This is a genomic window from uncultured Mucilaginibacter sp., from assembly GCF_903893715.1.
In the GTDB taxonomy this organism is placed as follows: domain Bacteria; phylum Bacteroidota; class Bacteroidia; order Sphingobacteriales; family Sphingobacteriaceae; genus Mucilaginibacter.
This window is the reverse complement of record NZ_CAITNG010000141.1, coordinates 1-53,308: the sequence shown is the minus strand read 5'-3', so window position 1 is coordinate 53,308 and position 53,308 is coordinate 1. Positions and strand designations below refer to the sequence as shown.

Annotated in this window: 54 protein-coding genes; 21 read left to right on the top strand and 33 right to left on the bottom strand. The window is 46.6% G+C overall.

Annotated features, from left to right (window positions below; genetic code table 11):
- The 7 genes from QZX97_RS16970 to QZX97_RS16940 form a co-directional block, all read right to left on the bottom strand.
- Nucleotides 1-854, bottom strand: an 854-nt coding sequence (locus QZX97_RS16970; protein ID WP_295652432.1) for a biotin carboxylase N-terminal domain-containing protein, incomplete at its 3' end; no start/stop codon positions are given.
- Nucleotides 855-1,028: 174 nt separating this feature from the next.
- On the bottom strand, nucleotides 1,029-1,499 hold the full coding sequence (gene accB / locus QZX97_RS16965; RefSeq protein WP_295652431.1) for an acetyl-CoA carboxylase biotin carboxyl carrier protein: 471 nt from the start codon (nucleotides 1,497-1,499) through the stop codon (nucleotides 1,029-1,031).
- A gap of 145 nt (nucleotides 1,500-1,644) precedes the next feature.
- The gene (locus QZX97_RS16960; RefSeq protein ID WP_295652429.1) at nucleotides 1,645-2,634 is read right to left on the bottom strand and encodes a beta-ketoacyl-ACP synthase III; all 990 of its coding nucleotides are present in this window, start codon (nucleotides 2,632-2,634) and stop codon (nucleotides 1,645-1,647) included.
- An 11-nt stretch (nucleotides 2,635-2,645) separates the two neighbouring features.
- On the bottom strand, nucleotides 2,646-3,584 hold the full coding sequence (gene plsX / locus QZX97_RS16955) for a phosphate acyltransferase PlsX (RefSeq protein ID WP_295652427.1): 939 nt from the start codon (nucleotides 3,582-3,584) through the stop codon (nucleotides 2,646-2,648).
- A 15-nt stretch (nucleotides 3,585-3,599) separates the two neighbouring features.
- Nucleotides 3,600-3,791, bottom strand: a complete 192-nt coding sequence (gene rpmF / locus QZX97_RS16950; RefSeq protein WP_219486623.1) for a 50S ribosomal protein L32 — start codon at nucleotides 3,789-3,791, stop codon at nucleotides 3,600-3,602.
- 17 nt (nucleotides 3,792-3,808) lie between these two features.
- A complete protein-coding gene (locus QZX97_RS16945) occupies nucleotides 3,809-4,333 on the bottom strand; it encodes a DUF177 domain-containing protein (RefSeq protein WP_295652425.1) in 525 nt (174 codons plus the stop codon).
- Between the two features lie 203 nt (nucleotides 4,334-4,536).
- Nucleotides 4,537-4,851 carry a hypothetical protein gene (locus tag QZX97_RS16940; RefSeq protein WP_295652423.1) on the bottom strand — a complete coding sequence of 105 codons (315 nt, stop codon included), beginning with the start codon at nucleotides 4,849-4,851 and terminating at the stop codon, nucleotides 4,537-4,539.
- Between the two features lie 921 nt (nucleotides 4,852-5,772).
- Between QZX97_RS16940 and QZX97_RS16935 the strand changes: the two genes are divergently transcribed.
- The 3 genes from QZX97_RS16935 to QZX97_RS16925 all read left to right on the top strand — a co-directional run bounded on the left by QZX97_RS16935 (nucleotide 5,773) and on the right by QZX97_RS16925 (nucleotide 7,197).
- Nucleotides 5,773-6,003: a hypothetical protein gene (locus QZX97_RS16935; protein WP_295652422.1), complete on the top strand. Its 231-nt coding sequence runs from the start codon at nucleotides 5,773-5,775 to the stop codon at nucleotides 6,001-6,003.
- A gap of 9 nt (nucleotides 6,004-6,012) precedes the next feature.
- Nucleotides 6,013-6,423: a putative toxin-antitoxin system toxin component, PIN family gene (locus tag QZX97_RS16930; RefSeq protein WP_295652420.1), complete on the top strand. Its 411-nt coding sequence runs from the start codon at nucleotides 6,013-6,015 to the stop codon at nucleotides 6,421-6,423.
- Between the two features lie 108 nt (nucleotides 6,424-6,531).
- Nucleotides 6,532-7,197, top strand: a complete 666-nt coding sequence (locus QZX97_RS16925; protein WP_295652418.1) for a GDSL-type esterase/lipase family protein — start codon at nucleotides 6,532-6,534, stop codon at nucleotides 7,195-7,197.
- A 171-nt stretch (nucleotides 7,198-7,368) separates the two neighbouring features.
- Here the strand turns inward: QZX97_RS16925 and pdxA are convergent, their stop codons facing one another.
- Nucleotides 7,369-8,424, bottom strand: a complete 1,056-nt coding sequence (gene pdxA, locus QZX97_RS16920) for a 4-hydroxythreonine-4-phosphate dehydrogenase PdxA (protein ID WP_295652435.1) — start codon at nucleotides 8,422-8,424, stop codon at nucleotides 7,369-7,371.
- A 150-nt stretch (nucleotides 8,425-8,574) separates the two neighbouring features.
- On the opposite strand from pdxA, the gene rsmA reads away from it, so the two are divergent.
- Complete coding sequence (gene rsmA / locus QZX97_RS16915) at nucleotides 8,575-9,354, top strand: 16S rRNA (adenine(1518)-N(6)/adenine(1519)-N(6))-dimethyltransferase RsmA (protein ID WP_295652416.1); 780 nt, start codon at nucleotides 8,575-8,577, stop codon at nucleotides 9,352-9,354.
- Here the strand turns inward: rsmA and QZX97_RS16910 are convergent.
- Nucleotides 9,351-9,806 carry a hypothetical protein gene (locus tag QZX97_RS16910; RefSeq protein ID WP_295652414.1) on the bottom strand — a complete coding sequence of 152 codons (456 nt, stop codon included), beginning with the start codon at nucleotides 9,804-9,806 and terminating at the stop codon, nucleotides 9,351-9,353. The genes rsmA and QZX97_RS16910 overlap by 4 nt on opposite strands.
- A gap of 22 nt (nucleotides 9,807-9,828) precedes the next feature.
- Between QZX97_RS16910 and QZX97_RS16905 the strand changes: the two genes are divergently transcribed.
- Nucleotides 9,829-10,176: a phage holin family protein gene (locus QZX97_RS16905; RefSeq protein WP_295652412.1), complete on the top strand. Its 348-nt coding sequence runs from the start codon at nucleotides 9,829-9,831 to the stop codon at nucleotides 10,174-10,176.
- Nucleotide 10,177: 1 nt separating this feature from the next.
- Here the strand turns inward: QZX97_RS16905 and QZX97_RS16900 are convergent, their stop codons facing one another.
- Nucleotides 10,178-11,398: a TlpA disulfide reductase family protein gene (locus QZX97_RS16900; RefSeq protein ID WP_295652410.1), complete on the bottom strand. Its 1,221-nt coding sequence runs from the start codon at nucleotides 11,396-11,398 to the stop codon at nucleotides 10,178-10,180.
- A gap of 75 nt (nucleotides 11,399-11,473) precedes the next feature.
- Nucleotides 11,474-12,613 (bottom strand): acyl-CoA dehydrogenase, encoded by a 1,140-nt coding sequence (locus QZX97_RS16895; protein WP_295652408.1) that lies wholly within the window; start codon nucleotides 12,611-12,613, stop codon nucleotides 11,474-11,476.
- Nucleotides 12,614-13,073: 460 nt separating this feature from the next.
- On the opposite strand from QZX97_RS16895, the gene QZX97_RS16890 reads away from it, so the two are divergent.
- The 7 genes from QZX97_RS16890 (at nucleotide 13,074) to QZX97_RS16860 (ending at nucleotide 18,600) form a co-directional block, all read left to right on the top strand.
- Nucleotides 13,074-13,316: a helix-turn-helix transcriptional regulator gene (locus QZX97_RS16890; protein ID WP_219486609.1), complete on the top strand. Its 243-nt coding sequence runs from the start codon at nucleotides 13,074-13,076 to the stop codon at nucleotides 13,314-13,316.
- 9 nt (nucleotides 13,317-13,325) lie between these two features.
- On the top strand, nucleotides 13,326-13,955 hold the full coding sequence (gene pnuC / locus QZX97_RS16885) for a nicotinamide riboside transporter PnuC (RefSeq protein WP_295652405.1): 630 nt from the start codon (nucleotides 13,326-13,328) through the stop codon (nucleotides 13,953-13,955).
- Nucleotides 13,952-14,485 carry an ATP-binding protein gene (locus QZX97_RS16880; RefSeq protein ID WP_295652404.1) on the top strand — a complete coding sequence of 178 codons (534 nt, stop codon included), beginning with the start codon at nucleotides 13,952-13,954 and terminating at the stop codon, nucleotides 14,483-14,485. Before pnuC ends, QZX97_RS16880 begins: the two co-directional genes overlap by 4 nt.
- A 64-nt stretch (nucleotides 14,486-14,549) precedes the next feature.
- Nucleotides 14,550-15,107 carry an RNA polymerase sigma factor gene (locus QZX97_RS16875; protein ID WP_295652402.1) on the top strand — a complete coding sequence of 186 codons (558 nt, stop codon included), beginning with the start codon at nucleotides 14,550-14,552 and terminating at the stop codon, nucleotides 15,105-15,107.
- Nucleotides 15,104-15,664: a hypothetical protein gene (locus QZX97_RS16870; RefSeq protein ID WP_295652400.1), complete on the top strand. Its 561-nt coding sequence runs from the start codon at nucleotides 15,104-15,106 to the stop codon at nucleotides 15,662-15,664. The genes QZX97_RS16875 and QZX97_RS16870 overlap by 4 nt, the downstream gene beginning before the upstream one ends.
- Nucleotides 15,645-17,156: a hypothetical protein gene (locus tag QZX97_RS16865; protein ID WP_295652398.1), complete on the top strand. Its 1,512-nt coding sequence runs from the start codon at nucleotides 15,645-15,647 to the stop codon at nucleotides 17,154-17,156. The genes QZX97_RS16870 and QZX97_RS16865 overlap by 20 nt, the downstream gene beginning before the upstream one ends.
- A gap of 136 nt (nucleotides 17,157-17,292) precedes the next feature.
- A complete protein-coding gene (locus QZX97_RS16860; RefSeq protein ID WP_295652396.1) occupies nucleotides 17,293-18,600 on the top strand; it encodes a deoxyribodipyrimidine photo-lyase in 1,308 nt (435 codons plus the stop codon).
- A 3-nt stretch (nucleotides 18,601-18,603) separates the two neighbouring features.
- On the opposite strand, the gene QZX97_RS16855 is transcribed toward QZX97_RS16860, so the two are convergent.
- The 10 genes from QZX97_RS16855 to QZX97_RS16810 all read right to left on the bottom strand — a co-directional run bounded on the left by QZX97_RS16855 (nucleotide 18,604) and on the right by QZX97_RS16810 (nucleotide 30,494).
- Nucleotides 18,604-19,554 carry an FKBP-type peptidyl-prolyl cis-trans isomerase gene (locus tag QZX97_RS16855; protein ID WP_295652394.1) on the bottom strand — a complete coding sequence of 317 codons (951 nt, stop codon included), beginning with the start codon at nucleotides 19,552-19,554 and terminating at the stop codon, nucleotides 18,604-18,606.
- Nucleotides 19,555-19,564: 10 nt separating this feature from the next.
- Nucleotides 19,565-20,074 carry an FKBP-type peptidyl-prolyl cis-trans isomerase gene (locus QZX97_RS16850; RefSeq protein WP_295652393.1) on the bottom strand — a complete coding sequence of 170 codons (510 nt, stop codon included), beginning with the start codon at nucleotides 20,072-20,074 and terminating at the stop codon, nucleotides 19,565-19,567.
- A gap of 206 nt (nucleotides 20,075-20,280) precedes the next feature.
- Nucleotides 20,281-22,071: an acyl-CoA dehydrogenase family protein gene (locus tag QZX97_RS16845; RefSeq protein ID WP_295652392.1), complete on the bottom strand. Its 1,791-nt coding sequence runs from the start codon at nucleotides 22,069-22,071 to the stop codon at nucleotides 20,281-20,283.
- A gap of 95 nt (nucleotides 22,072-22,166) precedes the next feature.
- A complete protein-coding gene (locus QZX97_RS16840) occupies nucleotides 22,167-22,517 on the bottom strand; it encodes a four helix bundle protein (protein WP_295652391.1) in 351 nt (116 codons plus the stop codon).
- A 199-nt stretch (nucleotides 22,518-22,716) separates the two neighbouring features.
- Complete coding sequence (locus QZX97_RS16835) at nucleotides 22,717-23,895, bottom strand: acetyl-CoA C-acyltransferase (RefSeq protein ID WP_295652389.1); 1,179 nt, start codon at nucleotides 23,893-23,895, stop codon at nucleotides 22,717-22,719.
- Nucleotides 23,896-24,037: 142 nt separating this feature from the next.
- Nucleotides 24,038-26,443 (bottom strand): 3-hydroxyacyl-CoA dehydrogenase/enoyl-CoA hydratase family protein, encoded by a 2,406-nt coding sequence (locus QZX97_RS16830; protein ID WP_295652387.1) that lies wholly within the window; start codon nucleotides 26,441-26,443, stop codon nucleotides 24,038-24,040.
- A gap of 54 nt (nucleotides 26,444-26,497) precedes the next feature.
- Complete coding sequence (locus QZX97_RS16825) at nucleotides 26,498-26,932, bottom strand: MarR family transcriptional regulator (protein WP_295652386.1); 435 nt, start codon at nucleotides 26,930-26,932, stop codon at nucleotides 26,498-26,500.
- 95 nt (nucleotides 26,933-27,027) lie between these two features.
- Entirely contained in the window at nucleotides 27,028-27,708 is a 681-nt protein-coding gene (locus tag QZX97_RS16820; protein WP_295652384.1) for a DUF2306 domain-containing protein, read from the bottom strand.
- Nucleotides 27,709-27,713: 5 nt separating this feature from the next.
- Nucleotides 27,714-28,667: a YARHG domain-containing protein gene (locus QZX97_RS16815; RefSeq protein ID WP_295664828.1), complete on the bottom strand. Its 954-nt coding sequence runs from the start codon at nucleotides 28,665-28,667 to the stop codon at nucleotides 27,714-27,716.
- Nucleotides 28,668-28,727: 60 nt separating this feature from the next.
- Complete coding sequence (locus tag QZX97_RS16810; protein ID WP_295652381.1) at nucleotides 28,728-30,494, bottom strand: long-chain fatty acid--CoA ligase; 1,767 nt, start codon at nucleotides 30,492-30,494, stop codon at nucleotides 28,728-28,730.
- Nucleotides 30,495-30,724: 230 nt separating this feature from the next.
- On the opposite strand from QZX97_RS16810, the gene QZX97_RS16805 reads away from it, so the two are divergent.
- A complete protein-coding gene (locus tag QZX97_RS16805) occupies nucleotides 30,725-31,216 on the top strand; it encodes a hypothetical protein (RefSeq protein ID WP_295652380.1) in 492 nt (163 codons plus the stop codon).
- 73 nt (nucleotides 31,217-31,289) lie between these two features.
- Here QZX97_RS16805 and QZX97_RS16800 read toward each other — a convergent pair whose 3' ends face one another.
- Nucleotides 31,290-35,039, bottom strand: a complete 3,750-nt coding sequence (locus tag QZX97_RS16800; protein WP_295652378.1) for a S8 family serine peptidase — start codon at nucleotides 35,037-35,039, stop codon at nucleotides 31,290-31,292.
- Between the two features lie 65 nt (nucleotides 35,040-35,104).
- Between QZX97_RS16800 and QZX97_RS16795 the strand changes: the two genes are divergently transcribed.
- Complete coding sequence (locus tag QZX97_RS16795; RefSeq protein WP_295652377.1) at nucleotides 35,105-35,545, top strand: hypothetical protein; 441 nt, start codon at nucleotides 35,105-35,107, stop codon at nucleotides 35,543-35,545.
- 77 nt (nucleotides 35,546-35,622) lie between these two features.
- Here the strand turns inward: QZX97_RS16795 and QZX97_RS16790 are convergent, their stop codons facing one another.
- Nucleotides 35,623-36,270 (bottom strand): BPL-N domain-containing protein, encoded by a 648-nt coding sequence (locus QZX97_RS16790; RefSeq protein WP_295652375.1) that lies wholly within the window; start codon nucleotides 36,268-36,270, stop codon nucleotides 35,623-35,625.
- A 42-nt stretch (nucleotides 36,271-36,312) separates the two neighbouring features.
- Here QZX97_RS16790 and QZX97_RS16785 point away from each other — a divergent pair, with 42 nt between their 5' ends.
- Nucleotides 36,313-36,453, top strand: coding sequence for a hypothetical protein (locus QZX97_RS16785; protein WP_295652373.1), 141 nt, complete (start codon nucleotides 36,313-36,315; stop codon nucleotides 36,451-36,453).
- A gap of 84 nt (nucleotides 36,454-36,537) precedes the next feature.
- Here the strand turns inward: QZX97_RS16785 and QZX97_RS16780 are convergent, their stop codons facing one another.
- Both QZX97_RS16780 and QZX97_RS16775 read right to left on the bottom strand, forming a co-directional pair.
- Nucleotides 36,538-37,233, bottom strand: a complete 696-nt coding sequence (locus QZX97_RS16780) for a hypothetical protein (RefSeq protein ID WP_295652371.1) — start codon at nucleotides 37,231-37,233, stop codon at nucleotides 36,538-36,540.
- 143 nt (nucleotides 37,234-37,376) lie between these two features.
- Complete coding sequence (locus QZX97_RS16775) at nucleotides 37,377-38,720, bottom strand: NHL repeat-containing protein (protein WP_295652370.1); 1,344 nt, start codon at nucleotides 38,718-38,720, stop codon at nucleotides 37,377-37,379.
- Between the two features lie 530 nt (nucleotides 38,721-39,250).
- Between QZX97_RS16775 and QZX97_RS16770 the strand changes: the two genes are divergently transcribed.
- Nucleotides 39,251-39,772 (top strand): transposase, encoded by a 522-nt coding sequence (locus tag QZX97_RS16770; RefSeq protein ID WP_295652368.1) that lies wholly within the window; start codon nucleotides 39,251-39,253, stop codon nucleotides 39,770-39,772.
- A gap of 155 nt (nucleotides 39,773-39,927) precedes the next feature.
- Here the strand turns inward: QZX97_RS16770 and QZX97_RS16765 are convergent, their stop codons facing one another.
- Nucleotides 39,928-41,586, bottom strand: coding sequence for an NAD+ synthase (locus tag QZX97_RS16765; protein WP_295652434.1), 1,659 nt, complete (start codon nucleotides 41,584-41,586; stop codon nucleotides 39,928-39,930).
- 64 nt (nucleotides 41,587-41,650) lie between these two features.
- Between QZX97_RS16765 and gldB the strand changes: the two genes are divergently transcribed.
- Both gldB and QZX97_RS16755 read left to right on the top strand, forming a co-directional pair.
- The gene (gldB, locus tag QZX97_RS16760) at nucleotides 41,651-42,700 is read left to right on the top strand and encodes a gliding motility lipoprotein GldB (protein WP_295652366.1); all 1,050 of its coding nucleotides are present in this window, start codon (nucleotides 41,651-41,653) and stop codon (nucleotides 42,698-42,700) included.
- Nucleotides 42,675-43,484 (top strand): patatin-like phospholipase family protein, encoded by an 810-nt coding sequence (locus QZX97_RS16755; protein ID WP_295652365.1) that lies wholly within the window; start codon nucleotides 42,675-42,677, stop codon nucleotides 43,482-43,484. The genes gldB and QZX97_RS16755 overlap by 26 nt, the downstream gene beginning before the upstream one ends.
- 68 nt (nucleotides 43,485-43,552) lie before the next feature.
- On the opposite strand, the gene QZX97_RS16750 is transcribed toward QZX97_RS16755, so the two are convergent.
- Complete coding sequence (locus QZX97_RS16750; RefSeq protein WP_295652363.1) at nucleotides 43,553-43,744, bottom strand: hypothetical protein; 192 nt, start codon at nucleotides 43,742-43,744, stop codon at nucleotides 43,553-43,555.
- 175 nt (nucleotides 43,745-43,919) lie between these two features.
- Between QZX97_RS16750 and QZX97_RS16745 the strand changes: the two genes are divergently transcribed.
- Complete coding sequence (locus QZX97_RS16745) at nucleotides 43,920-44,093, top strand: hypothetical protein (RefSeq protein ID WP_295652361.1); 174 nt, start codon at nucleotides 43,920-43,922, stop codon at nucleotides 44,091-44,093.
- A 37-nt stretch (nucleotides 44,094-44,130) separates the two neighbouring features.
- On the opposite strand, the gene QZX97_RS16740 is transcribed toward QZX97_RS16745, so the two are convergent.
- Nucleotides 44,131-44,817 (bottom strand): GNAT family N-acetyltransferase, encoded by a 687-nt coding sequence (locus QZX97_RS16740; RefSeq protein ID WP_295652360.1) that lies wholly within the window; start codon nucleotides 44,815-44,817, stop codon nucleotides 44,131-44,133.
- A 182-nt stretch (nucleotides 44,818-44,999) separates the two neighbouring features.
- Here QZX97_RS16740 and QZX97_RS16735 point away from each other — a divergent pair, with 182 nt between their 5' ends.
- Both QZX97_RS16735 and QZX97_RS16730 read left to right on the top strand, forming a co-directional pair.
- A complete protein-coding gene (locus tag QZX97_RS16735) occupies nucleotides 45,000-45,233 on the top strand; it encodes a UPF0175 family protein (RefSeq protein ID WP_295652358.1) in 234 nt (77 codons plus the stop codon).
- Nucleotides 45,211-45,684, top strand: a complete 474-nt coding sequence (locus QZX97_RS16730; protein WP_295652357.1) for a DUF3368 domain-containing protein — start codon at nucleotides 45,211-45,213, stop codon at nucleotides 45,682-45,684. The genes QZX97_RS16735 and QZX97_RS16730 overlap by 23 nt, the downstream gene beginning before the upstream one ends.
- 29 nt (nucleotides 45,685-45,713) lie before the next feature.
- Here the strand turns inward: QZX97_RS16730 and QZX97_RS16725 are convergent, their stop codons facing one another.
- The 5 genes from QZX97_RS16725 to QZX97_RS16705 all read right to left on the bottom strand — a co-directional run bounded on the left by QZX97_RS16725 (nucleotide 45,714) and on the right by QZX97_RS16705 (nucleotide 53,208).
- Entirely contained in the window at nucleotides 45,714-46,292 is a 579-nt protein-coding gene (locus QZX97_RS16725; protein WP_295652356.1) for a DJ-1/PfpI family protein, read from the bottom strand.
- 330 nt (nucleotides 46,293-46,622) lie between these two features.
- Nucleotides 46,623-47,852, bottom strand: a complete 1,230-nt coding sequence (locus tag QZX97_RS16720) for a tail fiber domain-containing protein (protein WP_295652433.1) — start codon at nucleotides 47,850-47,852, stop codon at nucleotides 46,623-46,625.
- A gap of 4,067 nt (nucleotides 47,853-51,919) precedes the next feature.
- A complete protein-coding gene (locus QZX97_RS16715) occupies nucleotides 51,920-52,522 on the bottom strand; it encodes a hypothetical protein (RefSeq protein ID WP_295664825.1) in 603 nt (200 codons plus the stop codon).
- The gene (locus QZX97_RS16710; RefSeq protein WP_295652354.1) at nucleotides 52,519-52,653 is read right to left on the bottom strand and encodes a hypothetical protein; all 135 of its coding nucleotides are present in this window, start codon (nucleotides 52,651-52,653) and stop codon (nucleotides 52,519-52,521) included. The genes QZX97_RS16715 and QZX97_RS16710 overlap by 4 nt, the downstream gene beginning before the upstream one ends.
- Nucleotides 52,654-52,677: 24 nt before the next feature.
- A complete protein-coding gene (locus tag QZX97_RS16705; protein ID WP_295652353.1) occupies nucleotides 52,678-53,208 on the bottom strand; it encodes a T9SS type A sorting domain-containing protein in 531 nt (176 codons plus the stop codon).
- Nucleotides 53,209-53,308: the final 100 nt, after the last annotated feature.

The window sequence follows — 53,308 nt, the reverse complement described above, 5'->3', positions numbered from 1 at the left end:
TAAAAGTTGCGGTGTTTGTCCACCAAAAACTCTACTGTACCGGCACCTTCGTATTTTACGGCTTTGGCACCTTTTATGGCGGCTTCGCCCATTTTTTTGCGCAGTTTTTCCGTCATGAACGGCGATGGAGACTCTTCCACCAGTTTTTGGTGGCGGCGTTGTATAGAGCAATCACGTTCGGACAAATGGCAAACTTTGCCGTATTGGTCGCCCACTACCTGTATTTCGATGTGGCGCGGGTCTTCCACATATTTTTCGAGGTACATGCCATCGTTACCAAAAGCAGCACCCGATTCGGCACGGGCAGAATCCCAGGCGGCTTCAAACTCGCTATCTTTCCAAACCACGCGCATGCCGCGGCCACCACCACCGGCGGTAGCTTTTAATATCACGGGGTAGCCCACTTTATTGGCAATGCTGATACCTTCTTTTACATCGTTCAATAAACCTTCGGAACCCGGTATGGTGGGTACGCCGGCCTTTTTCATGGTAGCTTTGGCCGAAGCCTTATCGCCCATGGCGTTTATCTGATCGGCAGTGGCACCAATAAATTTGATGTTGTATTCGGCGCAAATGGCCGAGAACTTGGCATTCTCCGAAAGGAAACCATACCCGGGGTGTATAGCGCCGGCATTCGTCAGTTCGGCAGCCGAAATAATGTTGGGTATGCTGAGGTATGAGTCGCGGCTTGGCGGCGGGCCAATGCAAACGGCCTCGTCGGCAAAGCGTACGTGCAGGCTATCGCGGTCGGCAGTGGAGTAAACGGCCACTGTTTTAATGCCCATCTCTTTGCAGGTACGGATGATCCGCAAGGCAATTTCACCACGATTAGCTATCAATATTTTTTTGAACATCTCTTTAATGTGCAGATGTGCGGATGTGTAAATGTGCAAATGATTTATATCGGTTGTTCAATATTGTTGTTTGCAGTTTAAACATGGCACATGGTTAGCAATTATATTAATTAATGTTTGATGTGGAAATGTACCGGGTCATTTGCATATCGGCACATTTACTCATTCGCACATTTACGAAGGGTCAACCAAAAACAGCGGCTGATCATATTCAACAGGTGAAGCATTGTCGACCAATACTTTCACGATCTTGCCCGATACTTCGGCTTCAATCTCGTTGAATAGCTTCATGGCTTCGATGATGCAAAGCACATCGCCGGTCGATATTTCGTCGCCAACATTAACAAACAGCGGCTTATCGGGGCTTGATGAGCGGTAGAATGTGCCGATCATAGGTGATTTTATAGTGATGTAATGCGAGGTATCCGGACCGGCGGCAACGGCAGGCTCGGCGGCAGCAGCGGGGGCGGCAGCCGGAGCAGCGGTATGTGCAACAGGCGCAACTGCCGGCACGGTAGCATGTACTACCGTGGGTGCCTGGTTTGTTTTTATCGTGATCTTAAAATCCTGCTGCTCAATGGCAACTTCGTTTACGCCCGATTTGGCTACGAAGCGGATCAGTTCCTGAATTTGTTTGATATCCATTTTAGGTGTTGTGGTGGTTTATTGGATAAAATTATACTTTAATGTGCAGATGTGCAAATGTGCGAATTTGCAAATGTTTTTAATTTCCTAAATGTTTATTGCATCATATGCACATTTGCACATCAATACATTTGCACATTTATTATCAATAAGCCCATTTTAAATAAATGGAGCCCCAGGTAAACCCGCCGCCAAAGGCAGCCAAAATGAGGTTGTCCCCTTTTTTCAATTTACTTTCCCATTCCCATAAGCAAAGCGGGATGGTGCCGTTGGTGGTATTGCCGTAACGGTCGATATTGATCATGATGCGCTCGTCGGTAACGCCGGTGCGGTTGGCCGTGGCATCAATAATGCGTTTGTTTGCCTGGTGCGGTACCAGCCAGGTAATATCTTCGGATGTTAGGTTATTGCGTTCCATTACCTCGAGGGCCACGTCGGCCATATTGGTAACCGCGAATTTGAACACCGTTTTCCCTTCCTGAAAAGCGAAATGCTGCTTGGCATCAACCGTGGCGTGCGAAGCCGGTAATAAGGAACCGCCTGCCGCCTGGTTTAAAAACGCGCGGCCCGAGCCATCTGTTTTGCAAATGGTATCGATAACGCCATAGCCATCGCTATTGGGTTCCAACAAAGCGCAGCCACAACCATCACCAAAAATGATGCAAGTGGCACGGTCTTCGTAGTTGATGATAGACGACATCTTATCGCCACCCACCACCAAAACTTTGGTATGTTTTCCACTTTCGATGAATTGGGAACCGGTGGTGAGTCCGAATATGAAGCCTGAACATGCGGCCTGCAAATCGTAACCCCAGGCGTTAACGGCGCCAATTTTATCGGCCAATATGTTTGCAGTTGCCGGGAAAGGCATATCGGGCGTGGTGGTACAAAATATGATGAGTTCTATTTCTTCGGCAGAGATACCGCGTTTTTTGAGCAGGTCGTTAACGGCGTAGACTGCCATATCCGAAGTGGCCAGGCCTTCGCCTTTGAGTATCCTGCGTTCTTTTATTCCTGTTCGGCTGGTTATCCATTCGTCATTGGTATCTACCATGGTTTCCAGTTCATGGTTATCTAACACATAATCGGGAACGTAACCACCAACTGCCGTTATAGCGGCATGAATTTTCCTCATTTAAATAGGGTTTATTGAAAAGCCTGTTTTATTTTATCGACAAGGCCGCTCTCGACCATGTTTTTGGATAGCAGCACCATGTTTTTTATCGCCTCGGGGCTTGATATGCCGTGCCCTACCACAACCGGCGCGTTAACGCCCAATATGGGGCTGCCGCCGTATTGCTCGTAATTAAAGCGGTCGAAAAAGTCGTCCTTAAAGCCTTTTTTGAGTGTTACCACGTAAAAAGATTCGGCCATTTTTAATATCACGTTACCGGTAAAGCCATCGCAAACGATGACGTCGCTATGGTCGCTAAACACATCGCGGCCTTCTACGTTACCCACAAAATTAAATAGTTTGCTTTCCTTCATTAAAGGATAAGTGGCCTGGCACAGGATATTGCCTTTTTCTTCTTCTTCGCCGATGTTCATCAGCGCTACGCGCGGGTTTTCGATACCGTAAACCGACGAGGCGAATAAACTTCCCAGCACGCCGAACTGCACCAATACTTCGGGTTTGCAATCGGCATTGGCGCCAACATCCAGCAGCATATTAAAGCCGCCTTTTAGTTTGGGGGCCATGGCCGTCATGGCGGGGCGCTGTACGCCCGGAATAGCTTTTACGCTGAACAGGGAACCTACCAACATAGCGCCGGTGTTACCTGCCGAAGAAAAAGCCTGTATTTTACTTTCTTTGAGCAATTGAAAGCCTACGCTGATGCTCGAATTTGGTTTTTGGACGATGGCCTTTGTGGGGTGCTCGCCCATGCCGATCACTTCGGTAGTATGTACGTACTCGAAATGGTCGGGATTAAAGTTGTTTTCCTGAAGCATGGCAGTAGCCACGTCCTTATCGCCAATCAAAACCAAAGTTTCGGATGGCGACAAAGCCGAATAGGCCGAAATGGCACCTAAAATAGTTGCTTTCGGCGCGTAATCGCCGCCCATAATGTCTAAGCCAATCTTCATTACAGAAAATTATACTTAGGCTACTGCAGCTTTTTCGATCAGAATTTTACCGTTGAAATATACGTTGCCATCAACAGTATAAGCCCTGTGCGGCAAGTGTACTGCGCCGGTAGTGGTGCATGTAGTTAAAGTTGGAGCCTCAGCTTTGTAGTGTGTTCTACGCTTGTCTCTTCTCGATTTGGATATTTTCCGTTTTGGATGTGCCATAACTTTTTGTTACTATTTTATTTAATTTTTTTAAGGGCGTCCCACGTTGGGTTGTCCTGTCCGTTATCGTCCCCCTGGGGACCGCCTGCCAGCTTTTCGAGCTTGTCAAGCATATCATTATCACAATATTCTGTCCGTCCTTCGCTGCTGCAAACCGCTACAAAGGGCACAGCAACATTTATATATTCGTATATCAGCGGCGCCACATTGATCTCGTGATCGTTTTTTGTGAGCGTGATGATATCTTCATCGTTAATTACCTCTTCGCTAAACTTGGCAATCTGCTGCTCGGCTACATCCACCTGCTGCGGATAAGGGGCCAAACAACGGTCGCAAGCCAAATCTATCGTCCCGCTGATATTGAAATGCAATATCAGCATGGTTTCCTGCTTATCCAGTTCCACCTTGCAAAGCAGGTCGCCTTTTTTTACCAGCGAGTATTCAAACTCATTAAAAAAGGCATCGTTCACCTCAAATTCGAACTGGTGTTTACCCAGTTTGAGCCCTGTAAAGGGGATTGCGTATGGCTTTAGCGATTTCAACGAGCGATAATTAGCCCGCAAATTTAGGAAAAATTATATTAGTGGAAAGAGTTTTTTGGAATTTGTGTTTTTGAGTGGTTGATTGGGTTGGGTAGCGTGGATTAGGTTGGTTGAGCTTTTGGATCGGGAAAGCTGTGTGGTGGTACGGTGATAGCTGCGGCTACGGGCTGGAACTATAACCATAGACTATAGGCTGAATATTTTTACCAGTCCTTATAGATCATCCCAAAACATTCTTCGTAATCCTTGTCAGAAAATACGACAAACATTTTATTATTAATATTTAAAGGTGTAAGATATACCTGTGAGTAATCATCGTTCTCTGCAAGTCTGTTTAAAAGATCTGCCCAAACTTCACTGTATGTGCCTTTTTTTTTCAATAGTTTGTTTCTCAATCGATAAAGGCTGAGGATTTCAAAATTATTTCTGCTAAAGCCTTTGCCCCCGAAATTCTCGATTGCTGCTTTTTTAAACAATTGTTTGATCTCAGTTTTTACATTTTTTGATTTATCAATCATGATCTTTAACCGAATCAATTTACTATGCAGGTCTTCGTCCGTTATCATAAAATAGACAATTAACTCTAATAACTGGTAGTCCAATTGGGTTGTTTACCAAGTATTATAAATGCAAATTAGTTAAATTATACTTATTTACAATTCATTTTCAGAGCGATACCTTCGGCCTGCACTCGGCGCTGCAATTCCTCATTCGGTACTGATCGGCCGTGCCTCATTGCGGGATTTCGGCTGCGATCGCTATCGCGGGTTTGGGGATCAAACGAGCAGTCATCCTGAACTTGTTTCAGGAACCCATCCGAAAGACAGGCGGGATGGAATAGCTCGATATTTAGCGAGTGAGGTGCCGAAACAAGTTCGGCATGACGCGAAGAAAAAAATCCGAATTCGAACATTCGAAATCCGAAATAACTTCGCCTGCGGCCCGCGCTCTTCGCTGCAATTCCTCATTACGCTGCGCTTCATTGCGGGATTTCCGCTGCGATCGCTATCGCGGGTTTGGGGATCAAACGAGCAGTCATCCTGAACTTGTTTCAGGACCCCATCAGAAAGATAGGTGGGATGGAATAGCTCGATACTTAGCGAGTGAGGTGCCGAAACAAGTTCGGCATGACGCGAAGAAAAAATCCGAAATTGAACATTCGAAATCCGAAATAACTTCGCCTGCGGCCCGCGCTCTTCGCTGCAATTTCTCATTTCGTCCCGATAGCTATCGGGACTGCATTCCCTGCCTGACAGCAGGCAGGCGGGATTTACGCTGCGATCGCTGTCGTAGGGGTTGGGGGATGAACATTTATTATGTTAAAGCTCCGACATCGGACCTCTGACATCCGACATCAAAATAAATCCGAAATAAACTAATCATTTTAAAAAACACGGCCTTGTTTTTTAATTTCAACAGGATATTGATTATATTTGAGTATGGCAGCAGATTTGGAAATATCAGGGCATTTGAATGAGCAACAGGTAATGATGCTGCGTTTGTTAAAAAACCCGCTCCCCGAACAGGATTTTTTAGAGATGCGCCGGCTTGCCGTGAAATTATTGTCGAAACAACTGGATGAGGCAATAGAAGATTGGGAAGAAAAAGAGGGCATTAAAGCGAGTGATTATGAGGACCTGAAAAATGGCCATTTTCGCTCAATGTCTTGATCAAAAATAATGAGGATTGTTCTTGACTCGAATGTTCTTGTTGCTTCGCTCGGCATGCGTAGCCGGTTACGGCCTATTTGGCAAGCATTTATAGATGGCCGCTATCAGTTGGTAGTTTCGGAAGATATCCTTAAAGAATATGAAGAGATTTTAAATGAACACTCTGCTCCGGGAACTGCCGCAATTGTGATGGAAATATTTATTGAATCGCCCGACGTGATCGCACAAAAAGTATATTACAATTGGAACGCAATTTTGACAGACCCGGACGACAATAAATTCTTTGACATAGCTGTAGCCGCGGACGCTGATTATTTAGTTACCAACGACAAGCATTTTGATGCCGTGAAAAACATTGCTTTCCCCAAAGTCAACGTCATTACGGCCGATGATTTTTTGAATTTACTTGGAAGAAGTTGATGTTATAATTGAATATTCGAAACATAAACACCCATATTTACACATATAGCCCCCTCTAAATCTCCCCCGGTTGGGGAGACTTTTAAGATGGTGTCCAATTTAAAATCCATGTTGCTACTAAAACGGTTATCCCTATTTGTTTTGCTGCTTTTTGCGGTTGGTGCGGCATCGGCGCAAAGCCAAGCTCCTTTTTGGGACGAGGTGCAGGCCATTAAGGCCTATGATAAAGTTTATCAGCAGCAGCCCCACCCTATTGTGTTTGTAGGGAGTTCGTCGATACGGAAATGGGAGCATTTGCAGGTGGCTTTTGGTGCCTATAATGTGATGAACCGGGGCATTGGCGGGGCGTATGTGAACGATATTATCCGCTATCTGGACGAGTTGGTGTTTGTTTACCAGCCCCGGCAAATTGTGCTGTACGTTGGCGAAAACGATATTGTTATGCCCGATGAAACACCGGATACGATACTGAACCGGACGATACGTTTATTTAAAGCCATCAGGGCGAAAATGCCCGAGGTGCCGATCGTGTATATCGGCTTTAAGCCCAGCCCTTCGCGGGAGAGGTTTGTGGAGAAAACGGTGGCAACCAACGCACTGATCAGGAAGTTTATTACCGCCCAAAGCAAGGCCGTGTTTGTGGATGTTTTTACGCCCATGATGAAAGACGGCAAAATGATGCCTGAGCTATTTGTTAGCGATATGCTGCACATGAACGCCCAAGGCTATGCTATTTGGGAGAAGGCGGTGAGGCCGTATTTGTTTAAGCCGTGAAGACGTCATTGGTCATTGGGTCATTAAGTCATTGGGTTGGCGGGCTATTTTACATGCGGAAGGTGCTGCCCCGTTAGCCAACGAATAGCAATGGCGTGGTCTTTTGATACTTTTCGACAGGCAATGACCTCCCGATAGCTATCGGGATAACCAATGACTTAATGACAAAAATCAATCCCTATCGCGGCTGTGTTTGCTGAATACCAGCGGGTTTTCGGCCAGTTGGGCAGATTCGCGGCGGGTTTTTACAACGTGCATGGCGGTGAACATGGCTTCGCGGAAGGATATTTCGGAGGCCAGGCCTTTGCCGGCGATATCGTAGGCGGTGCCGTGGTCGGGCGAGGTGCGCACGATGTTGAGCCCTGCAGTAAAGTTAACGCCGTTTTCGAAGGCGATGTGCTTGAACGGGATAAGACCCTGGTCGTGGTACATGGCCAGCACGGCATCAAATTGTTTATAGGCACCGTTGGCGAAGAAACCGTCGGCAGCGTAAGGGCCCATTGCCAGCAAGCCGCTTGCTTTGGCTTGTTCGATAGCGGGGATGATGGTGGTTTGTTCCTCATTGCCGATGAGGCCATTATCGCCGGCGTGGGGGTTTAGCCCTAATACGGCAATTTTGGGTTTACGTATCCAGAAGTCTTTTTTCAGGCTATCGTTCATCAGTTTCAGCTTGGAAACTATGTTCTCCTGTGATATTTTGGAGGCGATGTCGCTCACCGGGATATGGCCGGTTACCACGCCTACGCGCAGGTCGTCGCTCACCAAAAACATCAGGGAATCGGTTGCGCCGGCGCGCTCTTGCAAGTACTCGGTATGGCCAGGGAAATGGAAACTATCGCTTTGGATATTGTGTTTGTTGATGGGGGCTGTAACGAGCGCGTCAATCTGGCCCGATATCAGGTCGTTGGTGGCGCGTTCTAAAGAGATGAAAGCGTATTTGCCGCCGGTTTCGGTGGTTTGGCCGAGTTCTATTTTTACATCCTCTTCCCAACAGTTGATCATGTTGGCGCGTTTGGGATGCGCTTCGGCGGGCGTGTTGATGACGTTGAAGCTGAACTCGCCCATGTCCAAAGCTTTGCGGTGAAAGGACGCCACTTTGGTATGGCCGTAAACAATGGGGGTAAAGTAATCGAGTATGCGGCTATCGGCCAGAGTTTTGATGATGACCTCGAGGCCTATCCCGTTTACGTCGCCTATGCTGATACCTATTTTTAATTTGTCCATTATATGATTGTGATTACACCGATTGCCCAGTGATTTCACCGATTTGGAGGATGATTACACTGATTTGCTTTCGGTTGTTAGGCCCGGATAAAAAAAGGTTATCCGAACAAAGCACAAATATGACGTTATTTGTGTGAATTATAAAGTTTATAAATGAGCATTGTTAGAGCGAAGAAACACCTGGGGCAACACTTTTTAACGGATAAGAACATTGCCGAAAAGATTGTGAACAGCCTAAAGCTGACAGAGAGCTATAAACAAGTGCTTGAAGTTGGCCCGGGCATGGGCATTTTGTCGGATTTTTTGTTGCAGAAAACCGATTTTGAAACCTATTTGATAGACATTGATACGGAGAGTTACCAATTCCTGCAAAAGAAATACCCGCAATTAGGCAGCAGGCTCATTAACGATGATTTTTTGGAAATGGATTTTGGCAAGCACTTTAGCGGGCCATTCGCCATCATAGGCAATTTCCCGTATAATATCTCATCGCAGATATTGTTCAAGGTGCTGGATAACCGGCAGCAGGTGATTGAGGTGGTGGGCATGTTCCAAAAGGAAGTGGCGGAGCGTTGCGCGGCTAAACCGGGCAGCAAAGAGTATGGCATTTTGAGCGTGTTTTTACAGGCTTATTATAAAGTGGAATACCTGTTTACCGTAAAAGCCGGGGTGTTTAATCCCCCGCCGAAGGTGCTGAGCGCTGTTATCCGCTTAACGCGAAACGAAACCGCCCAATTGGGTTGCGATGAGAAGTTATTTTGGCAGGTGGTGAAAGCGGGTTTTAACCAACGCCGCAAAACTTTGCGGAACGCGGTGTCGTCCGTTATCCCGAAAGATAAGATTAGTGATGACCCGCTGCTGGACCTGCGCGCGGAGCGCCTGAGCGTTGCCGATTTTGTGGCGCTCACCAATAAAATATCGCTGGAGCGTTAAAATTTGAACAGGGATTGGCTGTAACGCTGGCCCTGTAGTTTGGCTTTTTTCTGTACCACTTGCATTTCGCTTTTAACCAGCGGGCCGCCAAAATAACGGGTAAAATAGGTGTGATGTTTGGCGAAAGGCGTATCAGGCTTAAACACGATGGAAGTATCGGTAACTGTATATTGGCCGGGTTGGGGTGTCTGCAGGTCCTGCATATCGGTATCGGCAGGCATTTTATATACCGCAAGCAAACCTTGCCAGCCCTCGGTTGTTAAGGTATCGGTTTTGAGGTCGTGTAAAACGGCGTAATCTAAACCACCTATGTAAACGGTTTGTGAGTCTTTTGATAAGCGGACGTAAGCATCCCCGGATTTTACAACGGTGGATGAATGGCAGGAGAGGCAAAACAGCACTGTAACAAATACGGGCAGGCAGCGCGTGTTCAAAACCATTTTGTTTAACATTGTATCATCAAATATAAAGCTTATGCGGTTCATACTCGAAATTTTATTGACGGGCCTCGCTATTATGATAGTGGCATACATTATCCCGGGTGTATATGTTGATGGTTATGGTACGGCTGTAATTGCGGGCGTGCTGTTGGCGGTTGTTAACGCTACCATCGGCCTGCTGCTGCGCATTGTTACACTGCCGTTGAACATCCTTACCCTTGGGTTGGTATCGTTCATCATCAGCGTGTGTATGGTACTGCTGGTGAGCAACTGGATGAATGGTTTTAAAGTGCATGGTTTTTTTAACGCGGCATTATTCGCCATCGTTTTGGCCATATTCAAGATGATATTCAACAGGGAGCTTAAAAAGGAGAAGGATTAAGCTATTTCTCTGCCAGCAGGTCATTGTTCAACTTTTCGAACTCTTTGGTAAAATCGGTATAGTAAGTACCTGTTCCCGGACCACTAAAGCCGGTGTGTATTTTGCGTACATCGCCCTTTTTGTCGATGATGATGGTGGTAGGGAAACCGAGGAAGTTGGCCAGCATGGGCAAGCTTTTGGTTAGCTGGGCTTTATCGTTAGTATAGCCTGTTATCAGTAAAGGATAAGGCACATTGAAGCGTGCTTTCAACTGTTCGATACTTTTTTTGGAGCGGTCGAAATCGGTGCTGCGCTCGTAGGCAAGGCCCACTACTTCGACACCTTTGGGGTGATATTGTTTATAGAAATCGACCAGGTAGGCTGTTTCGTCCATGCAATTTGGGCACCATGAACCCATGATCTGCAGGATAACCACCTTATTTTTAAAGCGGTCGTCGCTGAGCGATACTTTTTTACCGTCAAGTCCCGTAAAGGTAAAGGACAGTTTTTTTGTACCGGGTTTGAGATAGGTTAGTGAGTAAGCATCAGGAAGTTTAGCGTTGGGATTTTTTACGGCCGTCCATTGGTCTTTGCCCGAGTAACCGGCGTATTGCTTGCCGTCGGTCAACGTGTTATCGTTGTTGATCTTAGCGGTAAACAAGTAAGCATGCGTACCATCGAAGGTGGACAGGTATAAGCTATCGCCGCGTACGGTGCCTTCCAAAAATCGGTCGTCGCCGGTGGTGGTTAAGAACGTGCCTGTTACTTTACTACCCGTTTGTTTAAACTCGGCAACGGTGGTATCGCCGCCGGCAAATATGGCCGACCATCGGCCTTGCACATTATGCGTTACAGGCGCTGGCGTTTTAAAGAAACGATAATTACCGCGAACAGCATAAAAATCGGCGGTGGCTTCGCGGTTGGGCAGGTGTTTTATCCATTGGCCTTTCAGTACTTTGCCATCAAATTTACCTTTCAGATCGGCATCAAAAAGGGGCATGTGTATCCAAACAGAATCGCCTTTGGTTTTAACATCGGTTACTTTGAAACGTTCGGAACTATTCATGATATAGATATGCTTTTTGCCCAATACATCGGTAACCTTAAAGGTAAAAGGTATTTCGTGGCCCGATTGCGTTTTGATACCGGCGTGCCAGATGCCGTCGTGCAGTTTGCTTTGCGCGATGGCGGCCTTGGCCGAAAAGAGAAATATGATAGAAAAGAAAGCGATAAACCTGTTCATTTTTGAGTTGTTGATGCACAAATCTATAAATAAACAGGTTTAAAACCCCATTTTAAGGTCAGCGGGGTGTAACAATTACTTTAATACCTCGCGCGATATGACAATCTTCTGAATTTCGGATGTGCCTTCGTATATCTGGGTTATCTTGGCGTCGCGCATCAAACGCTCCACATGGAACTCCTTAACAAAGCCATAACCGCCGTGTATTTGCACGGCTTCCACCGTTGTCCTCATCGCAACGTCGGATGCGAAGAGTTTTGCCATGGAGCTGGCTTGGGCATACGGAAGACCGTTATCTTTTAACCAGGCAGCTTTTAAGCATAACAAGCGGGCGGCCTCAATTTCGGTGGCCATATCGGCTAGTTTGAATTGGATGGACTGGTGCTCGGCAATAGGTTTACCAAAGGTTTTGCGCTCTTTTGAATATTTCAGGGCCAATTCGTAAGCGCCGGACGCGATGCCCAGGGCCTGCGACGCGATGCCGATGCGGCCGCCTTCGAGCGTTTTCATGGCAAATTTAAAGCCAAAGCCTTCTTCGCCGATGCGATTTTCTTTGGGTACTTTAACATCGGTGAACATGAGCGAATGCGTATCGGACCCGCGGATGCCCAATTTGTTTTCTTTAGGGCCAACGGTAAAGCCTTCCATGCCTTTTTCAACAATGAGGGCATTGATGCCGTGGCTTTTTTTTGCAGCGTCTGTTTGGGCTATCACCAAATAAGTTGAGGCCGTTCCGCCATTCGTTATCCAGTTTTTTGTACCGTTCAACAGGTAATGGTCGCCCATGTCGATGGCGGTAGTGTGTTGCGATGTGGCATCGGAGCCCGCTTCGGGTTCCGAAAGGCAGAAAGCGCCAATTTTTTCGCCTTTAGCAAGGGGCACCAGGTATTTTTGTTTTTGTTCTTCGGTACCAAATTTTTCGAGGCCGTAGCATACCAGCGAATTATTGACCGAGACAACTACCGAAGCCGAAGCATCAATTTTTGACAGTTCTTCCATTACCAGCACGTAGGATATGGCATCCATACCGCTGCCACCGTATTTAGGGTCCACCATCATGCCTAAAAAGCCAAGTTCCCCCAGCTTTTTAACTTGCTCGGCAGGGAATTTTTGGTGCTCGTCGCGCTCAATAACACCGGGTTTCAATTCGGTTTGGGCAAAATCGCGCGCGGCCTGGCGAATCATCAGCTGTTCTTCGGATAAATTGAAATACATAATTTGGAGTTTGTAGCTAAATGTAACCTAAAATTTGAATCAAATATAATGATATGCATGCATAGTAAAAATGTTTCCACAAAAAAAGAGAGCTCTTTTGAAGCTCCCTTTCCCCTAATTAATTTAAACTATTGATTAAACCCAAAACAAAGAACACAAATACTCAGCCTGGGCGTCTGAGGACTCAAAACAAAGAAAAGTAGTTCATAGGTAGATGTAATACTTTTCGCAAAATGCCTTTGAACTCACTTTTGTTAAACAAAGGTAAAACCCGAAGGCTTAAGGTACAAATACTAATACGTCAGGATTGCAATACCTTTTCTAACAAAACTGATACAACTATATGACAACCAGCGGCGAAAAAGGTTTAATCCAAACAATAATTTTTTTAAAAAAAGATGTGGTTATTCAATTAATATTGTTTTTTACCTATTTTTATCGATTAATCACCTGATGAATTATGCTATTAACAGATTTTGAATATCTAAACACATCCGAAATAGCTTTTAAAAAGAAAGTCGCTTTACAAATTAAGCGGCTACGCAGACAGAACCAGGTGAGCCAGGAAAAGTTTTACAGCGAGACGAATATCAACATCGCGCGGCTTGAGTCGGGTAAGGTGGACATCAGACTGGATACGTTGCGAAAAATCTGTTATTATTTTGATGTGTCGTTATCGGGCTTTTTTCAAGGCATCTACTAAAAAAATTTGATGGAATTTATCAGGACCATTGAATCGTGGTGGGAATTGCAAAGCATATTGGAGCGTATTGGCTTTGTAACGGGTATTATTTGCGTTTTATTGGCGGCGCTAAACATCATCTGGAACTGGCCATTCGCTATTGTGAGCACGGGCATTTACATCTTCATTTTTGCCAAAAGCAGTTTGTATGCTGATATGGGGCAATATGTTTACCTGTTCATCAGCAATATATACGGGTGGTACTATTGGAGCCGCCGGCCAAAAACAGAAAAGGCGATACCCATCGTACGCATATCAAAACAACAGGTAATATGGTCGGTATTGGCTGTGGTTATATTATCACCATCACTGGGCTTTATGTTGGTGAGGCTGGCCCCGTTGTTGCATTACAAGCCGGCAGCTTTTCCGTACCTCGATAGTTTTTGTACCGTTTGCAGTTTAATTGCGCAATTGTTTTTGGCCCGCAAAATATTAGAGAACTGGCTGATATGGGTATTTGTTGATGTGATATACATTGGCGTGTATTTTATGAAAGACCTGCATTTAACAGCGATACTGTTTTTGGTATATACCGGCCTTGCCTTGTTTGGGTATATCGACTGGCGCAAGCAATATAAAAAGCAATTGTTACCATCATGACCAAGCCCATTATCAAAATAGCGATTGTTGGGCCGGAGTCGACGGGCAAGTCGACCATGGCGGCTTATCTGGCCAAACATTACCATACGGTTTGGGTGCCCGAATATGCGCGCGAGTATTGTGAGAAATTAAGCGAGCCACCCACCTGGCAGGATGAGATCAATATGTTTAAAGGGCAGTTGGCCTTGGAAAACGAGTTTTTGCCCCAAGCCAATAAACTGCTGATTTGCGATACTACCTTTATTACCGTAAAGATTTGGAGCGACCATATATTCGGACAATCGCCGCCCGAGGTGGTTGAGGAGCTTGGCCGCCATCATTACGATTATTACCTGCTGCTAAACATCGATATGCCCTGGGAAGATGACCCGCTGCGCGATTTCCCTGCTTTGCGCGAACATTTTATGGACGTTTGGCATGCCGAACTACAGACCATCAAAGCTGAATACACCGTTATATCGGGCCTGGACGATGAAAGATACCAGAACGCCATTGGTGCAATAGACCATTTTCTTAATTCTCTTCACTAAATTTAAGCTTTGGTGCAACGTTTTAAAAAACGCTGTGTCATTTAATCTGAAAGCTGTTTAAAATTTGGAAGCCGTTTACGTTGACAAGCATTACAACCTGGTGGTTGAATGCAAGCAGGGAAGTAAAAAAGCGCATTACGAGTTGTACAAACTGTATTCGAAAGCCATGTTAAACACCGCTTTCAGGATAGTTGACAATTTGGATGAGGCACAGGATGTGCTGCAAGAAGCTTTTTTGGATGCCTTTGCCAGGATACACGACTTCAGGCAGGAGACGACCTTTGGTTTATGGCTAAAACAAATTGTTGTACACCGTGCCATTAACCTGTTGCGCAAGCGCAAAATGGATTTGGTGAGCATTGATGACGAACAAATAGAAATTGCTAATGAAGAGGTTTACGATGACGAGGAAACGATTTATAAAGTAGAACAAATAAAAGCAGCCATTAAAGAACTGCCCGAGGGGTACCGCTTAGTATTGTCGCTCTATTTACTGGAGGGATATGACCACGAGGAGATAAGCGAAATTTTGAGTATTAACCAAAACACATCGCGGACGCAGTTTTTAAGGGCAAAAAGAAAGTTAATTGACATATTGAAACAGAGAGGAATAGCATCATGAGCAAGCGATTAGAGGACTTCATCAAAACGAACCGTGCGGAGTTTGATGACCTGGAAGCGGGAAATGATCTGTGGGACAAGATCGAACAAAAATTAAGCCCAAAAGAAGTCATCCCCAAAAGGGAAGCAAAAATGTTTACGTTGAATTTTGTGTTAAAGGTAGCGGCCATTATTGTAGTGGTGATGGGGGCTGGTTTCGCGTTCTATTTAAAGAGCGAACAAAACCGCCCGGTAAATCTGGCCACTATTAACCCCGAGGAAGCCAAACAACAGGTGCAATACGCATCGTTGGTGCAAAATAAGCGTAATGAATTAAAAGTATTGGCCAAAAGCGACCCTGAACTTTACAAAGAGTTTAGCGGCGAGATAGCCAAAATGGACTCGACCTATAAAAAACTGAATAAAGATTTGGCCACCAGCCCTAACCAGGAATTTGTTTTACGTGCAATGATCCGGAATTTGCAAATACAAACAGAGGTGCTCAATCAACAACTACAGGTAATTGAACAGTTTAATGAAATGAAAAAAGAACAAACACATGAAAACAAGAATATTTAAATCAGCCCTGATTGCATTTATTGCGCTGGCACCTGTTTATAAATGCGTGGCGCAACAAAGTACCACACTCCCACCGGCCAAGGCCGACACAGCTATTGTTGCACCTATGGCACAGTCGTCGGTTACCCCTATGGTAGCTATGCCCTCCATGGCACCAGCGAAGCCGATGAAGATGAAAAAAGGCGTGATGGTCCCGATGGGGCAAATGTCGTCGGTTACCCCTATGGTAGCTATGGCAGGTATGGCCCCGACGGGGCAAACGTATTATGGCATGGACTATTTGCAATCGGACACAGGGCGTAAGAAGAGCCTGGCAACAGACTCGGTATACCGCAAGAAGATGAACGACCTAAATGCTAAAATGACCGAATTGCGCCAGCAAATGAATGCTTTGCGCAACGAGGAAATGAAAGCCCAGGCGGCAGCGCGTACAGAAAGTATGCAAAGGATGATGAAAGACAGGGCTGATGCCGATGCGAGGAGCTTTGACAGGGCATTTGCTGCACCGAGAAAAGGGTACAACTATGATGCGGACAAAACCTTACAGGATAAGATAAAAAGCGGCGAAATAAAAGAATTGACAAAAAATTATACCAAAAGCTACCCCGTTGGTAAAGGCGACCAGCTTGCCATTGAAAACAGCTATGGTAAAGTTACTGTAAATACGTGGGACAAAAACGAATTTAAGGTTGATGTAGAAATAAAAGCCGATGCGAATGAGCAAGCCGAAGCCCAAAAGATATTGGACGACGTATCGATAAATGACAGTAAAGATGGTTCAACAATCGCTTTTAAAACGACATTTGCCGAAAAAAACCACTCGTGGTTTACCAATTCGGATGACGGAAAGTATACCATCCATCGTGTACAGATCAATTATACCGTGTATTTACCATCAAAAAACGCGTTGAGCATTACAAATCGTTTTGGTACGACAACTTTACCCGATTTTGATGGAAAATTAACTATTAACAACAGTTATGGAACTTTTAATGCCAAAAAACTAAGCAATCCGGCGAATGATATCACCGCCAAGTTCATCAATACAAACATTGAAAACTTAAATGGCAGCAACCTAAAAGTTGATTACGGCACCCTTGAACTGGGCACCTGCGATAACCTGAATGCCGAGATCAAATTCAGTCCTGCGAAAATAGCCCTGCTTAAAACATCGGGCAATATCAATCTGCATTATGGTGGTGGTTTAAAAATAGCCGCGCTTGACAAGGGTTTTAAAAGCTTGTCGGTAAGCTCAGATTTTGCGAGCGTAACATTGGGTTTACCGGGCGAGCCGAACCTTAATTTTGATGTAAGTGTACGTTACGGCGGTTTTAATTATGGCAGCCACCCGGTAAGTATTACCGAAAAAACACCTGATGATAGTCAACGCGGCTGGAACTCGACCCAAATCTACAAAGGGCATATTGGTAAAGGCGATGCGGATAAAACCATTTCGATAAAAACCAATTACAGCAGTGTAAAATTCGACTAAAGTAAACTCCTCAACATATCCCCGTAACCCCTGCCCCAAAAAGGCTGGGGTTATTTTTTTGTCACATTATTTGGTTTGCTTTTTAGTGTAATTGCTTTTAATTAACTATGCGTTGCCCAAAAAGGCAATTACACAAATGCAGCAAAAAGTCAGTATATTTTGGTTCCGCAGAGATTTGCGGCTGGATGATAACGCGGGGCTATACCATGCCCTTAAAGGCCCCTACCCTGTTTTGCCTTTGTTTATTTTTGACCCGGAAATACTGGACAAGCTGGAGGACAAAGCGGACGCGAGGGTTACATTTATTCATCAAACGGTTGAAGGTTTATACGAAGAATTGAAAAAGCACCATTCGGGGCTATTGGTAAAATATGCCAAGCCAGCTGATGCCTGGCACGAACTGTTAAACACTTACGATGTGGCTGCTGTATATACCAATCATGATTATGAGCCTTATGCCCATTCGCGCGACAGCGAAGTAAAAACGATGCTCGGCCAAAGGAATATTTCGTTTTATACTTATAAAGACCAGGTAATATTTGAAAAGGATGAGGTAACAAAAAACGACGGCAAGCCTTATACCGTGTTTACGCCTTATAAACGCAAATGGTATGAGAAACTGAAGCCATTTTATTTGAAACCATATCCTACCCAAAAATACTTGACCAACCTGCTACAAACTAAAGCAATAGCCCTACCAACGCTAAGCGACATGGGTTTTACCGAAACAGCTATAACTTTTCCGGGTAAAAACTATAACGGCATCATCAAGCATTATGCCCGAGATAGGGATTTCCCTGCGCTAAAGGGAACATCGCATATTGGTTTGCACCTGCGGTTTGGTACGGTAAGCATAAGGGCTTTGGCTGCGGATGCTTATGCATCAGAAGAGAAGACCTGGCTGAACGAACTGATATGGCGGGAGTTTTATATGATGATATTATACCATTTTCCGCATACGGCCACGAAAGCCTTCAAACCGGAATACGACCGGATACAGTGGCGCAACGATGAAGACGAGTTTAAAGCCTGGTGTGAAGGTAAAACGGGCTACCCGCTGGTTGATGCCGGCATGCGTGAGCTGAACGCTACAGGCTATATGCACAACCGTGTGCGCATGGTTGCTGCCAGCTTTTTAAGCAAGCACCTGCTGATAGACTGGCGCTGGGGCGAGCAATATTTTGCTGCAAAGCTATTGGACTATGAAATGGCAAGCAATGTTGGCGGCTGGCAATGGGCGGCTGGCAGCGGTACCGACGCGGCACCCTATTTCAGGGTGTTTAGCCCCGAGTTGCAATTAAAGCGGTTTGACCCGCAATTGGCGTACATAAAAAAATGGGTTCCGGAGTATGCCGACTTTAGCCAATATCCGAAACCCATTATTGAACATGTTTTTGCCCGTGAGCGTTGCCTCAAAGTTTTTAAGGAAGCTGTATCAAAATAGACGCTAATTAGTTACCGATACGATATAAACATCAAATCGCAAACTGCTAAAAGAGGGTACGGTAACACCTGTTATACTGTTTGTTGACCCCCCATTTTGATAGGCCAGTGTTGACGGCATAATCAAGGAGATACTTCCCCCTTGGGTAATATGGCTTAATCCTTCCGAAAAACCGGGTATGAGGGAATATAGAGTATAAAATGTTGTTGCCGATACGGTAAGATCGGTATTGGTTTCGGTATCGAACGCTACCCCATTAAACAAGTAACCTGTATATTGCAAGCCGACTGTTGAATTCATACCAATGGCAGCTGTACCGGTGCCCGCCTGAGTAATTTTATACCATAAACCGGAGGGTGTTTGTGTATAACCTGTCAAACTATTAGCCGCCATGTATTTTTGGATACTTATTTGGTCGTACACGGCCTGATGGTTGATTTTGGCTACAGCATCATAATCACCATCTAATAAGTTGATGGTATAATCGAGACATTCGTTGCCGTTGATGTGAATAGCACCGGCAAAATAGCCATCCCTGCCAAAGGCAAGCCTCGAAGGAATGAGCAAGCGTACCTTGGTACCTTTGCGTTTCATGATGTTTTTTATGCTGAGCTGAATGGCCGGTGGCGTAACGTGCCCCAGAAAATTATAGGCATGGTTGGCTATTGTATCGGTAGTGGAATATTCACCATCAAAAGTTTGGTAAGTATAAACATATGACACTTCATCCGGATAATCAACAACGGGGCCTGTGCCGGCGTTCAATATCTGGTAGTATATGCCAGTGGTATCGCCGCCCGATGTATCGCGCACCATGCCCTTGATGTTGTTTTGTTGTATATAGCCCTGAATCTGACTATCATCAAACTGTAGGATAGAAACTTCGTTGCTTTTCTTACATGATACCAGGCCAACAGCAATCAGCAAGACCAGGGTATAAAATATTCTCTTCATTTATGTGTATTCAGTTACTTATATTGTATAGTTTTATTGTAAAATCAAGTATCGCGTTAGCCGGTAAACCTAATGTTGATTGCGGATATGGCCCGTATGCATAACCCGAAGGTATGAGCAAGCGTACCGTTCCACCTGTTTTTATATGCCGTATGCCGTATTGCCAACCTAATATCATCTGTCCGTATGAAAACGAAGGATGAAAGTTACTTGTTTGCGCAAATATCGTACTGCTCCCCATCACACTGCCCTGGTAACCTACCGTTACTAATGTTGAACTGGTAAACAAAGCATTGCCAGTTCCCAATGTATCAATCTTATAATAAACCCCGGTAGCTACCCCATTACTTACATCGGGCAAAAAACCCGTTGCATTGCTGCTGTTAATATAGCTGCGTATCAAAACCGTATCGGCAGCCAACTGCTGCGGCGAAATAGCCCCTGGCAGAGGTGTATCGCTTTTTGAGCATGCTGCCAAACAACCGCATAATACAACAATTAACAGTATCCTGCCCATCATAATAAAACGCAAATTTATCTTTTTAAAACACAATATCCGAACCTTAACACTTTTTAACATATTTTAATTACAAAACGCGCCCAAGACATGCGAGCCGGATAACTACTATAACGCAGAAATGGCAAATAATTACAAAGGCCGTTACCCAAAAATGGATAACGGCCGGCATTACTATAAAGGTCACTTAATAATTTAATTTTTATGGCCTAAAAGCAGTATTTGTTGGCCTCGATGAGTTGTTTTGCCACACGCTGCCTTGCTTCTTTTATATTAAATGGCTGGGTTTTTGTAAAGCGTTTAAGGCCCATCATCATGGCGGTAAACTCATCGCCTTCGGCAAACGAGTTGAGGGCTTCCTTGCCTTGTACGTAAACAATATCGGTGGCCTGGTGCAGGTATATGCGCATCATATCCAACTGACCGGCACACGCCGCTTCGCCGCGCTGTTTCACCAGCTTTTCGGTACGCAGGATGGTCGATTCGGCCAGGTACACCTCCCCTACCATATTGGCAATGTTCATCAGTATTTCCTGCTCTTTGCCCAGGGTGGCCATCAGCTTTTGCACAGCCGATCCGGCGATCATCAAGCCAGCTTTTTTGAGGTTTTTGAGTATCTTCTTCTCGTAGGCGAATGGCGCGTCGTCATCGGGTGCAAAATCGGGTATGGCCATCAGTTCACTTGCCACGGCCATGGCAGGTGTCATCAGGTCGAGTTCGCCTTTTAGGGCGCGTTTGAGCAGCATATCCACAATGAGCATACGGTTGATTTCGTTGGTGCCTTCAAATATGCGGTTGATGCGGCTATCGCGATAAGCACGTTCCATTGGCGCTTCGGCACTATAACCCATGCCGCCATAAACCTGCAGCCCTTCGTCTACCACGTAATCCAGCATTTCTGATCCCCAAACTTTCAGGATGGCACACTCGATGGCAAATTGCTCCACCGATTTTAGTTTGGCTTTTGTTTTGTCCATACCATCGGCAACCAAATGCTCGTAAGTATCATCAATGTTTTGCCCGGCGCGGTAGGCCGCGCTTTGGCAAGCATAGTTGCGGGTAGCCATTTCGGCCAGTTTATAGCGTATAGCACCAAATTTTGAGATAGGCAGTTTAAACTGGATGCGTTCGTTAGAATATTTGATGGCATAACTTAAAGCCATACGCGCCGAACCAATAGCCGCGGCACCTAACTTAATACGACCTATATTGAGGATATTCACCGCTATTTTAAAGCCGTTTTGCCTTTCGGACAAGAGGTTTTCGACCGGCACGGGGCAGTCGTTAAAGAATATCTGGCGGGTTGATGAGCCTTTGATGCCGAGTTTATGTTCCTCGGGATTCATGGTGATACCACCGAAAGCGCGTTCTACAATAAATGCGCTCAGATTGGCATCATCGTCTATCTTGGCGAATACCACGAACACATCGGCAAAGCCACCGTTGGTGATCCACATTTTTTGCCCGGTAATGAGGTAATGTTTGCCATCTTTATCCAACACGGCTTTTGTACGGCCTGAGTTGGCATCGGAACCGGAATTAGGCTCGGTTAAGCAGTACGCCGCTTTCCACTCTCCCGTGCCTAATTTGGGTATATATTTTTGTTTTTGTTCTTCGTTGCCATAGTATAGGATAGGCAATGTGCCTATGCCGGTATGGGCAGATAAAGCCACCGCGAAGGAATATCCCGCGCCAACGGCATCGGCTACCAACATGGAGGTATTGAAGTTTTTACCAAAGCCGCCGTATTCTTCGGGGATAGAAACGCTGAGTAAGCCCAATTCGCCGGCCTTGTCCATCAGCGTGGGCATCAGGCCTTCTTCCTGCGCGTCGATACGGTCGAGGTTGGGTAATACCTCGGCAGCCAAAAAGTCTTCGCATGATTTTTGGATCATTTGCGATTCTTCGTCAAATTCTTCCGGGATGAAGATGTCGGTGGCTTCTGTTTCTTTGATGATAAATTCACCACCTTTTATTACTTTTTTCTCTATTGCTTCCATAGTTTTCGGTATTGAGATATGCGTATTGCGTATTGCGATTTTTTTGCGTTTGATTGAAAATATTTATCTCAATACGCATATCGCACTACTCTGTACTATTTTAATGTTTTTTGTAAATTGTAATTCATCTTTTGGATTTCGTCAATATTATCTAATACATCATCGCACACTTCATTGTCTACAAATCCTAATCTGTTAGCAATAACCATTTGAGTTTGTAACTCGTACGATGAACCATTTGCAATTCCTAAAAATTGTTTAAACTCACCCTTGGTATTTCGCCCCGCTCCTTCTGAAATATTAGACGGAATTGAAACGGCTGAACGACGTGTTTGCGAAACCAACCCAAAGCGCTCATCAGATGGAAAACCTGCAGATATTTTGTAAACTTTAACTGCCAGATCAATTGACTTATTCCAAATTTTAAGTTCTTTAATGTTGTGCATGGTAATTAGTATTGAGATTTGAGTATTGTTTTTGGTATTGCGATGTGCGTACTGCGTATTGCGATCTTCTGTTTTGTTAATTGCTACATTTATGGTTTGTCAATTCTTAATTGTAATTCGCGTACCTTGCATTATGCTATTTCATCTAACCTATCATCCCTCCTGTCGCAATACGCATATCGCATTACGCAATACTATCCTATAATAATTCAAACACCCCTGCAGCGCCCTGACCTGTGCCTACGCACATGGTTACGATGCCGTATTTCTGTTTTCTTTCTCTTAACTCGTTTAATATTTGCACCGTCAGTTTGGCACCTGTGCAACCCAGCGGGTGGCCAAGTGCTATGGCTCCACCATTTACATTCAGTTTGGTTTGATCGATGCCCAGTTCGCGGACTACGGCCAGCGACTGCGATGCAAATGCTTCGTTCAGTTCGAACAGGTCGATTTGGTCCAGTTTTAAACCCGCCTGCGCCAGTGCTTTCGGGATGGCGTATATAGGGCCGATGCCCATGATACGGGGCGGCACTCCTGCTACGCCGTAGCTTATCAGGCGGGCAATGGGTTTTACATTGAGCTCTTTCAGCATCTTTTCGGATACGATGAGTACAAAGGCTGCACCATCCGAAGTTTGGGATGAATTACCTGCGGTTACCACTCCATCGGCCATAAAAACGGGTTTTAGGGTGGCGAGTTTGGCTATACTGGTATCGGCGCGCGGCCCTTCGTCGGTATCCACTACATACTCGCGGGTTTTCTTTTTCATGTTATCGTCAAGGTAGGTTTCCTTAACGGTGATGGGCACCACGCCATGTTTCATGCTGCCATTAGCCATGGCTTTGATGGCCTTTTGATGCGATTGGTAGGAGAACTCGTCCTGGTCCTCACGGCTTACTTTATACTCCTTCGCTACGGCTTCAGCGGTGAGGCCCATGTTCCAGTACCAATCGGGGTGCGTTATAGCCACAGCGGGGTTGGGAACGATCTTCCAGCCACCCATCGGTATCATCGACATGCTCTCGACACCACCTGCAATAATGCAATCGGCCATACCGCTACGTATTTTGGCTGTCGCGGTAGCGATGGTTTCCAATCCTGACGCGCAATAACGGTTCATGATAACGCCCGGAACCTTATCGGTATCCAAACCCATCAATGATATCAAACGTGCCACGTTGAGGCCTTGCTCCGCTTCTGGTGAGGCATTGCCTACGATTACGTCGTCGATTCGTTCTTTATCGAGACCGGGTACTGATGCTACGAGGTGACGGATGACATCGGCAGCGAGATCGTCAGGTCGGGTAAACCTTAATACCCCTCTCGGTGCTTTTCCTACAGCTGTGCGAAATCCTGCTATGATATATGCTTCCTGCATTCTTTTTAGTATTTAGTAGAGCGTATTGCGTATAGCGATACAGTCCGGTTTTTCTTTTTGTATTGAGTAGAGCATATTGCGTAGTGCGATAACTATACTTTGTTTCCTTCGCAATACGCTATACGCATATCGCAATACTATCCTAATTCCTTAACGTTTTCCCCTTGGTTAATATACTCTGTATCCGTTCCAAACTCTTCTTCTCGCCGCAGAGCGATAAAAACGCTTCGCGTTCCAGGTCCAGCAGGTATTGCTCTGTTACCAACGTCGGCGCCGACAGATCGCCGCCACACAATACATACCCTAATTTTTCGGATATCTTTTTATCATGCTCCGAAATATAATGGCCCGAGTACATGGAGTTGGCGCCGATGTAAACCATGCCCAGTCCCGATTTGCCCAATACTTTGATGTCTTTGCGATGGGCGGGTTGGGTGTACCCAGCATTGGCCAGTTCCAAAGCTTTTTCTTTCGCATCGGCTATGAGGCGGCTTTTGTTCATACTGATGGCGTATTTGTCTTTGAGCAGGTAACCCAAATCGAATGCTTCGGCAGCTGATGTGGAGACCTTTGCCATGCCAATGGTGAGGAAACGGTCCTTCAGCACATTTTGCTCTATCTGCCCTTCCCTAAACTCATCCGATGCACGCAGCGCGAACTCTTTGGTACCGCCGCCGCCGGGGATCAGTCCTACGCCAAATTCCACCAAACCCATATAGGTTTCGGCAGCTAATTGTACGTGGTCGGCGTGGAGGCAAAACTCGCAGCCACCGCCTAAAGCCAGGTCGTGCGGGGCCAATACCACGGGGATGGACGAATAACGTATCCGCATGGATGTATTCTGGAACATGCGGATGGCCATGTTTATTTCATCCCACTCCTGCTCAACGGCCATCATAAATATCATACCGACGTTGGCACCTGCCGAGAAATTGGCGCCATCGTTACCGATGACCAGGCCACGATAATCTTTTTCGGCAATGTCTATCGCTTTATTGATGCCCTGCAAAACTTCGGCACCTATGGTGTTCATTTTGGTGTGGAACTCGAGGTTTAATATGCCATCGCCCAGGTCGGTCAAGGTAGTACCACTGTTTTTCCAAACAGTTTTATTGGCGCGGATGTTATCGAGGATGATAAAGCTTTCGGCACCCGGTATGGCTTTGTAGCTTTTGGTAGGGATGTCGTAATATTTTTTGATGCCGTCTTCCACTTTGCAAAAAGCTTCATTCCCGGCGTCCAGCATCTCGTGTACCCAGGCGGCGGCTTCGTTGCCTTTTTCTTTCATGGCGGCAACGGTGGCTTTTACGCCGAGGGCATCCCAAACTTCAAAAGGGCCTAATTCCCAGCCGAAGCCGGCCCGTAGGGCATCGTCAATGCGGTATAGCTCGTCCGATATTTCGGGGATACGGTCGCTTACATATTCAAACAGACCATAAAACGAGGCGCGGAAAAACTCACCGGCCTTATCGGTTCCTTTGGCGTAGACGCGCATGCGTTCGCGCAGGTTTTCGATGGGTTTGGTGGCATCCAGCGTGGCCGATTTTACTTTGATCTGCGGTTTATATTCCAAGGTCTTCAGGTCGAGCGCGAGGATGTCGCTGCTGCCATCCGCATTTTTTACTTTTTTGTAGAAGCCTTGTTTGGTTTTATCGCCCAGCCATTTGTTTTCGGCCATTTTTTTTACGTATTCGGGCAGCACGAACAGGTTATGCGCCTTGTCGTTGGGCAGGTTATTGTAGAGGCCGTTGGCCACGTTGATCATGGTATCCAGACCCACCACATCGCTGGTGCGGAAAGTGGCCGATTTTGGCCTGCCCAATGCAGGGCCGGTAAATTTGTCGACTTCCTCTACAGTCAAATCCATTTTCTCCACCAAGTGCAGCAGTTGCATAATAGAATACACGCCCACACGGTTGGCGATAAAGGCCGGGGTATCTTTACAGAGAACGGTGGTTTTACCTAAAAACTTATCGCCATAGTGCATCACAAAATCGACAACCTCAGGGTTGGTTGCAGGGGTCGGGATAATTTCCAGCAGGCGCAGGTAGCGTGGCGGGTTAAAAAAATGCGTTCCGCAGAAATGTGCTTTAAAATCTTCAGAGCGACCCTCGGCCATTAAATGGATGGGGATACCCGATGTATTGGAGGTGATGAGCGTGCCCGCTTTACGGAACCGCTCCACCTGGTCGTACACTTTCTTTTTTATCTCAAGATTTTCTACCACTACTTCTATCGTCCAGTCGCAGCCGGCAATATCCTTCATGTTATCATCAAAGTTGCCTGTGCTGATGCGGCTGACCACCGCCTTGGTAAACACCGGCGAAGGGTTGGATTTGATGGCCGTTTCGAGCGCGGTATTGACGATGCGGTTCTTTACCTTCGGGTTATCGAGGGCGAGGCCTTTGGCCTGCTCGTCGGGCGTTAACGCTGCGGGCGCGATGTCCAACAGCAAAACCTCCACACCGATATTGGCGAAGTGGCAGGCAATGCGCGAACCCATAACCCCTGATCCTAAAACCGCTACTTTTTTTATTAGTCTTTTCATTTGGTAAATGTAAGCCCCTCCTAAATCCTCCCCGGTAAGGAGGACTTAATGAGGCTATTCAGGTTTATAATCAATGGTCAGTTGGTTAATTTTTTTGAGCGTTTCGGTCAGTTGATGTTTGTCCGCCTCGCTGATGTGGCTGTTGAGGTAGTCGTTAAACTTACGTACCACAACCCTTGCCAGGTGCCGTTTTTCTTTGCCCAAGGGTGTCAGGTATATTTTAACAGACCGCTTATCCCCTTTGTTTGACTCGCGGTAAACTAATCCCATATCTTCCAGGTTAATGAGCATCCGCGAAAGGCTTGTCGACTTTAGGCCTAACAAGCCGGCCACTTCGCTCACTGTAGTACCTTCGTTTTCGTCTATATTGATCAACAAATACCCGATAGATTGGGTGATGCCAAACTCGGAAGCCAACTGGTTATAGCGGTTTGCTACCGTTTGCCATACTACCTTTAAAAAATAATCAATGGTTTCCTGATGGTTCATTATTACTATGCAAGCATAACAAATGTAAGTAATGGAAATTTACTATGCAAGCATATTGTATCAGAAAGTTTTAAATTTTTTAAGGATGGCGAAAATTAGCCTTGCGGAATAACAGATTGACTTCCAAAAAACCTTTCCCTTGATCGCACGTATATATAAAATTCGACTATCAGCAAATTGCCAACCCAGCCTAACCACGACACGATATGGTAAGCATCCATAGGGCGTGGCTCAAATAACAGCACGATGACCCATTTCCATAACCTTAAACTTATGGCGGATAAGGTTAAAGCGTAGCTGCGGTACATCCAATTTTGATGGACAACCAGGTTGCGGGATATTGCCGCAGCAACACCTTTATAAGTAAATGCAACCCATAAAAAAGCAAGCAGGCAAAAGGCTATTTTGCTTATCCAGCCACCATTGGCATAAAAACCCATAATTAAACCTGCCGGGCCCGTAACCAAAATTATCCCGTAAGCATAAACCCTTCCGCACCAAGTGTGAAAGGCAGGGAAGCGCGCCCGGATATAGGCCGGTAACTGCAACATACCTGCGAGCAATATAAACATGCCGGTATATACGTGCGAGAAGAAGGCCACCCGGTAATATAATTTGTCGGCAATTTCTTCTTTGACCCTTAAAAAGGCCACGTCCGTTCGCAAAGGAATGTATTGCAACGTGATTAGCAACATCAGGTAACTAAAAAACACGAGGAACGCATACCAAACGATACGCCAAATTTTGTTGAGGTATAGATTTGCTGCGATTTCCATTCAGATCAGCCCCGGCCAAAAACATCGTAATACTCTTTGGCGTTTTTTTCATAACGCATCAGCAGTTCGATGTTCTTTTTTTCGATGTCGGTTAATTCGCTCTTAACATCTGTACTTATCGGTATATACCAGGGTTCTCTATCAAAATAAGCGCGTAACTGCTGATTTTTAAAAGAATAACCATGCCGCGCGTATATCGAATTTCGCAGGATGAAAAGATCGGCCTTTTTAAGATTGGATACCTGTTCAACAGTTAGCAAACTGTCGGAAGGGTTATATTTATATAAGTCATAAGTGGTTGTAAAATAGGATACATCATAAGCTGCTCGGTATTGCCGGTCGTTAGGAGAGACTTTTTTGTTTTTTACCCAATCGATATAGCGATTTCCCTTATCCAACTCGACATTTGGATCATATCTGAATATCGTTTTCTTAAGATTATAGTGCCGGTTTGGTATATTTATTTTGTTATTTGCTTTCCATGTCCCTGTTAAAGTACTATCGCCCTGTATAATATAAAAATCAAATGCGCCATCATATTTGTCATCACCTGGTTCTTTTACCGAAAAATGGAATATCTTCCCGTCTTTTGTCAGTTTACCTGCAAACGGGCGATCATTACCGGCTACGACACTGTGACCCTTAACCTGGTCGTTATCAATTTGATCGATCGATAAATTTATTTTATTCTCAAAATTCCATGCGTCTTCTTCTCCTGTACTAATATATCCCGCATTCTTATCCGGTTTAAACATACCTACCCAGTAGCCCAAAATATCTTTTGTATCACTAACGGTCAGATTGGTTGTAGCTTGGTTTGGTGCAGTGGCTTTATTAACTGCAAGTGTTTCGGATTTGGCACTCTCCTGTGATGTATCTTTATTTTTTATCAGGTTACCACCACAACCTTGAAGCAAAACAATTGCAGATAAAATGAATACGCTTTTGAATACATTCATATTTGTAATCTTTTGAATCAAATATAAGTATTGCGAGACTTATCACATGTAAATTGTCTTTTATATTACCGTACGATAAATTTCCTCCACCAAGTGTTCGTATTTTTTTAGGATCACCTTGCGTTTGAGGCTGAGTTTTGGTGTCATCTCGCCGGTGGCGATGCTCCATTCGTCGGCAATGAGTTCGAATTTTTTAATCTGCTCCCAGTGGCCAAAACCTTCGTTGTAATGGTCGAGCTCGTGCTGTATCTTGTCTTTAACGCGACGGTTTTTTACCATTTCCTGGTTGGTGGTATATTCTACCCCTCTTTTTACGCACCAATCTTTCAGGGCATCGAAAGCAGGTATAATGAGCGCGGCCGGGAAACGCTGGTTTTCGCCGATAACAATGATCTGCTCGATAAAGCGCGACTCTTTAAACTTGTTTTCGAGGGTTTGGGGCGCGATGTATTTGCCACCCGCTGTTTTGAAGATTTCTTTTTTACGGTCGGTAATGCAGAGGTATTTGTTATCGAGGAATACCCCGATATCGCCGGTATGGAAAAAACCGTCGGCATCAATAGCTTCGGCAGTGGCATCGGGTCGTTTGTAATAGCCTTTCATCACGTTGGGGCCTTTTACCATGATCTCGCCATCGGAAGCGATTTTTACCGTTACGCCTTTTATTACCGGACCAACGCTGCCAAAGCGGGCTTCGCCTTTGCGCGGGCCATTTACCGATATAACCGGCGATGTTTCGGTGAGGCCGTAGCCTTCTAATACTTTGATGTCGGCCGCCCAAAAAACCCGGGCCAAGCGGGGCTGTAAAGCAGCGCCGCCCGATACAATGGCAATCAACTCGCCACCCAGGGCCTCTTTCCATTTGCTGAAGACCAGTTTACGGGCCAGTTTTAGTTTCAGGCCGTACAATGGACCATTGCGGCCGTCCATCTCGAAACGTAAGCCTAATTTGAGCGACCAAAGGAATATTTTTTTCTTGATGCCTGTCAGTTCGTTGCCTTTGGCCACGATGCGGTCGTACACTTTTTCGAGCAGGCGGGGCACGGTGGTGAATACGTGGGGTTTTACTTCCACCATATCGGCCACTATGGTATCCATGCTTTGGGCGTAATAAATGGATATGCCCAGGTACAGGTACATATAAATAACCATGCGTTCGAAAATGTGGCACATGGGCAAAAAGCTAAGCGCCCGCGTTATTTCGGCCGGGTATAGTTTTGACGATTCGAGCACGTTGCTTACCAGGTTGGCATGGGTGAGCATTACCCCTTTTAGCGTACCTGTTGTGCCTGATGTGTAAATCAGCGTCAGCAGGTCATCGGGTTGTACTTCGGCCCGGTAAGCGTCGAGGTCGGGTTGTTGGTTGGCTTTGCCGAGGTCGGCAATCTCCTGCCAGTTTTTGGCAGCTTCAACCGTATCGTAGGTATAGATATCGAAATTGAGGTTTGCTCGCTTTTTTACTTCGCTTATTTTATGGTAGATATCCTTATCAGATACAAAAATGATTTTTACCTCGGCATCTTTTAATATAAACTCGATGTCGGTATCGCTCAATGTGGGGTACATGGGTACCTGCGTGGCGCCAATCTGCATGATACCGAAATCGCAAAAATTCCATTCGGGGCGGTTGGGCGACATGATGGCGATCTTGTCATCCTTTTTTACGCCCAACGCCAGCAAGCCATGGCTTACATTATTGATGGTGGAAACCACCACATCTGTAGCATATTTTTGCCAGGCACCGGCACGCTTATAGCCAAGCATATCGGCCTTCGGAAAGTTTTTGAGGTTAAAGGGGAGCAGATCGAAAACGCGTGTTATGGCCATTGCAGCAAGTATTATAAATCAAAAAAACAAGGTTAACAAAAAATTGGTTTGGCTTAACACCTCATAACCCAAATATACAAAATTTATTACCTGATAAATTAAAATTACTATGCATGAATAGTAATTTTTTTATCCGCACGCAAAAAACCACATAATTTGTGGCCGATATTACCGTTTTTTAGCGAGTGGCATAAAAATTGTTAAATGCAGCTGTAAAAAAAACACACCCTATGAAAAAGACCTTATTATCTGTATTGATTGTTATTTCCCTCTTATCTACTGCATTATCATTAAAAGCGCAGGACTACCAAACTGCCATCGGCGCAAAATTTGGCGGGTATGAAAACGGTATATCGATAAAATACTTTACGCAAAAAGACATCTCGCTGGAAGGGGTACTGGGCTTCCGTTCGCATGGTATTGTATTGACCGGCCTGTATGAGAAAAACCAGGAAGCCTTTGGCGTTAGCGACCTTAAACTGTACTACGGTATTGGCGCGCACTTGGGCTCAATAAATGGTGAATACCAAACCTACAGTGGCGGCAACCAAAATTTTAACAGCAATACCCTGCTACTGGGTGCTGATGCGGTGCTGGGTTTGGAATACAGGATACCCAATGCGCCATTAGCTATTAGCCTGGACCTTAACCCACGGCTGGAACTGGCTACCGGGCCGTTTTTTGATTTGGCACCGGCAGTGGGATTGAAGTATATTTTTTAAGTGAGTTGGTGAGTGGTGAATAGTGAGTGATGAATGTTTTTTTGACTACTCACCACTGACTACTCACCATTCACTATTTCAGCACAGTAATCTCTTTCGTATAAATCTTATCGTCGATCTTCAATTTGATGAAGTAGACGCCATCGGCGATGGTGGAGGTGTTGATGATGGTGTTGAAGGGACCGGCGGTTAACTGCCGGGTATCATCGTACACGTGTTGACCGAGGGCATTGAGGATAGATACTGATAAGGCTTCGTTTTTTAACGCGTTAAAGGCGACGTTCAACTGGTTGGCGGCCGGTACTGGGAATATGGCCAGCGAAATATCGGAACCTAAACTACTGCCCGAAACGGGGAGCACAAAACTAAAGCCATCGGATTGGGAAACGCAACCGCTTGATGAGGTGACGTACACATTGTAGATGCCGCTGCGCAAGGGCGTATAGTTTTGCCCGGTGGCACCGGGGATAAGCACGCCGTTTAAATACCACTGGTTATTGGCCGTATAGTTTGACGACAGCGTTAATCCGTTTTGCGTGATGAAGGGTTTGGTTACAGTCACCGCCACCCTTGGCGTTGGCGACGGGCAGCCGAGGCTGCGCACATGCATGTTATAAAAATAATAGTAAAAGTTGCGGTAATAGGTGGTATCGGGCGGGTTGGTGGCTGTGTTGTTGGTGATATTGAACAAGCCATCCAAACTAAAAGGATAGCCCGTTACCCCGCCGTTGTTGCGGTATATGGTGGCCACATCAGCATAAGATATGGCGATGGTGTACGCTCCTGCAGTGGGCAGGGTGAGGTTGAGGGGATATACTTTGCCTTGGTCAAGCGGGTCGTCGGCTTGGGCGCCTGCGGCGGGCGTGGTGCGGGTGGCTATGGCATCGATGGTGGTGCTTGATACCGGCAGACCATCGGTGTTGGTTACCGTAAAAGTGATTTGGCCGGAATTACCGATGTAAAGTCGCGCGCTTTCTATCACCAAAGGCACTTTGGTATACACGTTTACCGATGGCGTAAACTGGTTATAGCCTCCTGCCGCAAATACATTTTTTGTGGCGGGGCCGATGTTTCCGCTAAAATCGTTGAGGGCGGCGTAATAGGTATTGTTTACCGGGGCTGTTTTGGTTATGGGGCTTGAGCCGAAGGTGAAAGGCAAGGCCTCGCCGATGTTTTTGTACCAGAATACCGTACCGCTGCCTGTGGCATTGAGGTTGTAGGTGGTATCGGCATTGCAAAAATAGGCCGACAGGTTAGCAGGCGATGGCGAGGTATTGATGAGCGCGGTGGAAGTAACCTGATTATTGGTGGTGATGATATCGCCGGCGAGGTTAGTGGTGGCAGTTATGGTATAACTGTTCCCCGCAAGGGCACTAAAAGTACCTGCAAAAATGTAATCGTCTTCGGCTAAGGGCGCCAGGGTGCCGGGGTAGGTCTCGTTAAGCGTAGTAACCGTGCCCGAACCTGCGGCAGTTATGGTTACCGTGAGCGGGATACTGCTGACTGATGCGCTCCCGAAGTTTTTGATGTGCACGGACACGCTTGCTGTTGCCGAGGGGCAGGTGCCGCTTGCCGCGGGGCTGTTAATGGCCGTTGCACCTACATCGATGCTAGATTTTACAAAGTTTACCCGGTAGTCCTGTGTTTCGCCTTTGGCGTAGGAACCGCAGGGGCTGATGGTGCTGGGGTCGGTGGTTTCGGAGAGGACAACACGCATCAAACTATAATTGCCCGGCACAACGGTTGCAGGTATGGTTATGTTGGTTGTATACGTGCCCGTGGCGGAGATAACGTTGGATGTGGCCACCAGTTCGTTGGCATCGAAAACGCCGTTGCCGTTATAGTCGATATAAACCTTGGCTATCTTATTAAAATTGGCACCGCAAGTACCGGCAGTGAGGCTCAAAGCGTAGGTTTTGCCTTGCTCGAGTGTGGCGGTGAGGTTGGTATAGTCGGAATAGGCGGTGCAGCCCGGACCGGGGGTATTGTTGATGTTTGATAGCGTAAAGTTGTTGATGCGTGAATCGGCGCTGGATGTTGGGCCCGACGCGCAATAAGCCGTGCCGCCTATCCCGGTAACGATGAGCGAAAAAGCCTGGCTGCCGCTTTGCAGGGTACCTTTGTGGGTTACCGTAATGGTATAGCTTCGGCCCGGAACCGCGCCTGCGATGTACACCTGCTCAATATTGTCGCGAATGTTATCGCCGGTGGTGGCGCTGGCGCCGGGGTTGTTCGGGTCGAGCACCCAGGGTTTAAAGGTGGTGGTGCCGTCGCTTACGCGGATGTCGAGGTCGTTTACCAGTTTGGGCTGGCGGTCGTTGATGGTATCGGTGGCGAAGGGCGTACCGGCAGGGTCGGTCCAGGATATGCTCGCAATAAGCGGACCATTACCCGACGCCACCACGTTAAACGTTTGGGTTTGGCCCTGAGCAAGCGTTTTTTCGGTGATGAGGCTTTTGGTGCCGTTGTCGGTAATGGCCTGTGCGGCTTTGGCCATATCGAGCAGGCCCCAGCCGTAAATATAATCCGGCCCGGGGTTACCGGCATCGAGCGCGGTATGGCAGGCCAGCCCTTTGAGCGTGGCGGCGCGCATAAAGCTGCCCGAATTTTTTTGGGCATAATATTCCTGCAAAAGGTATAGCGAACCGCTGATATTGGGCGTTGACATGGAGGTACCCGACAGCACCAAATAGGCATCGGGCGCGCTGCTTCCGCTGGATAAAACGTTTACCCCGTTGCCGCAGATATCGGGTTTGATACGGCCATCATCCGTGGGGCCAAAGCTGCTGAAGTAGGCGATACTGACATCGCTACCGCTATTGGGCCCGTAAGGCAGCGGGTTGACAGCCCCGACAGTGAGGATATTTTTGGCGGTATTGCTGGCGTCTATCACATCGTACCCCGCGTTGGAGCTAAGGTTTGCCGGGCGCGCGCCTTTGTTGACGATGGTGGAATTTGTCCGGCTTTGATAGCCCCAATAGGTAGCGCCTACGGCAGGACCTGTTTCGCCGCGATGATTGCCGGCCGCGAACACCATGAGGTAGTTGGGCGCGCTGTAGGCTATCTGGTCGTACGACTGGGCGAGCTGGTCGTAAAAGCCGAACTGGTAATCAACTGTATCGCCGGGAAGGCCCTCCCACTCCCATCGGGTTTGGGTATCGTTATAATACCAGCCGCCGCCATGGTCGTACGAGTGGTTGGAGATGAGCAAGCCGCTTGCTGCGGCGGCCATTTCGGCGATGTCGTTGTTGAAATCGTAGGATGCGAGGGTGGTGGCACCCGGCGACATACCTTTTGCAGGAGCGTATATCCCGGCGGCTATCATGGTGCCGGCTACGTGGGTGCTGTGATCAATGTAGTTGAGGGTGCCGTCTTTACTTTGCACGTTTTTGCCGGTAAATTCCTGATGGCCGGCGTACACGGCGGCGCCATCCCAAATGGCGAGTTTATTGGCCATAGAACTGCTGTAACCGCTTAAATTTAACCCCAATGTGCCGCCCGGCTGCACGGTATTGGTATGCGTGGTTGCTGCTGAAATAATATTATTAACCGTTTTGGCATAGATAGGGAAACCCGATCTGGTTACGCCCTGCAGCGATACCACCTGCCCTGCTTTAGACACTTTATAAAACGCCCAGCCTTTTTGCGCGGCCAGCGCCATTAATTGCGTGCGGTTGTTGCGGTATTGGGTATCGGCCTTTAGGGAAATATCTGATAATTGCTTAATTTGAGCCGCGCTTACAGGTAAAGCCTGAGATTTTGCCCCGAGCGCAAAAAAAACAAGTAAAAACGTAAGGTATAACGCGGGGTAAAGTCTCTTCATATAAACTACAATGGGGTAATATACCAATAAAGACTATTAGTAAACGAAACACGTTTAAAAAAGGTATGAAAGGTTTAGTTTTTCTGTTCTGTATGCTGTGGCTTGGCGCAAGCGCCCGGCAAGACGCGCCTGTTAAACAGGGCATAAGCGGCAAAATTTATCTGCAAAAAGGCGACCAGATGCCCGTGCCCGGCCGCAAACCCGGCAAAGGCGCAGCCGTTAGCCGCACGGTGTTGGTGTACCAGCTCACCACCCTGAAACAGGTTGGCGGCGTTACCAATTTTTACAATACCATACAAACGCAAATGGTTGCCAAAACGCAAAGTAACGATAAAGGCGAATACGCCATTGCCCTGCCCGAAGGCAGCTACTCGGTTTTTGTGCAGGAAAGCGGGCTGCTATACGCCAATGATTTTGATGGCGAGGGGCATATTTGCCCGGTTACGGTGGTAGCTGATAAGGTGAGTAAGAAGGATGTGGTGGTGAGCCATGGCGGGGTGGATTGATGAGTTTTTCGGTTCTGTAGTCGGAGAATACAGGCATATTGGTTCGAAGTCAGAGAAATCGAACAGCGGGCTTGGGATTAATAATGTGATAAAGATACGCCCTGCAGCGTGGCTTGAATAAGCATGGCCGTATAAGCATGATCAACGTCTGCCGGAGTTTTAAAAACCATACCGCCCCGCCACCCTTCCGGGGCCTCGGCATGGAAACCTGTGAGAAGCACAAAGCCGCTACCGCATTTTCCTTCTGCAACTGCCGGTGTACCGTCGGGATATTTAGCTACAACAGCACCCCAGCCCGAAAGCTGCGGGCCGTCTTCCCAATACTGATCGAGTGTTGGCGCTCCGAGGCTGGTAATTGCCAGCGCTGCTTTCCGTATGCCCTTGCTTTCGGCTGAGTAAAAGCCGAAAGTTACGCCGGAAGTGAGATTGAAACAGTTGTAACGCGCCAAATGGCCCGCCAGGAAAGCTCCCGCGCAAATGCCGAGGTAATTCAAGCCATGCTGCACCGCATAGCGTACGTTAGTGGCGGTAACAGTATCGAGGCTTTTGCCTATATCAATAAAATCCCCTCCGGGCATAATCAGCAGGCGGTATTTCATCATCCGCGCACGACCCATCCTGTTCAGTTCCGAAGAATTGATGGTAGAATAACTGAGGCGTAAGCTATCGAGGATTGTTTCGACTGCCGTAACATCGTTAGGGGAAGTTCCGGCGCCGTTAAACAAGAGTATGGGAGCCGGGCCACTCTCGAGCGGAACGCCCTTGTTATGGCCAGCACAGGCGGAAAGAAGGACAATAAGAGTAAAACCTGCGATAGTGAGCAGTCGCCGGATATTGCTACAAACCGCACCGAAACGGGTACATATCATTTAAGTATTTTTGGGTTGAACATACAAAAACAACGCTAAATTGCAATACAATTTGACCAGAAATTACCTTGTACGTTCAGGTTATGTGCCCAAAAAAGTGGTGCCGACTTGATTTTCTGCCGTTTATTTCCCCTTAATAAGACCCGCATAATCCACCTTATCGAATTGATATTCCATCACCTTATTCTGTTCGCACCTGTTGACTACCATATCGAAACTGGCTGCGCCTTCGCGCGCTACGTATAAGCCATAGCGGCTGGCCATAGGTTGCGACATATCTTCCCAAACGGCTACTTTCTTTTTATCGTCGATGATGTAAATGGTTAATTGTTTGTCTTTCTCGTTCGGATACCGTCCGGCTATCTTCAACTGATATTTGTGAATGTTAATTTTATTAGTCAACAACAAGGGATTTTGAAATATCTCAAATCCCCTGTAAATCATCATCGTATCGGTAATGGTCGTTCGGCCGGTGCAACCGTAATCGGAAGGATAATAGATGTAGTATTTGCCTTTGTGCAAGACCAGGGGTAGCCACTCGCTTGGCAAGTTTGATAAGTCGTACTTTTTTAGAGGTGTACAAAATTCACGTTTAATGTTTACATAGTCTTCTGTTATTTCCTTTTGCTCTTCTTTATCGAATTGAAAATCCAAAAGGTGTTGGCGGTCGGCTGATTGTTTGTTTGGGTCGATGTAGACTTTATAGTAATGGTCTTTTGTTTTTTCGCGGTAGATAAAAATAGTATCGCCAGTCGCGGTCTGCTTTTTGCCGGGCGAACAAGCGGCGATAAAAAGGATGCCAAAAATCAGTTTACGCATTTGTGATTAGATGTTATCCAAACTTAATGAATGTTGGGATAAGAAAGAAATGAGGGCCGTATGCGCAGCACCTCAGCATTAGGGTATAAACCTGCCGTTTAAAATGTGAGCGGTTTTAAACAGCAGGTAATGGGCCTTTGCCCCTATTGCGTTATTTTGCGGATAAGGTTATTGTTTGAATCGGCTACATAAACATTGGTATTGGCATCTACTGCCACGCCTGTTGGATACCTGAACGAGGCAGATGCCGATGAACCGTTTAACGCGCCTTGCGCACCTGCACCCGCCAGCGTACTTACCAAACCAGCCGGCGTTATTTTGCGGATACTGTTGTTTTGTTTATCGGCTACGTACACATTGCCATTGGCATCAACCGCTACACTACTTGGGCCATAAAACGAGGCTGCTGTGCCTTGCCCGTCTAAAGCGCCTGCGTTTCCGCTGCCTGCCAGTGTACTTACTACTCCTGCTGAGGTTATTTTACGGATAGCCTGATTACCTAAATCGGCTACATAAACGTTACCATTGGCATCAACAGCTACGTCGGTAGGGTTAAAAAAGGTAGCGGCTGTGCCTTGCCCATTTACAAAACCAAAAGCGGTACTGCCTGCCAATGTGCTCACCAAGCCGGCAGGTGTTATTTTTCGGATCGCGTTGTTTTTTATATCGGCTACGTAAACGTTGTAGTTGGCGTCAACCGCCAAACCTGTCGGGTTATTAAATGATGCCGCAGTGCCCTGTCCATCGGCATAACCGGCGCTACCGCTGCCTGCCAGCGTGGTTACCAAACCTGCGGGGGTTATTTTCCGGATAGCCTGATTGCCTAAATCGGCCACGTAAACATTGCCATTGGCATCAACTGCCAGTCCGTACGGATAATTAAACGAAGCGGCTGTACCTTGCCCGTTTACAAAACCGGCGGTGCCGTTGCCTGCCAGCGTGCTTACCAAACCAGCTGAGGTTATTTTACGGATGGCGTTGTTACTTAAATCGGCCACGTAAATATTGCCGTTTGCATCGGCGGCTACCGAGTAGGGATAGAAGAACGTTGCCGCTGTGCCTTGCCCGTTTAAAAAACCAATAGCACCACTTCCTGCAAAGGTACTCACCAAGCCTGATGTGGTGAAACTTACCATGTTACCATAAGCTGTACCTCCGTTGGTTGTTACATAAGCTACCGCATAGTATGTAACGTGCGGGCTTAAGCCGGTAATGGTACTTGTAAAGATGCCATCGGTAACGCCATCGTTGGTTTTTGTACTTAACGCGGTGCTGAGGTTTGGCGTGGTGCTCCAAATAAGGCCTTCGGCCATAACGGTGCCACCACCATCTGCTGTTATGTCGCCACCGCCCGTAACCGTGGCAGAGCTGGTTACAGTTATACCGCTTGTAGTTACTGTGGGCGCGGTTGGGTCGGTTGTGGATGATTTTTTACAACTCGCGAACAATATTAGGGCTATGAACAGTGATGGTAAGGTCTTTTTCAACGTATCTGTTTGTGAAGGTTTATAAAATTAATGTGTTTAGTGCTATCAATATTTTTAGCTGGTTTTTTACCTGAGGCAAAGATGCATTATTTTTCAAATCAATCGGGTTTTTTAACGTTCTTTAACTTTCGTTTTCGCCCTTTATTGATAAAATAACCAGCTATTGGGGCATGTAACGGCGCAATCATTAAAAATATTGCCTTGCTTAAGTAACAATGCAGATAAGATTGATAGTTCAATTAGGGTAGCCCCTACGGGGCAAAATTGTTTTTCATGATATTTTTACAAACAGGTAGCCCCGATGGGGCATGATTTTTTGATTTGAAAACCTTGAACTGCTTGCGAAAACTATTTCTTTTCCTCCGCCCGTTCAGGCGTCCGCGCCTGAATGACTTTGATTGCAAGCGTCTACGCTTGCGATGCCGGAATGATTGGTTTCGTGAGCGTGGACGCTCACAGTTAGAGATGTTCAGGCGTGGACGCCTGAACAGGCGATCTTATCTTAAAATAAAAAATGTATTTTTATACCAATGTCCCGCAATGCCTCTACAGATGAACTGTTCTTTGTTACTTTAACCGTAACGGACTGGATAGATGTTTTTACACGAAGAATTTACAACGAATTTATTATCGAAAACCTGGCCTATTGTCAGAAAAATAAAGGTCTGAATATTTACGCCTATGTGATCATGACCAATCATATTCATATGGTTGCGAATGTAGAAAATGGCTCGCTTGGTAATGTTCTTCGCGATTTCAAAACTTATACATCGAAGGAAATGACAAAGTTGATTGCGACTAATGCGACAGAAAGCCGCCGTGATTGGATGCTTGCTGCTTTTGAAAAGGCAGGCAGGATAAACCCTCAGAATAAAGACCATCAGTTTTGGCAGAATGGCAATTACCCTGTTGTGTTATATTCTGCTGCCGTAATAGATCAAAAGATTGATTATATTCATGAGAATCCGGTTAGGGCTGGCTTTGTAGGTTCGGCACATGAGTATTGGTATAGCAGCGCTAATGCGGAGAGCCCGTTAAAGGTAATTTACTGATACGTGAGCGTGGACGCTCACATTTGGGTGCGATCAGGCGTGGACGCCTGATCGGGCGGTGAGTGTAGCCCCTACGGGGCAAAATTGTTTTTCATGATATTTCTACAAACAGGTAGCCCCGATGGGGCATGATTTTGCAATTCGAGATCGGTAGTTTACGACAAATACTTCCCAACTATCGGCATCCTGCGGCCCATGCCAAAAGCTTTGGGCGATACGCGGAGGATGGGCGGGGTTTGGTAGCGTTTGTGTTCGGCACCGTTTACCAGTTTGATGACGCGGCGCACTACCTGCTCATCGTAACCCAGGGCAATGATTTCGCTGGATGACTTACGGTTTTCGATGTATTCCATGAGGATGGTGTCGAGGATATCGTATTCGGGCAGCGAGTCGGAATCTTTTTGGCCGGGGCGCAGCTCGGCTGAGGGTGGTTTAACGATGGAGTTTTGCGGTATGATTTCCTGTTCGCGGTTGATGTAATTGGCCAGTTCGTATACCTGGGTTTTGTATACATCGCCCAGTACGGATATTCCGCCGCACATATCCCCGTAAAGGGTACCATAACCTACCGCGGCCTCGCTTTTGTTGCTGGTGTTGAGCAATATGTAGCCAAACTTATTACACATGGCCATGAGTAAAACGGCCCGGCTGCGCGACTGTATATTCTCTTCGGCGATGTTGAAGGGCAGGTTATCGAATTGCGGGTGCAGGGCACCTTCGAAGGCTTCGGTAATGTCTTTGATGTAAATGGTTTCGCTGAGGCAGCCCAGGTTTTTTACCAGGTCTTCGGCATCGGTAATGGAATGGTCGCTGGAAAAGCGCGAGGGCAGCAAAACAGCCATTACGTTTTGCGGGCCAAGGGCTTCGGCAGCTAAGGCACAAACGACGGCTGAATCGATACCACCGGAAAGGCCCAATATCGCCTTGCTGAAACCCGATTTATAGAAGTAATCGCGGATACCCAGGAGCAGGCCCTGGTGTATCTGTTCGATGTTGCTGGTATATTCGGATTTGATGGTATGCTGATGCTTAAAGCTCACCTTCGGCACACCGGCTTGTTTTTCGAACTCGTAATAGGCTACGTGTTCTTTAAAATAAGGCAGTTCGTCGATGAGTTTACCTTCGGCATCAAAAACCAGGGAACCGCCATCAAAAATAAGTTCGGTTTGGGCACCTACCTGGTTTACGTAGAACAGCGGCAGTTGGTATTGTTTGGCGTTATTGCCCAGTATGTCTATACGCTCCTCGTCGTGGTTATAGGCAAAGGGCGACGCGGCGATGTTGATCATTACATCGGGCTGCTGGGTAATGAGCTTATCCATTGGCCGGGTAATGTAGAGCGGGTTTTCGATGGTATTCCACAAATCCTCGCAAATGGTGAGGGCTATACGATAGCCTTTAAAATCGATACAGTTAAACTCGGTTTCGGGCTCAAAATAGCGGTACTCATCAAACACATCGTAATTGGGCAGCAGGGCTTTGTTGACGATGGCCTTGACTTTGCCGCCTTCTATAAAATAGGCGGAGTTGAAGAGGTCCTTACCTTCGTCTTTTAAATTATAGGTGGGCAGGCCGATGATGCAGGCTATATCCGTACAAACGGCAGCAATTTTTTGGGCAGATTGGGCGCACAGGTCTATAAACTCTTTAAATTCGAAGAAATCGCGGGCGGGGTAACCGCATACGCATAGTTCGGCAAATACTACCAAATCGGCACCGTGAGATTGGGCCTCTTTGATGGTTTGGATAATTTTATTGGTGTTCGACTCAAAATTCCCAATGTGATAATTACGTTGGGCCAAAGCAATTTTTATCATATATAAACGTAGTACACGGTATAGTTTAAATAATACAAGTTTAAAAAATTAATTTTGCGGCATGAGGTGTACTTTTTTGTCCAATAACCGTAGCATACAAATTTACCTATTTTTTTTAATCGCCTTTATGTTCGCGGCCTGCGGGCGCAATAAAAAAATTGATGTGGGCAATATACCTGTTAATGTGGATATAGCACGCTTTGATCGTGATTTTGATGAAATGCGCACCAAACCCATGGCCGAACAGGCAGAATTGCTGAAAAACAAGTACGGCGCCTTTTACCAGGATTTTATTGAACGTATACTGCAGGCCGGTAGTATACGCGACACGGGTTATTTTAAAACGGTGCGCGCCATATTGGCCAGTCCTGATTATATGGCGCTGAAACTGGAAGTAGATTCGGTTTACCCGAACCTGAGCTTACAAAACGAGCAGTTAACGGATGCCTTCCGCCGGGTAAAGTATTATTTCCCGCAGACCAAAATACCTAAAATTTACAGTTATTTTTCGGGATTTAGGGCGCAGACCGCTCTAGGCGACCAGTATTATGGCATCGGGCTCGACCAGTTTTTGGGCGCTAACAGTAAGTTTTACCCGGCCATTATTGAGGAGTTTCCGCATTATGTGTCGCGGAATTTTACGCCGGATAATATAGCGCCTAGGGTATTGGAAGGTTTTATCCGCGAGAACATGTTCCCCGAAAAGGAAAGCGACGACAAAACATTGCTGACGCGGATGGTGTATAACGGAAAGATTATGTACCTGATGGACCAGGTATTGCCTGATGTTGCCGATTCCACCAAAATTGGTTATACTGCACAACAATTGAAATGGTGCGACGATTTTAAAAGCGAGGTATGGGCCTGGTTTTTGGACCAAAACCTGCTTTACGAAAGCGATTATACCAAAGTGCAGAAATACCTGACCGAAGCCCCTTTTACACCGGGACTGGGCGAAAAAAATGAATCGGCACCGAAATTGGGGGTATGGACAGGCTGGCAAATTGTGCGGCAGTATATGGAAAGGCACCCCAAGGTAACGCCGGCCCAATTGATGGAAATGGACGACGCTCAAAAAATACTCAATGAATCCAGGTACAAACCAAAGTAAACCAACGAAAATAGGGCTGGCGCTTTCGGGCGGGGGCATACGCGGCGTGGCGCATTTAGGCATTATGCAAGCGCTTACCGATAAAGGCATCACGTTTGCACATATATCGGGTACCAGTGCCGGTGCTATTGCGGCGGCTTTTTTTGCGCAGGGGTTTACACCGAAAGAAACGCTAAAAATTATTGTTGAAGCGCATTTGTTAAGGATGCTGCGCCCATCGATCGGCGGTACGGGCTTTGTATCGATTACCCATGCCGAGGATTTTTTAAAAGAGTATTTTCCGGAAAACTCGTTCAAAAAATTAAAGATACCTATCAACATCGCCTCCGTTGATTTTGGTGAAGGCAAACTGGTTTATTTTAACGATGGCGATTTGTGCAAATGCCTGCTGGCATCGTGCTGTTTACCAGGGATATTCAGGCCTATTGTGATGAACGGGCATATGTATGTTGACGGCGGGCTGCTCAACAACTTCCCGGTTGAGCCTTTGGTGGGTGTTTGTGATTTTATCATCGGCTCGAGCTGCAACAATATGGGTACGGTTACCGAGATACATTCGTTCGGGCAGATGGTTGACCGTTCGGCCATGCTGGCCATTAACGCCGGCCTTGAACCCAGAAAAGCGATGTGCGATGTAGTGATTGAGCCGCACGGTTTGGGCAGCTATGGCATATTTGACACTAAATTTGCCGATGAAATTTATTGGATGGGATATGAAGAAGGCTTAAAAACCATCAAAAACAATACAGCGCTGCAAGGCATATTGCCTGAAACAAATGGTTGATATACCACTCAAACGAAATTTAACCACAGAGAACACTGAGGTTTTCGCAGAATTACACAAAGGAAAATCTATTTCATGATGGTGAATACCGCTTTGAGGGCGATAACTACACCGATAACCAAAAGGATGTTTGATATCCAATTAAAAGCCGGAGCCTCGCCTAAAAAGCGCAGGTAAACACCGCAAATACCGATGATAATGGCAACGGTTAAAAGGATATAATGGCTGGGGTTGTTTGCTTGTTCTGTTGTATTACTCATTACACTGTTTTTGATGCCCAAAAGTAATGATATTTTTGAAAAATGGAATGGGTTAAAAATGTTTTGTAGTGGTTTGAGGATACCGGCAACAGAAAGACCATTGACAAACGATGAAATAACGTGTTTTGTCCTTTTGAGATTAAAAATTGTAATTTAAAAATGCTTAAATTTGGATATGGTTGTGGTAATCAAAAAAGGCGAGGCCTCAGACAAAATCGAAAAAAAGCTTAAAAAAATCTTCGATAAAACTATTGAAGACCGCAAAGCCCGTTTTGAAAAATTCCCGGGGGTAATTAAACTGGACGAAGATGCCGTTGTGATGCAGCGTCGCTGGAGAGGCGAGTGGTGAAGATATTTTCCTTATACCATCGAGCAAACACAAAGAATTACTCTGCCTTCTTCATCACATAAAAAAATATCTCACGCCGGGTAGCAAAGCCTAAACTTTCGTACACTTTTATGGCGCGGTGGTTATCATGACGCACGTGCAGGAATGGGGTTTCGCTCGCGGCGATGATGCGGTTGATTTGTTGTACCAATAGTTGGCGTGCGTAGCCTTTGCCCAGGTGGTCGGGGTGGGTGCAAACGGCGCTTACTTCGGCATAGTTAAATGCATGGAGGCGCTGGCCGGCCATAGCCACTAGTTGGTCGCCCTCAAAAACGCCTTGGTAGTGGCCAAAATCGATAGTGCGCTCGTCGAAGGGGCCGGGTTGGGTGAGCTGGGTAAGCGACAGCATTTGGGGGATATGCTCATCCCGTAAGGGTACAATACCGGCTTTTATTTGGGGCTCGGGTATGGTGGCGCCTGTGTATAGCATTTGGAAGCCATGCATGGAGCGCAGCAATTTCCATTGAGGGGGCAGCTCGATTTCAGTTGGCGATATGAGGATGACGGGTTTATCGTGCAGTGTGATTTGATGCAGGGTGTTAAAGTTTTTTTCGGTGTTCGCATTAAAAGCTACAAATGGCGAAACCAGCCGCGGGAAGTACTTTACCTCATGGGTGCCGTTGGCAAAGTTGCTGTTTTGCGAAATGAGGGCGTTGAAAGCGGGGTTATCTAATACGTGGTGCATTGGGTGCAAACGTATAAAAAAAGGTTTATAGTTAGTGGTTAATTGGGGAATTGAGTTTTATCCGGGGTATTAATTACAACATCCCGGGCTTGTTGGTGACAACACCTACAAGGGCGACGCGACCGTAGACGATACAGAATTTTAGTTAAAATGCTTATCTTTACCTATAAATTGTTACCATTATGACGACGATGACCATACAAGTTCCTGATTTTTTGGAAGAAAACCATGGCGATACCGTGCGTTTTTTGGCGGCCAAATTGTACGAGTCAGGCAAATTATCTTTAGGCCAGGCTGCAGAAATGGCCGGGTTGAGCAAAGTTGAATTTGCAGATATATTGGCAAATTATGGGGTAAACTATATCAACTATTCGTTCGAAGATGTAATGGCCGATGTGGCAAGGATATCAAAATAATAACGCTGTTATTACCGATACAAGTTGCTTTATCCTGCTTGACAAAATCGGTGCTTTTACTATTTTAAAGGAGCTTTATCAAAATGTGATTACCACCCCCGAAATTGCAAAAGAGTTTGGGGAAGCGCTTCCTACATGGGTTATCGTACAGCCTGTACTAAACAGAACATTGCTAAACAGTTATGCAGAAAAAGTAGATTTGGGAGAAGCGAGCGCGATAGCGCTATCATTTGAAATACCGTCGGCATTATTAATTATTGATGATTTAAAAGGCAGAAAGCTTGCAGAGCAACTCCATCTCAATCATACCGGAACTTTAGGCGTACTAATGTTGGCTAAACAACAGGGCATAATACCTGCGTTGAAGCCTTATTTCGAAAAAATAAAGACCACCAACTTCAGGATAGCGCGCAGCCTTTTGGATAATATATTAGTTGCGCTGGGTGAATGACCGTAAAAAGCCGGTCTTTAAAATTTCAATTAATACAAGCACACCTGCCCCTGACCGATTGGCAAAACCGAGGCGATGACGTCTTGTTTGGTTTGCTCGTCGTACAGTTTGGCAACGGCCCAGCCCATCAGGTCGACAGCGGCGAGGCAGCCTGCGGCGGTGCCAATGTTGCCTTGGGTTACGAGGTGCTTATCTTCCAATACTTCTACACCATAACCTTTCAGGGCTTCCATGGCGCTGGGGTACGTAGTGGCGGGTACATTGTTAAGCAAACCCAACGCTGCTAATGCCAACGCACCGGAGCACATGGAGCAGATAATTTGGCGGCTTGGGTCGAGGTTAAATTGGGCGAGCCAGTTTTCATCTTTGATAACTGCGCGGACACCCCGACCGCTGGTGAAAAAAACCAGGTCGGCAGTGCGGCACTCTTCGAGCCCGGCATGCATGGCCAAATCGATACCGTTGCTGGAACGGTGCGAAGCGGCAGCGCCTACAAACTTTACCTCGAAGCCCGGCTGGCGGTGTTTTACACGGTTGAGCAGGTCCCAGGCGAGGAAGTTGTCGATGTCGGTAAAGTTGTCGAAGGTTACGATGACGGCTTTTTTCATTGGGCTGCGGCTTTTTTGCGGTTTAAACAAAGATCTGGATTTTGGGTGAAATTAAGAAAAGCCGAACAGGAAAATGAGGCGTGGATGACGGCATCCCGGGTAAGCTGCTTACGCAAGCTGCATGCTTGCTACATTTTAGGACGAAGCTGAAAGCTTCGACCTTGAGGGGAAAACGGAAGGTTATGGTATCAAACGCTAAATACATCTTGTTTGTGATAGCGTAGTTCCACAAAACAGCAAAGCCCCGTACATTACGGGGCCTTGCTATAGTGGGTAAAAGGACATCAAAAGATTGCCTTTTGAGCGAACCCCCTTATCGGGGATGGGATGTTATTGTTTTGCTTTAATCAATTTATCAACCAATGCTTTTAGCTCGTCTATTTGTTTTTTTTGGGCCTCGGCTTGTTTTTGTTGGGCCGTTATTTGTTGTTGCTGCTCTTGTATGGCCTTGGTTAAAACAGGGATGATGGAGTTATAATCAACCGAAAGTAATTTATCCTTATCGGTACCCGGTGTTACGATGAAAGGCAGAACTTTTTGTATCTCCTGCGCGATGAAACCATTTTCTGTTTTTGAATAATCGGTTGATGCTAACGAATTCTTTTTATTGTAATGCACCGGGTTTAACTGCATAACGGTAGCCAAGCCATTTTTAACAGGTACGATATTTGTTTTTAAGCGCTTATCGGATGTTAATGTTGTGCCATTAGATACAACCGTACCTTTTGTTACCACACTGGTAACCGATGTATTACCTAATTGTATGGTATTACTCGCTGTAACAAAGGCTTGGGAACCAATTGCAGTGGCGTTGGTTAAAGTACCTAATGCAACATCGGCACCATAACCAATTGCCGTATTATTGCTGCCGGTGATATTGTTACTAAGTGAGAAGTAACCATAAGCGGTATTATTACCGCCGATAGTATTGTTATTTAACGAACTTGATCCGTTTGCTACGTTGTTACCGCCTGTTGTGTTACTCGCCAACGCGTTCAATCCTGTCGCTGTGTTGTTAGGGCCTGTTGTGTTACTCACCAACGCCTGATAGCCGTTTGCCGTATTGCTAATGCCTACTGTATTACTCGCCAACGCGTTATATCCGCTTGCTGTGTTATAACTGCCTGTTGTGTTTGCGGTTAACGCAAAGGCACCGTTTGCAGTGTTATTAGCCCCCGTTGTGTTTGTAAACAACGCGTAAAAGCCGTTTGCCGCGTTGTAACTGCCTGTTGTGTTTGAGTACAACGCATCGCCTCCAAACGCTGTGTTTTGTATGCCTGTTGTGTTTGTTAGCAATGCACTGTATCCGGTTGCAGTGTTATTACTGCCTGTTGTGTTCGAGCTCAAAACAAGAGTCCCGACCGCAGTGTTGGTATTGCCTGATACGTTCGAGGCCAAAGCACCATTCCCGAGTACCGTGTTAGACGCTTGCGCCCCGGCACCTATACCAACCGTTACTCCGTTTACAGTTAAGTTATAATTGCCTAAATTTACAGCCCCGGTAGCACCGGTATAAGGTACGCCGGTGCTACTCACAGCTGCCCAACTGGCCGTGCCCATGCCATCTGTTTTTAAATAATAGCCATTGGTACCGACCGTATTAGGATAGGTAATGGCACCCGCGGTTAGGGTGCCGCTGGTGTTTACGTTGGTAACCGCTCCATTACCTAATTGTATGGTATTGCTTGCGTTAACGGTGGCCGAATAACCAATTGCTGTGGCATTAGATAAATTGTTAGCTCCAACATTGGCTTGCGCCCCTATTGCTGTATTTTGGGAGCCGGTTGTATTTGAATATAAAGCTGAGTTGCCAATGCCGGTATTGTTGCTCCCGGTTGTGTTTAAGCCCAATGAATTTAAGCCACTCGCTGTATTGGTATTACCCGTTGTGTTTGCATTCATCGAGCCTATTCCATTGGCTGTATTGCTACTACCTATGGTGTTATTAGTCAATGCGTTAGCACCGGTAGCAACGTTGCTGTTTCCTGTGGTGTTTGCCGCCAGTGCGGCATAGCCTGTGGCAGTGTTGTAATTGGCTGTTGTATTTAAACTCAACGCACCGGTTCCGACCGCTGTGTTATAGGCCCCGGTTGTATTTGCACTTAACGTACTTGCTCCAATTGCCGTATTACGCAAACCGGTTGTATTAAGTAACAAAGCGGAAGACCCGACAGCAGTACTTGCAACACCGCTCCCTGCGCCTAAACCAACCGTTACGCCATGTACGGTAAGGTCGTAAGCGCCTAAGTTTACCGCGCCTGTGGCACCGGTATAAGGTACACCCCCACTAGCAGCCCAACTGGCTGTACCACTTCCGTTAGTTGTTAGTACCTGGCCGATAGCCCCATCTAAATTCGGGTAAGTTATAGCCCCGGCAGTTAATGTACCCGCAGTTTTTACATTGGTAACAAAATTGTTTCCCAATTGGATGGTATTGGTGGCTGCCACTCTAGCACCATTTCCAATTGCTGTTGCATTTGATAGATTATTGGCACCTACATCTGCACCATTACCAATTGCTGTATTATTATTTCCTATTGTGTTAGTTAAGAGTGCAGCATTTCCAATGGCCGTATTGTTACTACCTGTAGTGTTAGCATAATTTGCACTATTACCAAATGAAGAATTAGAATTACCAGTTATGTTGTTTTGTAGAGCATAGTATCCAAATGCAGCATTAAGACTACCTGTTGTATTAGAAGATAATGCATTAAATCCAAAAATAGTATTTGTGCTTCTCGACCCTGCCCCAAGCCCAACAGTAAGTCCATTTACAGTTAAATCATAAGCGCCTAAATTTACAGCCCTCGTAGCACCGGTATAAGGTACGCCGCCGGCTGCCGCCTGCCATGTTGGCGTACCGCTACCGTTGGTAGTTAATACCTGGCCGCTGGTACCATCCGTATTGGGATAGGTTACCGCGCCCGCGGTTAGGGTGCCGCTGGTTTTTACATTGGTTACACTTGTATTGCCCAATTGTATGGTATTGCTTGCCGATACGGTGGCCCCATAACCAATTGTCGTGGCATTAGATAAATTATTGGCTCCAACATTGGCTAGTACCCCTATTGCTGTATTTTGGGAGCCGGTTGTATTTGTATACAAAGCTGAGTTGCCAATGCCGGTATTGTTGCTGCCCGTTGTGTTTACGGACAAGGCACCGGATCCACTGGCAGTATTGTTACTGCCCGTTGTGTTTGCAGATAATGCTATGGCACCATATGCTGAGTTGTCGCTACCCGTTGTACTGCCAGCCAAAGTTGAATACCCTGTTGCTGTGTTAAAATTTCCAGTGGTGTTAGAACTAAGCGCAAGAAATCCGAGCGTAGTGTTTGCTGAACGCCCTCCTGCGCCTAAGCCAACAGTTAATCCGTTCACAATAAGGTCGTAGGCACCTAAGTTTACCGGGCCTGTAGCCCCAGTATAAGGTACGCCGCCACCTCCGGCTATAGCAGCCCAACTGGCTGTGCCGGCACCATCGGTTTTTAAAAAATAGCCGTTGGAACCCGCTGTATTTGGGTAGGTAATGGCACCAGCCGTTATGGTACCGCTTGTTTTTACATTGCTTACTTGTGTATTGCCCAATTGTATGGTATTGTTTGCCGTAACGACGGCGTTATATCCAATGGCCGTTGCGTTGCTTAAGTTACTAGAGTAAACGTCAGCATTAGACCCAATTGCCGTATTATAGTATCCGGTAGTATTTGTTTGCAGTGCTGAATAACCTATGCCTGTGTTGTTATACCCCGTTGTGGTTTCATTTAAAGAAGAAGAACCCATCGCAACGTTAGAATTTCCCGTTGTGTTTACTTGCAATGCCGAGCTACCGTTTGCCGTATTATAACTGCCCGTAGTGTTTGATGACAACGCTATATAACCAAGCGCAGTATTTGCAATCCCCGTTGTGTTTGCATGCAATGCGTAAAATCCGACTGCAGCATTATAACCCCCATTAGTATTTGAATTAAGTGCTGAATAACCAACCGTAGTGTTAGTAAAGACGGAGCCTGACCCTAAACCAATCTTTAACAAATGTACTGTCAAATCGTAATTACCTAAATTTACCGGGCCGGTGGCACCGGTATAGGGTACGTTTGTGCTGCCGGCCGCCGCAAACTTGGTATCCACATAATTTTTATTAGCCGCATCGGTACTGTTATTTGGCGCATCCGTTAAGGTGATGCTTTGGGTGGTTGGTATTACTATACTACCCGCCATGGTACCGCCTGCCAGTTGCAGGTAACGTGCGTCGGTTGTTGCCAGGTTATTGCTAATCTCGTTCCAATTGGCGCCATCGTAAATAAATGTCCTTCCGTTATTGCTGGCGGTACCATCACCTGCCACTACATAAATATCGCCGTTATTGCCTGTGCCGTTTGCCGGTTTTGAGCTTAAAACACCCGAAGTAACATGGCCGAATGTTAACGACACGTTGCCGGTCGCATCGGGCAGCGTTCCGTTCACTTTGGTGATGAGGCCCGTAATATCGGTTGATGGGATGGTGGTTACCGCGTTCATGGCGCTGGTACCGTTCCCTTTAACATAACCTGTTAAGGTACCTACGCCGGTACCACCATTTTGTGGTGCCACTATACCTGTTAAAACATCTGCAGCAGATGAACCTGTTGGGCCCACATCGCCTGTAGCCCCGGTAGCGCCTGTAGGTCCTGTAGCACCAGTTGCGCCGGTAGCACCTGTTGCACCCGTTGCGCCCGAGCCTGAGTATTGCGGAACATTGAGCACGCCGGCTACCGGGTCATAAGTGGCAGCACCACTGGTACCTGTAGTTGTTAACGCGACCAAACCTGTTGCGCCGGTAGCGCCTGTTGCGCCCGTTGCACCCGTTGCACCTGTCGCCCCGGTGGCACCAATTATACCTGTAACTGATGCGACCTGCGCATCGACATAGCTTTTATTGGCGGCATCGGTGCTGTTATTTGGCGCATCGGTCAAGGTTATCCTATCAGTGGTCGGTATCACTAAATTGCCTGCCAGGGTACCACCTGCCAATTGCAGGTAACGTGCATCGGTTGTGGCCAGGTTATTGCTTATTTCGTTCCAGTTGGCACCATCGTAAATAAATGTCCTTCCGTTATTGCTGGCGGTACCATCACCTGCCACTACATAAATATCGCCGTTATTGCCTGTGCCGTTTGCGGGTTTTGAGCTTAAAACACCCGAGGTAACATGGCCGAAAGTTAACGATACGTTACCTGTGCCGTCGGGCAAGGTGCCGTTAACCTTTGTGATGAGGCCCGTAATATCGGTAGATGGGATGGTAGTAACGGCGTTCATTGCGCTGGTGCCATTCCCTTTAACATAACCTGTTAAGGTACCCACACCCGTACCACCGTTTTGCGGTGCTACAATACCTGTTAAAACATTTGCCGCGGAAGACCCTGTTGCACCTGTAGCACCTGTTACGCCCGCCAGCCCTGTCGCGCCGGTGGCCCCAGTTGCACCTGTTACGCCAGCCAAGCCTGTCGCACCGGTAGCACCAGTAGAACCTGTCGCACCGGTGGCTCCGGTTACACCTGCCAAACCTGTCGCTCCAATAGAACCTGTTACACCTGTCGCACCGGCTAAACCTGTCGCACCAGTAGAACCTGTCGCACCGGTGGCTCCGGTTACACCTGCCAAACCTGTCGCTCCAATAGAACCTGTTGCACCTGTCGCGCCGGTAGCACCTGCGGCCCCTGCCAAACCTGTGGCACCAGTAGGACCTGTCGCGCCGATGGCTCCTGCCAAGCCTGTCGCGCCTGTGGAACCTGCCAAACCTGTCGCGCCTGTGGAACCTGTGGCACCAGAGGACCTGTCGCGCCGATGGCCCCTGCCAAGCCTGTCGCGCCTGTGGAACCTGTGGCACCTGTAGGACCTGTCGCGCCAGTGACTCCTGCCAAGCCTGTCGTGCCTGTGGAACCTGTGGGACCAGTCGCGCCTGTGGCCCCGGTTTTGCCCGGGTTGCCGGGGTTAAACGAATATATAGCGTAGGGTACACTTAAAAGTTTAGATACCCCCATCACCACATACCCGCTGCCCAAATCAACTTCGGTTTGTATGTATTTTTGCGCGCTTGTCCAGTTTACACCGTTAAATGTACCCACGGTTGGGGTACCGCTGCCTACTTCTATGCTAAACAAGCCGAATTGGTCGGTGGTGGTGCTTTGGGTTTCCTGGTACTCAACCGTACCACCGGGCGCGCCGGTGCGGATGGATAGCCTGATGTTCATGGGCGTATGGTCAATAAACCTCCATTTACACTCCGGGCAATGGCCTGGTATTTAAACGCTGTAGATTGGGCCATGGCCGTTCCATAAATCGCGAAAATGGAAATAATCAGGGTGAGTAATTTTTTGTTCATATAGATAAGGTGTGGGATGTGTTTCTAAATTTTGATGAGTTTGACCTGTCCCTGAAAGTTCGATTGATTGACCACACTGATAAAATAGATACCACCGGCCAAACGGGAAACATCGAGCGTGAGGTAAAAGAAATTATGGTTTGAGTAGGTAACAGATTGTGTTTGTAGGATTTTCCCGGACGCATCCACCAGGTTGACGGTGTAGATACCATCGGGCACATGGTTAAAGGCCAATTTAACCGTGCCGCCGCTGGCCGGGTTGGGGTATAACACCAACGAACTTGAGATGTTGGAGCTCAGTAAGGTCTGCACATCGATGTCGGGCTGGTGAAAGCCTGCTGTCAAAAACAATGACGCGTTGATGCCGGGGGTGGTGCCGGGCAAAAAATCCGAAATGGGCTCGCCAAGCACATAGGTAAGTATCAAATTTGGCGAGGTAAGGGTCTCGGCCTGGTTGGCCACAACTGAACGCGACAAGAATTGCGCGCAGGCCATTTGGCCCGACGCGACAAGTACCATTAGGGGTAAAAATACTTTGCGTAAAAATTGTATCATAAAACGATTTCAAAATAAATAAAATTCTGATAAAAAAAAATATTATTTTAATTATTATGAAAATAATTTTTAAACTATGGGCTTATTTTTTTTAATCATT

Bases quoted from the DNA above. Each gene is read 5' to 3' on its own strand.
- accB (WP_295652431.1), bottom strand. From the start codon at position 1,499: ATGGATATCAAACAAATTCAGGAACTGATCCGCTTCGTAGCCAAATCG.
- QZX97_RS16960 (WP_295652429.1), bottom strand. From the start codon at position 2,634: ATGAGGAAAATTCATGCCGCTATAACGGCAGTTGGTGGTTACGTTCCC.
- plsX (WP_295652427.1), bottom strand. From the start codon at position 3,584: ATGAAGATTGGCTTAGACATTATGGGCGGCGATTACGCGCCGAAAGCA.
- rpmF (WP_219486623.1), bottom strand. From the start codon at position 3,791: ATGGCACATCCAAAACGGAAAATATCCAAATCGAGAAGAGACAAGCGT.
- QZX97_RS16940 (WP_295652423.1), bottom strand. From the start codon at position 4,851: ATGATTGATAAATCAAAAAATGTAAAAACTGAGATCAAACAATTGTTT.
- QZX97_RS16935 (WP_295652422.1), top strand. From the start codon at position 5,773: ATGGCAGCAGATTTGGAAATATCAGGGCATTTGAATGAGCAACAGGTA.
- QZX97_RS16930 (WP_295652420.1), top strand. From the start codon at position 6,013: ATGAGGATTGTTCTTGACTCGAATGTTCTTGTTGCTTCGCTCGGCATG.
- QZX97_RS16925 (WP_295652418.1), top strand. From the start codon at position 6,532: ATGTTGCTACTAAAACGGTTATCCCTATTTGTTTTGCTGCTTTTTGCG.
- rsmA (WP_295652416.1), top strand. From the start codon at position 8,575: ATGAGCATTGTTAGAGCGAAGAAACACCTGGGGCAACACTTTTTAACG.
- QZX97_RS16910 (WP_295652414.1), bottom strand. From the start codon at position 9,806: ATGTTAAACAAAATGGTTTTGAACACGCGCTGCCTGCCCGTATTTGTT.
- QZX97_RS16905 (WP_295652412.1), top strand. From the start codon at position 9,829: ATGCGGTTCATACTCGAAATTTTATTGACGGGCCTCGCTATTATGATA.
- QZX97_RS16900 (WP_295652410.1), bottom strand. From the start codon at position 11,398: ATGAACAGGTTTATCGCTTTCTTTTCTATCATATTTCTCTTTTCGGCC.
- QZX97_RS16895 (WP_295652408.1), bottom strand. From the start codon at position 12,613: ATGTATTTCAATTTATCCGAAGAACAGCTGATGATTCGCCAGGCCGCG.
- QZX97_RS16890 (WP_219486609.1), top strand. From the start codon at position 13,074: ATGCTATTAACAGATTTTGAATATCTAAACACATCCGAAATAGCTTTT.
- pnuC (WP_295652405.1), top strand. From the start codon at position 13,326: ATGGAATTTATCAGGACCATTGAATCGTGGTGGGAATTGCAAAGCATA.
- QZX97_RS16880 (WP_295652404.1), top strand. From the start codon at position 13,952: ATGACCAAGCCCATTATCAAAATAGCGATTGTTGGGCCGGAGTCGACG.
- QZX97_RS16870 (WP_295652400.1), top strand. From the start codon at position 15,104: ATGAGCAAGCGATTAGAGGACTTCATCAAAACGAACCGTGCGGAGTTT.
- QZX97_RS16865 (WP_295652398.1), top strand. From the start codon at position 15,645: ATGAAAACAAGAATATTTAAATCAGCCCTGATTGCATTTATTGCGCTG.
- QZX97_RS16860 (WP_295652396.1), top strand. From the start codon at position 17,293: ATGCAGCAAAAAGTCAGTATATTTTGGTTCCGCAGAGATTTGCGGCTG.
- QZX97_RS16855 (WP_295652394.1), bottom strand. From the start codon at position 19,554: ATGAAGAGAATATTTTATACCCTGGTCTTGCTGATTGCTGTTGGCCTG.
- QZX97_RS16850 (WP_295652393.1), bottom strand. From the start codon at position 20,074: ATGATGGGCAGGATACTGTTAATTGTTGTATTATGCGGTTGTTTGGCA.
- QZX97_RS16845 (WP_295652392.1), bottom strand. From the start codon at position 22,071: ATGGAAGCAATAGAGAAAAAAGTAATAAAAGGTGGTGAATTTATCATC.
- QZX97_RS16840 (WP_295652391.1), bottom strand. From the start codon at position 22,517: ATGCACAACATTAAAGAACTTAAAATTTGGAATAAGTCAATTGATCTG.
- QZX97_RS16835 (WP_295652389.1), bottom strand. From the start codon at position 23,895: ATGCAGGAAGCATATATCATAGCAGGATTTCGCACAGCTGTAGGAAAA.
- QZX97_RS16830 (WP_295652387.1), bottom strand. From the start codon at position 26,443: ATGAAAAGACTAATAAAAAAAGTAGCGGTTTTAGGATCAGGGGTTATG.
- QZX97_RS16825 (WP_295652386.1), bottom strand. From the start codon at position 26,932: ATGAACCATCAGGAAACCATTGATTATTTTTTAAAGGTAGTATGGCAA.
- QZX97_RS16820 (WP_295652384.1), bottom strand. From the start codon at position 27,708: ATGGAAATCGCAGCAAATCTATACCTCAACAAAATTTGGCGTATCGTT.
- QZX97_RS16815 (WP_295664828.1), bottom strand. From the start codon at position 28,667: ATGAATGTATTCAAAAGCGTATTCATTTTATCTGCAATTGTTTTGCTT.
- QZX97_RS16810 (WP_295652381.1), bottom strand. From the start codon at position 30,494: ATGGCCATAACACGCGTTTTCGATCTGCTCCCCTTTAACCTCAAAAAC.
- QZX97_RS16805 (WP_295652380.1), top strand. From the start codon at position 30,725: ATGAAAAAGACCTTATTATCTGTATTGATTGTTATTTCCCTCTTATCT.
- QZX97_RS16800 (WP_295652378.1), bottom strand. From the start codon at position 35,039: ATGAAGAGACTTTACCCCGCGTTATACCTTACGTTTTTACTTGTTTTT.
- QZX97_RS16795 (WP_295652377.1), top strand. From the start codon at position 35,105: ATGAAAGGTTTAGTTTTTCTGTTCTGTATGCTGTGGCTTGGCGCAAGC.
- QZX97_RS16785 (WP_295652373.1), top strand. From the start codon at position 36,313: ATGGCCAGCACAGGCGGAAAGAAGGACAATAAGAGTAAAACCTGCGAT.
- QZX97_RS16780 (WP_295652371.1), bottom strand. From the start codon at position 37,233: ATGCGTAAACTGATTTTTGGCATCCTTTTTATCGCCGCTTGTTCGCCC.
- QZX97_RS16770 (WP_295652368.1), top strand. From the start codon at position 39,251: ATGTCCCGCAATGCCTCTACAGATGAACTGTTCTTTGTTACTTTAACC.
- gldB (WP_295652366.1), top strand. From the start codon at position 41,651: ATGAGGTGTACTTTTTTGTCCAATAACCGTAGCATACAAATTTACCTA.
- QZX97_RS16755 (WP_295652365.1), top strand. From the start codon at position 42,675: ATGAATCCAGGTACAAACCAAAGTAAACCAACGAAAATAGGGCTGGCG.
- QZX97_RS16750 (WP_295652363.1), bottom strand. From the start codon at position 43,744: ATGAGTAATACAACAGAACAAGCAAACAACCCCAGCCATTATATCCTT.
- QZX97_RS16745 (WP_295652361.1), top strand. From the start codon at position 43,920: ATGGTTGTGGTAATCAAAAAAGGCGAGGCCTCAGACAAAATCGAAAAA.
- QZX97_RS16740 (WP_295652360.1), bottom strand. From the start codon at position 44,817: ATGCACCACGTATTAGATAACCCCGCTTTCAACGCCCTCATTTCGCAA.
- QZX97_RS16735 (WP_295652358.1), top strand. From the start codon at position 45,000: ATGACGACGATGACCATACAAGTTCCTGATTTTTTGGAAGAAAACCAT.
- QZX97_RS16730 (WP_295652357.1), top strand. From the start codon at position 45,211: ATGTGGCAAGGATATCAAAATAATAACGCTGTTATTACCGATACAAGT.
- QZX97_RS16725 (WP_295652356.1), bottom strand. From the start codon at position 46,292: ATGAAAAAAGCCGTCATCGTAACCTTCGACAACTTTACCGACATCGAC.
- QZX97_RS16720 (WP_295652433.1), bottom strand. From the start codon at position 47,852: ATGGGCACGGCCAGTTGGGCAGCTGTGAGTAGCACCGGCGTACCTTAT.
- QZX97_RS16715 (WP_295664825.1), bottom strand. From the start codon at position 52,522: ATGAACATCAGGCTATCCATCCGCACCGGCGCGCCCGGTGGTACGGTT.
- QZX97_RS16710 (WP_295652354.1), bottom strand. From the start codon at position 52,653: ATGAACAAAAAATTACTCACCCTGATTATTTCCATTTTCGCGATTTAT.
- QZX97_RS16705 (WP_295652353.1), bottom strand. From the start codon at position 53,208: ATGATACAATTTTTACGCAAAGTATTTTTACCCCTAATGGTACTTGTC.